The organism is Tepidimicrobium xylanilyticum, assembly GCF_900106765.1.
In the GTDB taxonomy this organism is placed as follows: domain Bacteria; phylum Bacillota; class Clostridia; order Tissierellales; family Tepidimicrobiaceae; genus Tepidimicrobium; species Tepidimicrobium xylanilyticum.
Genome location: NZ_FNNG01000001.1, coordinates 123,445 through 181,115, shown reverse-complemented (window position 1 = coordinate 181,115; position 57,671 = coordinate 123,445). Strand labels below are relative to the sequence as shown.

At 33.4% G+C, this 57,671-nt stretch carries 55 protein-coding genes and 1 riboswitch (1 of these 56 running past the window's edge); of the genes, 50 read left to right on the top strand and 5 right to left on the bottom strand.

Annotation, left to right across the window (positions count from 1 at the left end; translation table 11 throughout):
* From BLV68_RS15605 to BLV68_RS00725, 5 genes are all read left to right on the top strand, one after another.
* Window positions 1-49, top strand: the final stretch of a protein-coding gene (locus tag BLV68_RS15605) for a sugar ABC transporter ATP-binding protein (protein ID WP_200773581.1). It extends 1,535 nt beyond the left edge of the window; the window shows 49 of its 1,584 coding nt (coding positions 1,536-1,584); the start codon falls outside the window, past its left edge; it ends in the stop codon at window positions 47-49.
* On the top strand, window positions 50-1,081 hold the full coding sequence (locus BLV68_RS15600; protein ID WP_200773580.1) for an ABC transporter permease subunit: 1,032 nt from the start codon (window positions 50-52) through the stop codon (window positions 1,079-1,081).
* Window positions 1,078-2,109, top strand: a complete 1,032-nt coding sequence (locus BLV68_RS00735; protein WP_093749873.1) for an ABC transporter permease subunit — start codon at window positions 1,078-1,080, stop codon at window positions 2,107-2,109. The genes BLV68_RS15600 and BLV68_RS00735 overlap by 4 nt, the downstream gene beginning before the upstream one ends.
* Before the next feature lie 128 nt (window positions 2,110-2,237).
* Window positions 2,238-3,167: a DMT family transporter gene (locus BLV68_RS00730; protein ID WP_093749871.1), complete on the top strand. Its 930-nt coding sequence runs from the start codon at window positions 2,238-2,240 to the stop codon at window positions 3,165-3,167.
* A gap of 62 nt (window positions 3,168-3,229) precedes the next feature.
* On the top strand, window positions 3,230-4,927 hold the full coding sequence (locus tag BLV68_RS00725; RefSeq protein ID WP_093749869.1) for a M3 family oligoendopeptidase: 1,698 nt from the start codon (window positions 3,230-3,232) through the stop codon (window positions 4,925-4,927).
* A gap of 41 nt (window positions 4,928-4,968) precedes the next feature.
* Here the strand turns inward: BLV68_RS00725 and BLV68_RS00720 are convergent, their stop codons facing one another.
* A complete protein-coding gene (locus tag BLV68_RS00720; protein WP_093749867.1) occupies window positions 4,969-5,868 on the bottom strand; it encodes an FUSC family protein in 900 nt (299 codons plus the stop codon).
* 128 nt (window positions 5,869-5,996) lie between these two features.
* On the opposite strand from BLV68_RS00720, the gene BLV68_RS00715 reads away from it, so the two are divergent.
* From BLV68_RS00715 to BLV68_RS00635, 17 genes are all read left to right on the top strand, one after another.
* Window positions 5,997-6,677: a TVP38/TMEM64 family protein gene (locus tag BLV68_RS00715; protein ID WP_093749865.1), complete on the top strand. Its 681-nt coding sequence runs from the start codon at window positions 5,997-5,999 to the stop codon at window positions 6,675-6,677.
* Between the two features lie 56 nt (window positions 6,678-6,733).
* Window positions 6,734-7,078 (top strand): flagellar protein FlaG, encoded by a 345-nt coding sequence (locus BLV68_RS00710; protein WP_093749863.1) that lies wholly within the window; start codon window positions 6,734-6,736, stop codon window positions 7,076-7,078.
* An 11-nt stretch (window positions 7,079-7,089) separates the two neighbouring features.
* A complete protein-coding gene (gene fliD, locus BLV68_RS00705; protein WP_093749861.1) occupies window positions 7,090-8,862 on the top strand; it encodes a flagellar filament capping protein FliD in 1,773 nt (590 codons plus the stop codon).
* On the top strand, window positions 8,835-9,287 hold the full coding sequence (gene fliS, locus BLV68_RS00700) for a flagellar export chaperone FliS (protein ID WP_234949795.1): 453 nt from the start codon (window positions 8,835-8,837) through the stop codon (window positions 9,285-9,287). The genes fliD and fliS overlap by 28 nt, the downstream gene beginning before the upstream one ends.
* Window positions 9,288-9,290: 3 nt before the next feature.
* Entirely contained in the window at window positions 9,291-9,761 is a 471-nt protein-coding gene (gene flgN / locus BLV68_RS00695; protein ID WP_093749859.1) for a flagellar export chaperone FlgN, read from the top strand.
* 365 nt (window positions 9,762-10,126) lie between these two features.
* Complete coding sequence (gene hpf, locus BLV68_RS00690; protein ID WP_093749857.1) at window positions 10,127-10,663, top strand: ribosome hibernation-promoting factor, HPF/YfiA family; 537 nt, start codon at window positions 10,127-10,129, stop codon at window positions 10,661-10,663.
* Window positions 10,664-10,831: 168 nt separating this feature from the next.
* Window positions 10,832-13,567: a preprotein translocase subunit SecA gene (secA, locus tag BLV68_RS00685; protein WP_093749855.1), complete on the top strand. Its 2,736-nt coding sequence runs from the start codon at window positions 10,832-10,834 to the stop codon at window positions 13,565-13,567.
* A gap of 37 nt (window positions 13,568-13,604) precedes the next feature.
* A protein-coding gene (gene prfB, locus BLV68_RS00680; protein ID WP_200773579.1) for a peptide chain release factor 2 occupies window positions 13,605-14,712 on the top strand; the annotation gives its coding sequence in 2 pieces (ribosomal slippage) (window positions 13,605-13,679 and window positions 13,681-14,712; 1,107 coding nt in all).
* Between the two features lie 105 nt (window positions 14,713-14,817).
* Complete coding sequence (locus tag BLV68_RS00675; RefSeq protein ID WP_093749853.1) at window positions 14,818-16,917, top strand: Tex family protein; 2,100 nt, start codon at window positions 14,818-14,820, stop codon at window positions 16,915-16,917.
* A 15-nt stretch (window positions 16,918-16,932) separates the two neighbouring features.
* On the top strand, window positions 16,933-18,279 hold the full coding sequence (locus tag BLV68_RS00670) for a sensor histidine kinase (protein WP_200773578.1): 1,347 nt from the start codon (window positions 16,933-16,935) through the stop codon (window positions 18,277-18,279).
* Between the two features lie 52 nt (window positions 18,280-18,331).
* Window positions 18,332-19,489 carry an amidohydrolase gene (locus BLV68_RS00665; protein WP_093749849.1) on the top strand — a complete coding sequence of 386 codons (1,158 nt, stop codon included), beginning with the start codon at window positions 18,332-18,334 and terminating at the stop codon, window positions 19,487-19,489.
* Between the two features lie 7 nt (window positions 19,490-19,496).
* Entirely contained in the window at window positions 19,497-20,618 is a 1,122-nt protein-coding gene (locus BLV68_RS00660; RefSeq protein WP_093749847.1) for an ATP-NAD kinase family protein, read from the top strand.
* A gap of 208 nt (window positions 20,619-20,826) precedes the next feature.
* A complete protein-coding gene (locus tag BLV68_RS00655) occupies window positions 20,827-21,039 on the top strand; it encodes a FeoA family protein (RefSeq protein WP_093749845.1) in 213 nt (70 codons plus the stop codon).
* A 2-nt stretch (window positions 21,040-21,041) separates the two neighbouring features.
* Window positions 21,042-22,799, top strand: a complete 1,758-nt coding sequence (locus BLV68_RS00650) for a ferrous iron transporter B (protein ID WP_093749843.1) — start codon at window positions 21,042-21,044, stop codon at window positions 22,797-22,799.
* 8 nt (window positions 22,800-22,807) lie between these two features.
* Window positions 22,808-23,374 (top strand): SAM-dependent methyltransferase, encoded by a 567-nt coding sequence (locus BLV68_RS00645; protein ID WP_093749841.1) that lies wholly within the window; start codon window positions 22,808-22,810, stop codon window positions 23,372-23,374.
* Window positions 23,375-23,384: 10 nt separating this feature from the next.
* Window positions 23,385-24,938, top strand: coding sequence for a flippase-like domain-containing protein (locus BLV68_RS00640; protein ID WP_159428567.1), 1,554 nt, complete (start codon window positions 23,385-23,387; stop codon window positions 24,936-24,938).
* An 84-nt stretch (window positions 24,939-25,022) separates the two neighbouring features.
* A riboswitch (FMN riboswitch) is annotated at window positions 25,023-25,140 on the top strand.
* 100 nt (window positions 25,141-25,240) lie between these two features.
* On the top strand, window positions 25,241-25,846 hold the full coding sequence (locus tag BLV68_RS00635) for an ECF transporter S component (RefSeq protein ID WP_093749837.1): 606 nt from the start codon (window positions 25,241-25,243) through the stop codon (window positions 25,844-25,846).
* 70 nt (window positions 25,847-25,916) lie between these two features.
* Here BLV68_RS00635 and BLV68_RS00630 read toward each other — a convergent pair whose 3' ends face one another.
* Window positions 25,917-26,474 (bottom strand): hypothetical protein, encoded by a 558-nt coding sequence (locus BLV68_RS00630; protein ID WP_093749835.1) that lies wholly within the window; start codon window positions 26,472-26,474, stop codon window positions 25,917-25,919.
* A gap of 308 nt (window positions 26,475-26,782) precedes the next feature.
* The gene (locus BLV68_RS00625) at window positions 26,783-27,886 is read right to left on the bottom strand and encodes a hypothetical protein (protein ID WP_093749833.1); all 1,104 of its coding nucleotides are present in this window, start codon (window positions 27,884-27,886) and stop codon (window positions 26,783-26,785) included.
* 490 nt (window positions 27,887-28,376) lie between these two features.
* Between BLV68_RS00625 and tsaE the strand changes: the two genes are divergently transcribed.
* The 4 genes from tsaE to tsaD are packed head-to-tail and all read left to right on the top strand — an operon-like array spanning window position 28,377 to window position 31,011.
* Entirely contained in the window at window positions 28,377-28,838 is a 462-nt protein-coding gene (gene tsaE, locus BLV68_RS00620; protein ID WP_093749831.1) for a tRNA (adenosine(37)-N6)-threonylcarbamoyltransferase complex ATPase subunit type 1 TsaE, read from the top strand.
* A complete protein-coding gene (tsaB, locus tag BLV68_RS00615; RefSeq protein WP_093749829.1) occupies window positions 28,835-29,530 on the top strand; it encodes a tRNA (adenosine(37)-N6)-threonylcarbamoyltransferase complex dimerization subunit type 1 TsaB in 696 nt (231 codons plus the stop codon). The genes tsaE and tsaB overlap by 4 nt, the downstream gene beginning before the upstream one ends.
* A gap of 1 nt (window position 29,531) precedes the next feature.
* The gene (gene rimI, locus BLV68_RS00610) at window positions 29,532-29,975 is read left to right on the top strand and encodes a ribosomal protein S18-alanine N-acetyltransferase (protein ID WP_093749827.1); all 444 of its coding nucleotides are present in this window, start codon (window positions 29,532-29,534) and stop codon (window positions 29,973-29,975) included.
* A gap of 16 nt (window positions 29,976-29,991) precedes the next feature.
* Entirely contained in the window at window positions 29,992-31,011 is a 1,020-nt protein-coding gene (tsaD, locus tag BLV68_RS00605) for a tRNA (adenosine(37)-N6)-threonylcarbamoyltransferase complex transferase subunit TsaD (RefSeq protein WP_093749825.1), read from the top strand.
* A gap of 161 nt (window positions 31,012-31,172) precedes the next feature.
* On the opposite strand, the gene BLV68_RS00600 is transcribed toward tsaD, so the two are convergent.
* Together BLV68_RS00600 and BLV68_RS00595 are read right to left on the bottom strand one after the other, a co-directional pair.
* The gene (locus BLV68_RS00600; RefSeq protein ID WP_093749823.1) at window positions 31,173-33,080 is read right to left on the bottom strand and encodes an ABC-F family ATP-binding cassette domain-containing protein; all 1,908 of its coding nucleotides are present in this window, start codon (window positions 33,078-33,080) and stop codon (window positions 31,173-31,175) included.
* A 90-nt stretch (window positions 33,081-33,170) separates the two neighbouring features.
* Window positions 33,171-33,386: a hypothetical protein gene (locus BLV68_RS00595; RefSeq protein ID WP_093749821.1), complete on the bottom strand. Its 216-nt coding sequence runs from the start codon at window positions 33,384-33,386 to the stop codon at window positions 33,171-33,173.
* 229 nt (window positions 33,387-33,615) lie between these two features.
* Here BLV68_RS00595 and BLV68_RS00590 point away from each other — a divergent pair, with 229 nt between their 5' ends.
* From BLV68_RS00590 to BLV68_RS00475, 24 genes are all read left to right on the top strand, one after another.
* Entirely contained in the window at window positions 33,616-34,263 is a 648-nt protein-coding gene (locus BLV68_RS00590; protein ID WP_093749819.1) for a redox-sensing transcriptional repressor Rex, read from the top strand.
* 257 nt (window positions 34,264-34,520) lie between these two features.
* Complete coding sequence (locus BLV68_RS00585) at window positions 34,521-35,660, top strand: acyl-CoA dehydrogenase (RefSeq protein WP_093749817.1); 1,140 nt, start codon at window positions 34,521-34,523, stop codon at window positions 35,658-35,660.
* Between the two features lie 20 nt (window positions 35,661-35,680).
* Window positions 35,681-36,472 carry an electron transfer flavoprotein subunit beta/FixA family protein gene (locus BLV68_RS00580; protein ID WP_093749815.1) on the top strand — a complete coding sequence of 264 codons (792 nt, stop codon included), beginning with the start codon at window positions 35,681-35,683 and terminating at the stop codon, window positions 36,470-36,472.
* A gap of 25 nt (window positions 36,473-36,497) precedes the next feature.
* Complete coding sequence (locus BLV68_RS00575; protein WP_093749813.1) at window positions 36,498-37,703, top strand: electron transfer flavoprotein subunit alpha; 1,206 nt, start codon at window positions 36,498-36,500, stop codon at window positions 37,701-37,703.
* 143 nt (window positions 37,704-37,846) lie between these two features.
* Complete coding sequence (locus BLV68_RS00570) at window positions 37,847-39,112, top strand: Glu/Leu/Phe/Val family dehydrogenase (RefSeq protein ID WP_093749811.1); 1,266 nt, start codon at window positions 37,847-37,849, stop codon at window positions 39,110-39,112.
* A gap of 118 nt (window positions 39,113-39,230) precedes the next feature.
* Window positions 39,231-40,121 carry a DNA-3-methyladenine glycosylase family protein gene (locus tag BLV68_RS00565; RefSeq protein WP_093749809.1) on the top strand — a complete coding sequence of 297 codons (891 nt, stop codon included), beginning with the start codon at window positions 39,231-39,233 and terminating at the stop codon, window positions 40,119-40,121.
* 87 nt (window positions 40,122-40,208) lie between these two features.
* Window positions 40,209-40,892 (top strand): DUF554 domain-containing protein, encoded by a 684-nt coding sequence (locus BLV68_RS00560; protein WP_093749807.1) that lies wholly within the window; start codon window positions 40,209-40,211, stop codon window positions 40,890-40,892.
* 213 nt (window positions 40,893-41,105) lie between these two features.
* Window positions 41,106-41,387, top strand: coding sequence for a co-chaperone GroES (locus tag BLV68_RS00555; protein ID WP_093749805.1), 282 nt, complete (start codon window positions 41,106-41,108; stop codon window positions 41,385-41,387).
* A 59-nt stretch (window positions 41,388-41,446) separates the two neighbouring features.
* Complete coding sequence (groL, locus tag BLV68_RS00550) at window positions 41,447-43,063, top strand: chaperonin GroEL (RefSeq protein ID WP_093749803.1); 1,617 nt, start codon at window positions 41,447-41,449, stop codon at window positions 43,061-43,063.
* Between the two features lie 258 nt (window positions 43,064-43,321).
* Window positions 43,322-45,274: a BglG family transcription antiterminator gene (locus BLV68_RS00545; protein ID WP_093749801.1), complete on the top strand. Its 1,953-nt coding sequence runs from the start codon at window positions 43,322-43,324 to the stop codon at window positions 45,272-45,274.
* A 13-nt stretch (window positions 45,275-45,287) separates the two neighbouring features.
* Window positions 45,288-45,599: a PTS sugar transporter subunit IIB gene (locus tag BLV68_RS00540; RefSeq protein ID WP_093749799.1), complete on the top strand. Its 312-nt coding sequence runs from the start codon at window positions 45,288-45,290 to the stop codon at window positions 45,597-45,599.
* A 15-nt stretch (window positions 45,600-45,614) separates the two neighbouring features.
* Window positions 45,615-46,937, top strand: coding sequence for a PTS sugar transporter subunit IIC (locus tag BLV68_RS00535; protein WP_093749797.1), 1,323 nt, complete (start codon window positions 45,615-45,617; stop codon window positions 46,935-46,937).
* A 33-nt stretch (window positions 46,938-46,970) separates the two neighbouring features.
* Window positions 46,971-47,291: a PTS lactose/cellobiose transporter subunit IIA gene (locus BLV68_RS00530; protein ID WP_093749795.1), complete on the top strand. Its 321-nt coding sequence runs from the start codon at window positions 46,971-46,973 to the stop codon at window positions 47,289-47,291.
* 13 nt (window positions 47,292-47,304) lie between these two features.
* Window positions 47,305-48,651: a 6-phospho-beta-glucosidase gene (locus BLV68_RS00525; RefSeq protein ID WP_093749793.1), complete on the top strand. Its 1,347-nt coding sequence runs from the start codon at window positions 47,305-47,307 to the stop codon at window positions 48,649-48,651.
* Window positions 48,652-48,819: 168 nt separating this feature from the next.
* Window positions 48,820-49,254, top strand: a complete 435-nt coding sequence (locus BLV68_RS00520; protein ID WP_093749791.1) for a DUF523 domain-containing protein — start codon at window positions 48,820-48,822, stop codon at window positions 49,252-49,254.
* 206 nt (window positions 49,255-49,460) lie between these two features.
* Window positions 49,461-50,750 (top strand): copper amine oxidase N-terminal domain-containing protein, encoded by a 1,290-nt coding sequence (locus BLV68_RS00515; protein ID WP_234949794.1) that lies wholly within the window; start codon window positions 49,461-49,463, stop codon window positions 50,748-50,750.
* Between the two features lie 82 nt (window positions 50,751-50,832).
* Window positions 50,833-51,306, top strand: a complete 474-nt coding sequence (locus tag BLV68_RS00510; RefSeq protein ID WP_093749787.1) for a VanZ family protein — start codon at window positions 50,833-50,835, stop codon at window positions 51,304-51,306.
* A 446-nt stretch (window positions 51,307-51,752) separates the two neighbouring features.
* Window positions 51,753-52,400 carry a hypothetical protein gene (locus BLV68_RS00505; protein ID WP_093749785.1) on the top strand — a complete coding sequence of 216 codons (648 nt, stop codon included), beginning with the start codon at window positions 51,753-51,755 and terminating at the stop codon, window positions 52,398-52,400.
* A 275-nt stretch (window positions 52,401-52,675) separates the two neighbouring features.
* Window positions 52,676-53,848, top strand: coding sequence for an ABC transporter substrate-binding protein (locus tag BLV68_RS00500; protein ID WP_093749783.1), 1,173 nt, complete (start codon window positions 52,676-52,678; stop codon window positions 53,846-53,848).
* A 110-nt stretch (window positions 53,849-53,958) separates the two neighbouring features.
* Window positions 53,959-54,807 carry an ABC transporter permease gene (locus BLV68_RS00495; RefSeq protein ID WP_093749781.1) on the top strand — a complete coding sequence of 283 codons (849 nt, stop codon included), beginning with the start codon at window positions 53,959-53,961 and terminating at the stop codon, window positions 54,805-54,807.
* Between the two features lie 6 nt (window positions 54,808-54,813).
* Entirely contained in the window at window positions 54,814-55,581 is a 768-nt protein-coding gene (locus BLV68_RS00490; RefSeq protein ID WP_093749779.1) for an ABC transporter ATP-binding protein, read from the top strand.
* 374 nt (window positions 55,582-55,955) lie between these two features.
* Window positions 55,956-56,198 (top strand): AzlC family ABC transporter permease, encoded by a 243-nt coding sequence (locus tag BLV68_RS00485; protein ID WP_234949793.1) that lies wholly within the window; start codon window positions 55,956-55,958, stop codon window positions 56,196-56,198.
* A 91-nt stretch (window positions 56,199-56,289) separates the two neighbouring features.
* Entirely contained in the window at window positions 56,290-56,670 is a 381-nt protein-coding gene (gene gloA, locus BLV68_RS00480) for a lactoylglutathione lyase (protein ID WP_093749778.1), read from the top strand.
* Between the two features lie 199 nt (window positions 56,671-56,869).
* Complete coding sequence (locus BLV68_RS00475; RefSeq protein ID WP_093749776.1) at window positions 56,870-57,406, top strand: flavodoxin domain-containing protein; 537 nt, start codon at window positions 56,870-56,872, stop codon at window positions 57,404-57,406.
* Window positions 57,407-57,671: the final 265 nt, after the last annotated feature.

The following is a 57,671-nucleotide window of genomic DNA, read 5'->3' as shown; positions in this document are numbered from 1 at the left end:
TTTTGGTCTTTTAATGGCTGGAAAAGACATAGAAAAGGTGGTGAGTTAAATGAAGGATTTTGTGAATAGATTAGGTTTTCCTCGGTTGATAATAATAATATTTCTAATATTATTGATGTCACTTGCAATTTATCTGGAAATTCCCGTATCTGGGTTAATTACAGATATATTAGTGCGTTTTGGCATGAACGCTATATTGGTATTGGCCATGGTTCCAGGCATACAATCGGGAATAGGACTTAATTTTAATATTCCTTTAGGAATAGTCTGCGGATTAATTGGAGCCTTAATAAGTGTTGAGTTTCAACTTACGGGTTTCACAGGTTTATTTGCTTCTATACTCATATCTGTGCCTTTAGCTGGTTTAACGGGATTTTTCTATGGAAAAATGCTAAACGGAGTTAAGGGGCAGGAAATGACCGTAGGGAATTATGTAGGATATTCGGTAGTATCCTTCATGTGTATTTTTTGGCTATTAGCACCTTTTAAAAGCCCAGAGCTCATATGGGCTTATGGTGGAAATGGATTAAGGGTAACCGTATCACTGGAATCGTCTATTCGTCATGTTTTGGATGATTTTTTGGCCTTTAATATTGGCAATATAAGGGTTCCAACGGGGCTTATCCTATTCTTTGCCATACTTGCCCTCATAATATGGGTCTATTCAAGAAGCAACAAGGGTCTTTCCATGATAGTAACTGGAAGCAATGTGAGATTTGCCTTATCTAATGGGATCGATGTGGATAGGGAAAGGATTAAGGGAACTGTTATGTCCACAGTTTTAGCAGCCATTGGGATAATAGTCTATAGCCAATCCTTTGGATTCTTGCAGCTATATAATGCACCTCTTTATTCTGCAATGCCAGCTGCTGCAGCCATACTGATTGGGGGAGCTAGTATAAAAAGGGCCACTATTATTCATGTAATAATAGGTACCATCCTATTTCAGTCCCTATTGGTAGTGGCATTGCCTGTGATAAATGAAATAGCTGAAGGCAGTATGTCTGAAGTCATAAGGATAATTGTAAGTAATGGGATCATACTCTATGCACTAACTAGAGAAGGAGGGGAAATGGCGTGATAGTACCGATTATATTTTTTGTAATATGTTTAATAGGTTCTTTTTTTACAGGCCTTCCCTTTGGTTTCCTATTGGATGAAATAGTAATAAGGCTATCTAGAAATCTACTCCTTGTTATGTCCTTAATACTTCCTGTAATTACTGGGTTAGGCCTTAATTTTGCAATTACATTAGGTGCTATAGCTGGACAAATTGCACTGATAATTATAACCAATTATACAATTGGGGGTTTTTTAGGGTTTATACTGGGCATATTAATATCCACTCCCTTTGCCATATTGTTTGGATTCATGGTGGGGAAGATATTAAATAAGGCAAAGGGCAAGGAAATGATAACCAGCATGGTTCTAGGATTTTTTGCTAATGGGATCTATCAATTAGTATTCTTATTGTTGGCCGGAACCATAATACCCATTAGAAATAAGGATTTACTCCTTACCTCTGGAGTAGGGGTGAAAAATACCATTGACTTATCTGGTATTAAGTATTCTTTCGATTACCTAATACCCCTTGGCAAATATCCAGTTACAACCCTTTTAGTCTTAATGTTCATGTTCTTACTATTAAACCATTTTCTTAAGACTAAATTAGGGCAGGATATGAGGGCTGTGGGACAGGATATGGAAATTGCCAGGGTATCTGGAATCAATGTGGAAAGGACTAGGATTATTTCAGTCATTTTATCTACTCTACTGGCGGCTTGGGGACAAATTATATTTTTACAAAATATTGGCACTATGCAAACCTATGCTAGCCATGAACAGGTAGGCCTTTTTGCAGTTGCATCTCTTTTAGTAGGTGGGGCTACTATAGATAGAGCTTCGTGGAAAGAAGCCATAATAGGTACATTTTTATTTCATTTCCTATTTTTAATATCTCCATTAGCTGGGCAGAACTTATTAGGAAATGCACAAATTGGCGAGTATTTTAGAGCTTTTGTAGCCTATGGAGTTATAGGCTTAGCTTTAGTACTTCACGCTTGGGAGAAGGATAAGTCGAAAAAACGATTGATGGATATTTACAACTAAAGTTTTAAAGAGCGACCTAGGTCGCTCTTTATTAATGGATTTTGGATAAAAACAGTGGTAGAATTAATATATTGAAAAATGGGTATTACTTTATTGGACAAAACAATGGACACAGAAGGGAGATACTAATGGAAAAGTTTTTAACAAAGAAGCTAAACATTCTAATCATATCGTTATTATGCATGGCCTTGTGGGGAAGTGCTTTTCCCGTAGTAAAAATAGGCTACGAGCTATTTGAAATTGAAACTGCTGATATTTTTGGGAAAATCTATTTTGCAGGTTTGAGATTCTTCATTGCTTCTATCATGGTTTTTATGTTTCATAGAATATTATTTAGAAAAAGGCTAATTATAAAAACTTATCACATAAAGCCTATAATCATATTAGGATTACTCCAAACCTCATTACAATATTTTTTCTTCTATATTGGGGTAGCCAATACTTCAGGAATAAAAAGCGCTATACTCCAATCAGGAAGTACCTTCTTTGTAGTAATTATGGCTCATTTTTTATATAAGGAAGATAGGTTGGATTTTAAGAAAACTATAAGTCTATTGCTTGGATTTGCAGGTGTTATAATCATAAATTTGGGGAATAATTTCGATTTAAGCTTTAAGATAACTGGAGAAGGATTCTTATTAATGTCCTCCCTATTAAGTGCTCTAGCAACCATATACGTTAAGAATATGCCTAGGGATATGAGCCCCTTTTTAAGTTCAGGAGGCCAGATGTTTACGGGTTCCTTGTTACTTTTATTAATTGGGAAAATAGGGCTTAAGGGAAATAGCCTTAATTTCAATTTTGCCAGCGTATCCTTGTTGCTTTATGCTGCTTTTATTTCTGCAGCGGCTTTTACCCTATGGTATATGATATTGAGATATAATTCCCCTGGAAGGGTTAGCATATATAGGCTTTTCATCCCCATATTTGGTTCTATATTTTCCGTATTATTAATAGAAGGAGAGTATTTTACCATTAATCTAGCTTTAGGGCTATTGGCGGTAGTATTGGGGATTGGCATACTTAATATGGACTATCCTAAAAAAGCTGCTAAATGAAGGGGTTGTTGATTATCAATAAATGGAATATAATTAAACTATACTGTAAAAGGAGGGGTATTATGTTAAAATTTAAGGATTATGAGTATAAACGGCCTGATTTGAAAGCCTTTGAAAGGGAGATGCAGGATTTACTTGAAAAGTTCAATAATGCTGAAACCTTTGAAGAGCAAAATGAGATAATGGCTTCCATAAATAAGCTTAGGTCTAATGTGGCAACCATGGAGAATTTAGTTTTCATACGCCACTCCATCGATACTGAAGATGAATTTTATTCAAATGAGAAAGATTTTATTGATGAGAATATACCTATATACGAGAAGGCAGTTTCAGAATTCTATAGGGCCTTGGTAAACTCTAAATTTAGAGCCGAACTTGAAAAGGTTTGGGGCAAACAAATTTTTACATTGGCAGAGTTAAAACTTAAAACCTTTTCTGAAGAGATAATGGAGGATTTGGTAAAGGAGAATAAATTAATTACCCAATACGATAAATTGATTGCTTCAGCTAAAATTGAGTTTGAAGGGGAGACAAGGAATTTAAGCCAGATGATGCCCTTCATTCAATCTAAGGATAGGACGATCAGAAAGGCTGCCTATGAAGCCTATACTAAATTTTTTGAAGAAAATGAATCCCAATTCGATTCCATATACGATGAGTTGGTAAAAGTAAGGACCAATATGGCCAAAAAATTGGGTTATAAAAACTTCGTAGAACTGGGTTATGCTCGCATGGCCAGGTCTGACTATAATGCAGAAATGGTGGCTAATTACAGGAAGCAAGTTTACGAGGATTTAGTTCCACTGGTGGTTGAATTAAAGGAAAGACAGAGGAAAAGACTTGGTTTAGATAAATTAACTTACTATGATGAACCCTTAGAGTTTTTAACAGGAAATGCCACTCCCAAAGGGGAACCAGATTGGATATTGGATAATGGAAAGAGGATGTATAAAGAGCTTTCTAAAGAAACTGATGAATTCTTCACTTACATGGTGGAAAGGGAATTACTAGATTTAGTAAGTAAAAAGGGGAAAATGAGTGGTGGATATTGTACCTACATTCCCGATTATAAATCGCCCTTTATTTTCTCTAATTTTAATGGAACTAGCGATGATGTAGATGTTTTAACTCATGAAGCAGGCCATGCCTTCCAATCCTATTTAAGTAGGGATTACCAAATACCAGAATATAACTCCCCAACTTTAGAGGCCTGTGAAATTCACTCTATGAGCATGGAATTTATTACCTGGCCTTGGATGGAATTATTTTTCAAAGAAGATGTGGATAAGTATAAATTCAGCCATTTAAGTGGAGCAGTAAGTTTCATCCCTTATGGCGTAACTGTAGATGAGTTTCAACACTTCGTCTATGAGAACCCAGAAGCTACTCCCGAGGCGAGAAAGGCTAAATGGCGAGAAATAGAGAAAAAATACTTGCCTTTTAGAGATTATGAGGATAATGATTTCTTTGAAAGAGGAGGTTACTGGTTTAGACAAGGCCATATATTTGGAAGTCCTTTTTACTATATAGATTATACATTGGCTCAGGTGTGTGCCTTCCAGTTCTGGATTAAGATGAAGGATAGTAGGGAAAAGGCTTGGGAAGATTATATAAGGCTTTGTAAAGCAGGAGGCAGTAAGCCCTTCTTAGAGTTGGTAGAATTAGCTGGATTAAAGAGTCCTTTTGAAGATGGTACCATAAAGGAAGTAGTAGAGCCTATTAAGGAATGGCTTGATTCTATAGATGATAGTAAGTTTTAAACAAAACCCCTTTCCTTAACTATTAAGGAAAGGGGTTTCTATTATTGGCTTAATTTTTCAACTTTTAAAAGGGCCTTATCTATAGAGTCTAATCCCTTTAATAGTTCACTTAAATGGTAATTATAGATTAAATCCAATTCATCTAGGTTTCCATCGTTAGTATAAGATATTTCCTTGTTAAATACCCTTTTTAAAGCTTCTCTGTTGACTTCGTTTATATTAGGCAATTTTTTCATAGATAACAAAATCTTTAAATTGCTATAGATATTATCAAAAGCTGTAAAAATCCAATTATAATCATAGGTATTCTGTTTTTTACTTAGGTGTAGTCTCATATCCTTTTTAAGCACATTATAACTTTCTTCCATATTTATTAAGTGTTTTTTTAATTCTTCTAAAGATGGTTTTTTGCATTCATATATAATGGACTCTATCATTTTCTTAAACTCAGAATAGGTTTTCTCTATCATTTCATTAATTTTTCCTTCCACATTAGGAGGAACTATAAAGTAATTTATTAGAGTTCCAATTACTAACCCTATTAAAGTATCCAGAGTCCTATAAAGGGCATAGTTAAATCTGCTACCTTCTTGAAAGTTAAGGATGATGGATAAAAAGACCATGGCTGAGAGCTGTATGGACTTTTTCCATCCAAACACATTACAGATATAGATTATAATTACTATCCCTATTCCTATGGAAACGATGTTTTCAGGAGCAAAACTAGAAAATAGCAAAGCTACAACTGCTCCTAGGACGGTTCCAAACATCCTGTTTTTGCCTATAGACAGAGATTCTGATACAGAAGTCTGCATAGCGATAATAGCGGCAATTCCGGCGAAAAAAGGGCTTCGTATCTTAAAAATATTGGAAATCCATATAGTCATGGAAACAGCAAAAGCTGTTTTTATAGTCCGCATTCCAATTCTTTCAAATTTCATAATCCTCACCTTTTCAATGTTAAGAATATTATATCAGTGAAATGTGCGAAGGACAAGCCATTAATAGCTTAGCCTAATAATGGAAAAAATATATTAGATGTAATATAATATTGTAGGGAGTAGATACTATGGACGATAAAAGAAAAGGTATAAAATTAGGATTTATTCTAATCTTTGTCACATCCTTCATTTATTTAGCACTTAAATTGAATATATTTGAGAAGGAAAGCATAACTAAGATGTTAATATTTGGAAGAAAAACAGGCAAGTTTGGAATCTTCTTCATATTATTGTCCGGGATACTCATGGTTTTTTTCGTACCCCTATCTTGGTTTTCGCCTATAGCAGCCCTTTGCTTTGGATTAAAAGGCTGGATTTATGTTACTTTGGCGGCTCATATAGCAGCAGTATCTTCTTTCTTCATGGCAAGAATGTTTAAGGACGATATTACTAAAGCTATAATTAAAATCTACAATAGGAAGAAAAGGAAAATAACTTTAGATCAATTGTCCTATCAAATAGAGAAATATGGAGTAAGCTACATATTCTTTTTAAGAAGTATGCCCTTTATTCCCTATACCCTTGCAAGTTATGTGTCAGGCCTTACCTCTGTAAAAATAAAGGATTATATATTGGGAACATTTTTAGGCTTAACTCCAAATCAGATTATTAATTCCTTTTTCTATGTCAATGCAATAAATATTGCTAAGGACCCAGGGAAGGCCATAATTGCAGGCCTAACTAAAGGGTTTTATGCGTTGGCGATTTTTTGTTGGCAGAGAAAATCCAAATATAATATTAAAGATTAGGAAAGTATTTGTCGATATAGAGTATAGATTAGTGAATGATTAAGGGGGCCATAACGATGGAAGTAAAAGGGGTCAATAATCATTTTTCCACTTATCCTGCTGAATATAGTAGGAACACAGGAAGGAAAGAAGTACCCGTTGAACCAGTTAAGTTGGAAAGGGAAGAGAAAAGATATACGGAGGAAGAGCTGATTAGATCCATTGAATCAGCCAATAAGCATTTTATCGTTTTCGACAGAAGATTTGAATTTTCAATTCATGAAAAGACGAAACAGATAATGGTGAAGATAATCGATGTGAACACAGAGGAGGTAATACGTGAAATTCCTCCAGAGAAAATATTGGATTTGGTGGCAGCTATATGGGAAATAGCTGGCATAATAGTAGATGAAAGGGTTTAGGTGGTGATAATGTGTATAGTAATTTAAGAATTACAGGTTTGGCATCAGGTATAGATACTGAAGAGATGATAAAGACTTTGATGTCAGCAGAAAGGGTTAAAGTTGACAGGGTAGAACAGGATAGACAGATATTATTATGGCGTCAGGAGATATATAATAATTTAAATAAAGATTTTGCTAATTTTATATTAAATACTAGGAAGATGTTTGGTTTAACTACCGTTTCTATCAATGGTACGTTTTTACCAAATTCCTATCAGAATTTAAGCTGGGTTAAAAAGGCCACGTCCTCTGATGAAAAAGTAGCAACCGTATCCACCACTGCTAGTGCTTTAGAAGGGATCTATAGTGTAGAAGTAGTACAATTGGCAGAAGGAGTTAGTCTGGCTAGTGGCAAGAAAATTAATGGGGATACTAATCTTAAAGAAATGCTAGGGCTGAACTCTGAAGAAACAATTGAATTTACTATAAATGGTAAGAAATTCGTAATAGGAAATCTGAAAAAAGATGAAGATGGGAATATTATAGATGATAGAGTAGGTCCAGTATATGATGAAAATGGAGAGATAATTGATTATGAAGCAGCCTTTATAGATGGAGATTTGGCCAATATCAAGCTAAGCAATGTAGTAAGGCTTATAAATAATGCTAAAATCAAAGATAAAGAAGGAAATGAAACTTCATTAGGAGTTAGAGCCTCATATGATGCAGGCATCGATAGATTCTTCTTACAGACTACAGGGACGGGAGCAGAGGCTAAGATAGAATTTGAAGCTAGCGGTGTTGGGGCACAATTTATTCATGCATTACAGTTTTCTGGCACTTCTGTTGTTGAGGATGCAGATGGAAAAGTTGTATCAATATCCTATAGCAATCAAGGCAAAGACGCCATAATCAACTTCAACGGTGCAGAAGGCATTACTTCTTCTACTAACCGATTTACCGTTAATGGAATTACAATCGACATAAATAAAAAAGAGGATTTCAGCATAACTGTGTCCACAGATGTGGATGCTATATATGAAAAGATAGTGGAATTTGTGGATCAATATAATGAATTGGTAGAAAAGGTCCATAAGCTTTTAAATGAAAAGGTATATAGGAATTACCCCCCTTTAACTTCTGAGCAGAAGAAGGCAATGGAGAAGTCGGATATAGAGCTTTGGGAGGAAAAGGCTAAATCTGGACTTCTTAGAAATGATTCTATTATCCAAACGACTATGCAAAATGTAAGACAATCCTTATATGAAATATCAGCAGGCATAGGTGGAAGCTATAAGTTTATTACTGAAATAGGTATATCTACTCCCAAATATGCTAGAGGCAGTGCTGGTGGTAAACTAGTAATAGATGAGAAAAAATTAAAAGACGCTATTGCTAAGGATCCGGAAGGGGTATTGGAACTCTTATTTAAAGAAAGCAATCCAGATGTAGTGGAAACCATAAATGGCAAGGAAGTAAAACAAATTGGAGGTCTTGTAACTAGAATTTACGATAATTTAATTGTCGGCATGGAAGAGATAATTAAAAAATCTGGAACGGGAGATAACGCCGACCTATATAGAGGGGTTAAATTCAATATATTATTGGATTTTGTTTCCGAATACGGAAGCATCAGCATGCTTGATAAGGACATATTGCAATATAGCAGGAAAATAGATGATTTAAATAAAATGTTAATTCAAAAAGAAAACGACTACTATATTAAATTCGCTGCTATGGAAAAGGCTATTGGCAGGATGAATCAGCAGAGCATGTGGCTAATGCAACAGTTTTCAGGTTAATAGATGGGAACTTTGAAAGGATGGGGAAGATGACATATAATGCTTTAGACCAGTATAAGCAGAACACGGTATTTACTGCTACTCCTGAAGAATTAACTTTAATGTTATATGAGGGATGTATTAAATTTTTAAATATTGCTAAGTACAATATAGAACAAGGGCAGGTTGAAAAGGCACATAATGCATTAATTAGAGCGCAGGACATTATAATTGAATTGGATTCTACTTTGAATATGGAATATGAAATATCCAATGATTTAAGAAATTTATATAATTTCGTTAAGAGTAAATTAATTGATGCCAATATAAATAAGAAGGTAGAGCCGATTGAAGAGGCAATGGAGATTGTAATTGGTTTAAGGGATACATGGAAAGAGGCCATGCAGGAAGTGAAGAAAATGGTCTACAAAAATAGGAAGGTGTAGACTATGACTTTGGATAGAATCGATAAATTAATATCTATAACTCGGAAGAAAAATGAATTATTAAATAGTCTACTTTCTCTTACAAGGGTCCAAGCTGAAGAAATAGAGAAAGAGGAAATGGATAACTTAAACCACATACTGGATCAGAAAGATGATATAATTAAGGAAATAAACAGATTAGATTTAGACTTCATAAATATATTTTCCCAGATAAAAAAGGACCACTCCATTGAAGATATTGAAGAGTTAAGTGTGGAAGAATATCCTAATTTAAAAGAATTAAAGGAGGCAGTAAAGGAAGTGTCCTCAACCTTAGTATCCCTTTCTTTAATAGATGAAGAAAATACAAAGGCTATTAAAAAGAAATTGGAATTAACTAAGTTGGAATTAAAAAAGGTTAAGGAAGGTAAAAAAGCTTACAAAGGTTATGCTCCTACTATGATCAGGAGTATGCTAATAGATGAAAAAAAATGAGTTAGATTGGTCTAACTCATTTTTTGTTGTGGACAAACTAATTACCAAAATGAGGGGAATAACGACAAATTTTACGTAAATAATATAATAAAATGAGGAAAATATTAGGGAAAAAAGAATAAAAAACTTATTAAGAATTTATTAAGAGATTAATCCACAGAGAAAAATGGCATATAACAGTTACCCACAAAACAATCCACATTATCCACAAACCTTTCTGGGATTAATCCACAAAGTATATACAAACTACTGTGGGTTAAATTCTATTACATGACAATATTTTTGTTTACATATCTGTGATATATGGGTATATTATATAAATAAAGGATATAAGCATTGGGCTTATATGAAAGGAGCTGGGGTTTATGAAACTTACTTTTGTTGGAAAAAATATGGAGGTTACTCAGGCTTTGAAAGAAGTTACTGAGAAGAAATTTAGTAAACTAGACAAGTATTTTCAAAAGGATGTAGAAGGAAATGTAATTTACAGCGTAGAAAGGAATAGGAAGATTTTAGAAGTTACCATAAACCTACCTGGTACCATACTTAGAGTCGAAGAGGCTGGAGACGATATGTACGCTTCCATTGATAAGGCAGTAGACGTATTAGAAAGGCAAATTAGGAAGTATAGAACTAAACTTCAAAAAAGGTATAATAATGGTGAGACTATTAGGTTTGAGAACATAGCTCCCCTTACAGAAGAAGAAGATGATGACGATAAGCCTAAAGTAGTGAGGACAAAACGATTTGACATGAAACCTATGGATGTGGAGGAAGCCATTTTGCAAATGGAGTTACTTAGACATAATTTCTTCGTATTTATGAATGCAGATACAGATGATATAAATGTTTTATATAAGAGAAAAGATGGAAATTATGGATTGATTGAACCAGAATATTAATTGTAATGTTAATTATAGATTAAATTAGATTTAATTGCAGGATGCATGTCCTGCAATTTTATTGTGTACTCCAGTCTAAACATTTAACTTGTTTGGAATAATAATAAGTGATAAAATATATTGATGTAGATTATGAATATTTAGTTAAAATTGAAAGGCGGTAAAAGAATGTTAGGCTTTTTAAATAAGATATTAGGTTCCTATAGTGAAAGGGAATTAAAACGTATAGAACCTCTGGTAAATAAGATCGAATCCTTAGATGAAGAGATGCAAAAACTATCCGATACAGAACTAAGGGCTAAGACTGCTGAATTTCAAGAGAGATTAAAAAAGGGCGAAACATTAGACCAGTTATTGCCAGAAGCTTTTGCGGTAGTCAGGGAAGCAGCTTACAGAACTTTAGGTATGAAGCATTTTAGAGTACAATTGATGGGTGGCATCATTCTTCATCAGGGAAGGATTGCAGAGATGAAGACTGGAGAGGGAAAAACTCTAGTAGCCACTTTACCTGCCTATTTAAATGCATTAACTGGGAATGGAGTACACATTGTAACGGTGAACGATTACTTAGCTAAAAGGGATAGGCAATGGATGGGTAAGGTTTATGAATTCCTAGGTTTAACAGTAGGTTGTATAGTTCATGGAATGAATAGTAAGGAGAGGAAGGAAGCCTATAATTGCCATATTACTTATGGGACTAATAATGAATTTGGATTCGATTATCTTAGGGATAATATGGTCATTTACAAAGAGGAAATGGTGCAAAGAAAGCTGAATTATGCCATTGTTGATGAGGTTGATAGCATATTAATCGATGAAGCTAGAACTCCCCTTATAATATCAGGACAAGGGGAACAGTCTACTAAATTGTATGAAGCAGCCAATGCTTTTGTGAGTACATTAACTGGCAGAATTATAGATCCAAAAGAGCAGAAAAGGGATCCCTTTGATAGGGAAGTTAAAGAGGAAACCGTGGACTTTTTAATAGATGAGAAGGCTAGAACTTGTACTTTAACCGAAAAGGGAACTTTAAAGGCTGAAAAATACTTTGGATTAGAAAATCTAGCAGATCCTAGCAATATGGAGATAGCCCACCACATCAATCAAGCCTTAAAGGCAAGAAACATAATGAAAAGGGATATAGATTATGTGGTAAAAGATGGGGAAGTTATAATTGTAGACGAGTTTACTGGAAGGCTTATGTATGGTAGAAGGTATAGCGAAGGACTACATCAGGCAATAGAAGCTAAAGAAGGACTAAAGATTAAATCTGAATCCAAGACATTGGCTACCATTACCTTCCAAAATTATTTCAGGATGTATGAAAAATTAGCTGGTATGACTGGAACAGCCAAAACAGAAGAGGAAGAATTTAGGGAAATATATGGAATGGATGTAATAGAAATTCCTACCAATGAGCTCGTTATAAGGAAGGATTACCCAGATGTAGTATATAAAAGCGAAGAGGCTAAATTTAGAGCTATTGTTGAGGAAATTAAGGAAAAGCATAAGATTGGCCAACCAGTGTTAGTTGGAACCATCTCCATTGAGAAATCGGAGCTTTTAAGTAAAATGTTAAAGAGGGAAGGAATCCCCCATCAAGTATTAAATGCTAAACACCATGAAAAGGAAGCAGAAATAGTAGCCCAAGCAGGAAGATTTGGTGCCATAACTATAGCTACCAATATGGCAGGAAGGGGAACAGATATTGTTCTTGGAGGGAATCCTGAGTATTTAGCAAAAATGGAGCTTAAGAAAAAAGGGTATAGAGACGAAGTGATAGCTATGGTAGACAGTTTTGTGGAAACTGATGATGAAGAAGTAATTAAAGCTAAAGAAGAATATAATGAATACTATAAAAGATTCAAAAAGGAAACGGAGGAAGAAGCCAAAAAAGTAATAGAAGTAGGAGGCCTCCATATTATCGGTACAGAAAGGCATGAATCGAGAAGGATAGATAATCAGCTAAGAGGTCGTTCAGGGAGACAGGGAGACCCAGGCTCTTCAAGATTTTATATTTCTCTTGAAGATGATTTAATGAGGCTCTTTGGTGGAGACCGATTAAGGGACATGGTGGAAAATTTGAATATGCCTGATGATGAACCATTAGAGCATAAGTTGCTAACCAAATCCATAGAAAATGCTCAAAGAAAAGTAGAAAGTAATAATTTTGCAATTAGAAAGCATGTGCTTCAATATGACGATGTAATGAATAAACAGAGGGAAATTATCTATGGAGAGAGGAGAAGGGTTCTAGAAGGAGAAAATCTTAGAGCTCATATAATGGGCATGTTGAGGAATATAACTGAAGAAGCGATTGAAATATATACAAATCAAAGCAATAATCCGGAGGAATGGGATATAGTAGGTTTGACAAACTATTTGGAAAGGATATTCTTGCCTAAAGGGGGACTAGATGTTGAGAAAGTGAAATCCTTAAATAAGGAAGAGCTAATTCAAATGCTATATAGTATTGGGGAAGAAAGGTATAAGGAGAAGGAACAGGAAATCGGAGAGGACATGTTCAGAGAATTAGAAAGGATAATATTGCTACAGGTTGTAGATAGCAAATGGATGGACCACATAGATTTAATGGATCAATTGAGGCAGGGCATAAGCTTAAGAGCTTATGGCAATGAAGACCCAGTTAGAGCTTATCAGAATGAAGGATTTGAAATGTTTGAAGAGATGAATTATAGCATTCAAGAAGACACTGTAAGGTATCTATTCAATGTTCAATCACCAGAGAAGATGAGGAGAAGAAGGGTAGCGGAACCTAGTAATGCTGGTGATAAACCTCAACACCCTATAGTTAAGAAGAAAAAAATAGGTAGAAACGACCCTTGCCCTTGTGGCAGCGGTAAAAAGTATAAGAAATGCTGTGGAGCTAATTTAAACAACTGATAATTAATACATTAATTAATATATGAAAGGAGAAGGTATGGAGGATATTTATCTATATAAGGAAAAGGTAAAGGAAATTAAACAGGTAATTGAAGAATTGGGTGTTTCTCTTTGACATTAAGGGCTTAAAAGAAGAACTCATAGAATTGGAGAAGGAATCCTATAAGGAGGAGTTTTGGAAGGAACAGCAGAAGGCTCAAAGGATAATGCAGAGGATTAGCCATCTAAAAGGGCAGATAAAAGAATATGATGATTTAATGAATCATATTGAGGATTTAGAGGTATTAATAGAATTGACCATAGAAGAAGAGGATTATCAAACCTATAAGGAAGTGAAGGAAGGTTTTAAGATAGTTTCTAAGGGAGCAGAGAAGTTTAAGCTTTCAACTCTTTTAGATGGAGAGTACGACAAGAATAATGCTATTCTTTCCATCCATTCTGGAGCAGGAGGATTGGAGGCCCAAGATTGGGCTGAGATGCTATTAAGAATGTATAAGAGATGGGCAGATCAAAAAGGATTTCAAGTAGAAATGTTGGATATATTATCTGATACAGAAGGGGGCATTAAATCTGTAACCTTGCTAATTAAGGGATTAAATGCTTATGGATACTTGAAATCGGAAAAGGGAGTTCATAGGTTAGTTAGAATATCGCCCTTCGATTCATCCAACAGAAGGCATACTTCTTTTGCTAGCGTAGATGTATATCCAGAGTTGGACGATGAAGTGGATATTAAAATAAACGAAAGCGATTTAAAAATAGATACCTATAGAGCAAGCGGTGCTGGGGGACAACATGTTAATACTACTGATTCAGCAGTTAGAATAACCCATATACCTACAGGAATAACGGTTCAATGCCAAAATGAAAGATCCCAGCATAGTAATAAGATAACTGCTATGAAGATGTTAAAGGCTAAACTCATTCAGCTAAAGGAAGAGGAGAAGAAGGAGAAAATAGAGGATCTACAAGGTAAATATACTCAGATAGCTTGGGGTTCTCAAATTCGCTCCTACATATTCCATCCTTATAACCTAGTTAAAGACCATAGGACTGATGTAGAAGTGGGAGATATAAACGGGGTTATGGATGGAGATATAGATGTTTTTATCGATTCATACTTGAAACAGAAGCCTTCTAAATAAAGAAGGCTAAATTTTTTCTTAGTTTAGTAGGAATTTTAAATTTTATGTAGAATAATAATAGATGTAAATAGTAAATCTATTTACTATTTGAGGAAGGGGAAAAAGATGGATATTGTAAAGAGATTAGCAGATGAATTTCAGCTTAAATCTTTTCAAGTTGTTAATACTATTAATTTAATAGATGAAGGTAATACAATACCTTTTATTGCTAGATATAGAAAGGAACAGACTGGAAATTTAAAAGATACAGTTTTAAGGGATTTTTATAATAGGTTGAATTATTTGAGAAATTTAAAGCAAAGGCAGGAAGAGGTAATAAGGTTAATTGAAGAACAGGGGAAATTGACTGAAGAGTTGAAGGAGGAGATCTTAAAAACGGAAACTCTCCAAAGAGTAGAAGACCTTTATAGGCCATTTAGACCAAAGAGAAGGACTAGGGCTACCATTGCGAAAGAAAAGGGGCTGCAAGGTCTTGCGGATATAATCCTTAAAAAGAAATTAAAGGAGGCTGAATTAGAAGAGATAGTAAAATCCTATATAAGTGAAGAAAAGGGGGTATTGGATGAAGAGGAAGCTTTGAAAGGTGCTATGGATATTATTGCTGAAATAATATCAGACAATGCGGAATACAGAGAAATGATAAGAAAGATTGCCTTTGACAGGGGCATAATTGAAACTAAAGCTATAGATGCAGAACAAAAATCCGTTTTTGAAATGTATTATGACTACAGAGAGCCTGTTAAAACCATAGCTAATCATAGAATTCTCGCCATTAACAGAGGGGAAAGTAAAAAGATATTAAAGGCTACTTTAATATTACCAGATGATGATATATTATTTGAATTGGAATCTAAAATAATCATTCATAAATCTTCAGCAACTGAAAGCTATTTAAAGGCTAGTATTGAAGATAGCTATAGAAGGCTGATTTTTCCTTCTATTGAAAGGGAAGTAAGAAATAGCCTTACTGAAAGGGCGGAAGAGGAAGCCATTAAGATATTCGCACTAAATTTGAAACCACTACTCATGCAGCCACCCACAAAGGGGAAAGTTGTAATGGGAATAGATCCAGCTTATAGGACAGGCTGTAAGGTGGCAGTAATAGATGAGACTGGTAAGCTATTAGATTATACTACTGTATATCCAACAGAGCCTCAGAATAAAGTAGAAGAGGCAAAAAAAGAACTTAAAGTTATGATTGATAAACATAATGTAGATATAATTGCCATTGGTAATGGGACTGCTTCTAGGGAAACCGAATTAGTGGTAGCAGAAATGATTAAGGAAATCGATAGAAATATTTCCTATACAATAGTAAACGAAGCTGGAGCCTCCGTATATTCAGCTTCTCAAACAGGACAAGAAGAGTTTCCAGAGTTAGACGTATCAATTAGAGGGGCAATTTCCATAGGAAGAAGGCTTCAAGACCCTTTAGCAGAATTGGTAAAAATAGAACCTAAACACATAGGGGTAGGCCAGTATCAACATGATTTGAATCAGACAAAACTAAATCAAGCTTTAGAAGGCGTTGTGGAGGATTGTGTAAATACAGTAGGCGTTGATTTAAATACTGCCAGTGCGTCTCTGTTAAGGTATGTATCGGGTATATCTTCTAATATTAGCCTTAATATCATAAAATATAGGGAAGAAAAAGGGAGATTTAGAAATAGAGAGGAATTATTAAATGTAAAAGGCTTGGGACCTAAAACCTTCACTCAATGCGCAGGTTTTTTGAGAATTCCTGAAGGGGATAATCCGTTGGATAATACAGCAGTCCACCCAGAATCCTATCCAATTGCAGAAAAACTATTAGGGAAAGATATAAATGAAAAAGATATAGGGTTCCTTTCAGAAGAGCTTGGTGTAGGGCCTTTGACTTTGAAGGACATAATAGAAGAGTTAAAAAAACCAGGAAGAGATCCTAGAGAAGAGTTACCAAAACCAATATTTAGAACTGATGTATTAAAGGTGGAGGATTTAAGTGTAGATATGGTTTTAACTGGCACAGTACGCAATGTGGTCGATTTTGGAGTATTTGTTGATATAGGGGTAAAACAAGACGGTTTAGTGCACATATCTCAAATATCCAATGATTTTATCAGGCATCCGAAGGAAGTGGTAAAAGTTGGAGATATAGTGAAGGTTAGGATATTGGAGGTCGATGTAGAAAGAGGTAGAATCAGTTTAAGCATGAAGGATGTTTAATCTGGGGGGATGTTAATGTGGGATATTAAAAGGCTATTAAATACCAAGAATAAGTTTATTGGTATAATTAGTTCTGGTTTCTATACGGGAAAGAATAATCTTATCGATGATAACGTAAAGGGTTATTTTAAGAATGGTGGAGGTCTAATCATTATATGTTCAAAGAGAAATGAAGAACAGTGTATAAAATATTATGAAGGACATTCTAATTTTAGTATTATCAATTTATTTAATAATAGTCGGTTTGCTTTCATATTTGAGGACAGCTTTTACCATAATGGTAGGGTAGATATAGGTAAATTATTCAATTCAATAGAGAAAAGTCTAGACCTTCTCAAGAAAAGAGGAGCAACCAGAATACAGATTCATATTACTTTCGATTCCTCTTGGAATTCAATAGGAAACAGAAATTTAAAAAATATCTATGGTTGTTTAAAAAAACTAGTAGTGGAAGAAAAAGCTGGAGTAATTATAAGGTATTTAATAGAAGAAATCAACGTTAAATATTTTAATTACGTGTTGGATAATCATGATTTCATATTAATAGATCGAACGGATTACTACGAATGCTTTACACCAAGCCAATTAGCTAGCCAATCCTTATTGCTCTTAACTCAGTCCCATGTAAATGAAAAGGTTATTGAAAAGGATATTTTGAAAAATGAATACTTAGAAACATTAGGAGAAGTAGTAGAAGGTACTATCCACGATATAAACAATCTATTAGTTACCATATTAGGTTATGCTCAATTTTCAGTAATGCTGGACGATATTGAGGAGATAAAGGAATATTTAAGGATAATTTGTAAAACTGCCTCTGATGGGAAAAATGTTATCAACAAAGTAAAGAACCGTATTAAGGGAGATTATGAGTCCTTAAAGAACGTGTATAAATTTAATCACATTATTAATAACTGCATAGATATGGTGAAACACAATTTTAAAACCTCAATAGAAAATGGAAGGGAGTTAAAATTAGTAGTGGATTTGAACTCTAATGGATATGTATTTGTTAATGAATACGATATAAGGCATGCCATAATAAACATCGTACTGAATGGAATAGATGCTATGAAAGATGGAGGGGTATTAACCATTAGAACTTTTGATATTAGAGACAATATAGTATTGGAAATTTCCGATACTGGCATAGGGATGGATGAAGGAACTAAGAGCAAAATATTTAAACCCTATTTTACAACTAAGGGGTCACAAGGTACGGGATTGGGACTTAGTATTGCAAAGAAAGCCTTTGATAAACACAATGGAAGGATATATGTGGAAAGCAAATTAGGTGAGGGAACCAAGTTCACCATTTATTTACCTACTGTTAGCGTAAAAGATAATATTGCTTATATATAAAATAGAGAATATAATGTTAATTAGAGTAACGAAAGAACCTAGGAGGGATATTATGCTTTTTATCAAAAACGGAACCATATACACTATGGCAGGTAGCGTTATAGAAAAGGGTTCTATCTTAATAAAAGATGGGAAGATATTAGAAGTAGGAAAGGATTTGGTGGCCCCATTAGATGCGGAGATAATTGATGCTGAAGGGAAGATGGTATTACCAGGTTTCATCGATGCTCATAGTCATCTAGGAATGTGGGAAGAAGGTATAGGATTTGAAGGTGATGACGGAAACGAAGCGATGGATCCAGTAACTCCCCACTTAAGGGCTATAGATGCGATAAATCCAATGGATATATCTTTTGAAGAAGCATATATGGCTGGGGTTACTTCTGTAGTAACAGGACCTGGTTCTGCTAATGTAATTGGGGGCATGAGTGTAGCTATTAAGACCTATGGAAGAAGAATAGATGATATGATCATCAAAGAACCTATAGCTATGAAGATTGCCTTTGGGGAAAATCCTAAGAGAGTCTACTATGGACAGAAAAAATCCCCCATGACTAGGATGGCAACAGCAGCTATTCTTAGGGAAAGCCTATACAAGGCTAAAAGTTATTTGGAGAAAAAGGAACTAGCTAAAGATGACCCATCTAAAATGCCAGAATTCGATATAAAGATGGAAGCCCTAGCTAAGGTGTTGAAGAAGGAAATACCTCTTAAAGCCCATGCTCACAGGGCAGATGACATATTTACAGCCTTGAGGATTGCCAAGGAATTCGATGTAGATATTACATTAGACCATTGTACAGAAGGCCATCTAATAGCAGATTATTTGGCGGAAGAAGGAAAAGGGGCTATTGTAGGACCAACCCTATCCAATAGGTCTAAGTTTGAGCTTAAGAATTTAACGTTCAATACTCCAAGAATTCTACATGAAGCTGGTGTAAAGATTGCAATAACTACCGATTCTCCCGTTATACCATTGCAGTATCTTCCTATATGTGCAGGATTAGCTCATAAATTTGGTTTAGATGAGATGGAAGCCTTAAAGGCCATTACAATCAATGCAGCCGAAATTGTTGGAATTGATGACAGAGTGGGTAGTATAGAGGTAGGCAAGGATGCAGATATTATTATAGTTGAAGGAAATCCAATTAAAGATATAGACTATAAGACCTATATGACCATTATAAATGGGGAAATAGTGTATAGATAATAGAGAGGTGAATATTTTGAAGCTAGGATTCATAGTAAATCCTATAGCAGGAATGGGAGGAAGAGTAGGATTAAAAGGTACTGATGGTAAGGAGGTTCTAATGAAGGCAATAGAACTGGGGGCTGTTCCTGAATCTCCAAATAAGGCTAAGAAAGCCCTAGAAGTGTTGAAATCAGTTAAAGATGAAATTAAGTTGTTTACTGGGCCTGGACCGATGGGAGAAGATGAAGCCCTTGAACTGGGTTTTAATCTACAGGTAATTGGAGAGGCAAAGGAAAATTATACTTCAAGGGATACGGAAATAATAGCAGAACGAATGGTGGATGAGGGGGTAGACCTTCTGTTATTTGCAGGCGGTGATGGAACTGCAAGAAATATCTACAATGTAGTTGGGGATAAAATCCCAGTTATAGGAATTCCTGCTGGCGTTAAGATCCATTCTGGAGTTTATGCCAACCATCCTAGTTCTGCTGGCAAGGTTGCTTTAAAGTATATTCAAGGTGAAGACTTGAATTTAAAGGAAATGGAAGTAATGGATATTGATGAGGAGGCCTTTAGAGAAGGCCAAGTTACAGCTAAATTATATGGCTATATGAAGGTTCCTTTTGAACCAGAGCTGGTTCAGAACCAAAAATCTGGAGGAATTGCCGGAGAAGAAGCAGCATTAGATGGGATCTCGGATAAAATAATTGAACAGATGGAAGAGGATGTAGTTTATATAATCGGCTCAGGTACCTCTACTAGACCTATAATGGAAAAATTGGGCTTAACCAATACCCTCTTAGGAGTGGATATAATCAAAAATAAGAAATTATTAGCCTCTGATGCCAATGAAAAAGAGATTCTCAAGCATATTGATGGCAATAAGGCCAAGATAATAGTTACCATAATAGGAGGACAAGGCTATATATTTGGCAGGGGAAATCAACAGATTAGTGCAGAAGTAATTAAAAGGGTTGGAAAGGAAAATATAATAATAATTGCTTCTAAGCAAAAGCTTTTATCATTAGAGGGAAGACCATTACTGGTAGATACAGGAGACGATGAGGTGAATAAAATGTTTAATGGATATATGAAGGTTAGGACTAGTTATACGGAAGAAGCTATCCACAAGGTAAAAGGTCTTTAATTCACATATGTATTTTGAGCTTAATAGGGCAGAGAAAATCTCTGTCCTATTAATATTTTTTGATTAGTATTGTCAATGAAAATAATTTAAGTTCTGGATGTCCAAATTTCCTTAAATGAAGCAAATATTATTGACAAAAGCTTTGCAAAGTGGTATTATTGATAACGACAATCAATATCATATCTTATATAATTGGGAGGGGTAGGAAATGGTACTAGATAACTGTGTAAAGAGTAAAGATTACATTATTCATGAAGTACCTAATATGCATTTATTAAAATCTTTAGGAATTAGAAAAGGGGTTAAATTTCAGGTACAGACCAAACAACCTCTACAAGGACCTGTGGTGATTAAAGTAGGCAATAGAAGTATAGCTGTAGATAAATCCTTAGCAAAACAAATAGAAGTACAGGAGGTATAATCATGAGCTGTCATTCAGAGCAAGTCGTTCCTGTATCTTCAGAAGATAAGATAAAGATATTATTAATGGGCAATCCTAATGTTGGTAAGAGCGTTATTTTTTCTAAACTTACGGGGGTTCATGTTACCAGTTCTAATTATGTGGGTACTACTGTAGATTATACCTACGGGGATGTAAATTACAAAAATAAGAAGGGTGTAATCATAGACGTACCAGGTACCTATTCCTTAGAGGCCAGTTCAGAAGCTGAAAGGGTAGCAACTAGTTTTTTAGAAGAGGGTGCTGATGTTATAATCTGTGTTTTAGATGCTACCAATTTAGCAAGGAATCTAGATTTAGCCCTTAGCTTAAGGGAATATCCAATACCCATAGTATATTCTTTAAACCTAATCGATGTGGCAGAAAGAGATGGGATTAAAATAGATAAGGATAAATTAGAAGTGATGTTAAAAGCACCAGTTATTCCTACTGTGGCCATTAAAAACAAGGGGCTTAGAGAATTATTGGATAGGGCCTTTTCCCTATGTGGACAGAAGGCAGAGACTTTTCCCAAGCAAAGTGAAGATGAAAGATGGGCAACCATTAATGAAATTACCAATGAAGTGCAAAGTTATGAATATAAAGAGCCAACTTTCATTCAAAAGTTAGAGTATTTAACCCTAAAACCTTGGCCTGGAATACCTATAGCCTTGTTGGTGTTAATATTATCTTTAGGAGTAGTAGTTGGTGGTGGGAAAGCATTAAGAGCTTTAATACTTCTACCACTTGTAAACAACGTGATTACTCCTTTTTTTACAAGAATAGTCAGTTTTATTGTACCAGAAGGGATTTTTAGAAATCTACTGGTTGGGGAGTTTGGAATATTGAAGATAGGTATTGAATGGCCCTTTGCCTTGATACTGCCTTATGTATTTTTATTCTATGTAGTATTTTCATTCTTAGAGGACAGCGGTTATCTACCTAGAATAGGCGTTTTGGCTGATGGTGCCCTTAAGAAAATTGGGGTACAAGGTGGTAACATTATTCCTATGATGTTAGGATATGGTTGTGCAGTGCCAGCAATACTTGGAACTAGAGCTGCTACTACCTATAAGGAAAGAATTATGGTGGCTACCTTAGTATCATTTGCCATACCTTGTGCTTCGCAAAGTGGTGCATTTTTTGCACTCTTGGGGGATAAATCCTTTTTAGCCTTAATACTGGTATATTTGCTTTCATTTATGACCTTATTTACTGTGGGAATCATAATGGACAAAGTCATCAAGGGGAAAGGACAGCCTATGCTTTTAGAGATACCCAATTTACTGCTACCCGATAGAACGTCTTATTTCAAAAAATTGAAAATTAGGATGAAGCATTTCTTAATGGATGCTGAAGGGCCAATGTTTGTTGGGATAGGAATAGCCGCACTAGTTGCAGAGACTGGAGTATTAAATTCTATCAGCACTATGATAGGACCTTTAGTTGAAGGCTGGTTGGGATTACCGAAGGAAGCAAGCCTTTCCTTATTGCTGGGGATAATAAGAAGGGAATTGGCGGTTTTGCCATTATTAGAGCTTGATTTAAGCACATTGCAGTTGTTAGTAGGTTCTGTAGTTGCTCTATTCTATCTTCCATGTCTTGCAGTATTTGGAGTACTGACTAAGGAATTTTCTTTAAAGGTTTCATTGGGAATTGGTGTAGCTACTATTACCTCAGCCTTTCTATTTGCTGGATTAATTAATCAGATAGGATCTCTTATATTAGCATTAGTTGGGTAGGTGAAAATATGATCATTGCTTGGACCAGTTGGATGGAAAAGCGGATTTCCTTTTCCGAAACATTAGTCAATCTTTACAATAAATATTATGAAAGATTAGTAAAAAATGAGGTAGAAATTGCAGGCATAAAAGATGGTGATAAGGTATTGTGCATTGGTGGTGGATCCATCCCATGCACTGCCCTTCAAATGGCTAAATTAACAGATGCAAAGATTCATGTATTAGATATAGATGAGGAAGCGGTTGAAAGAGCAAGGTATATAGTGGAAAAGTTGGGCTTAGAGGATAAGATTAAAGTAATTTGGGGAAATGGGGAAGTGATAGAGCCTTCTGATTATGATGTAATCCACATTGCTCTTCAGGTCCAATCTAAAGATGAGGTTTTTGAAAATATATTGAGCAAATCCAAAAGAGGAACTAGGATTATAATACGTAATCCTAAAAAAAGTAGGAGGGTCTTTTACTCAAATATTTCAAATAAATTATTAGTCCTATGTAAGGATTGTATGAAAAATTGTAGTTTAAATTGTTATAATCCTAATATGGACGAAATTATGTTAGTGGTTAAGAATTAAGGTAATGCCCATGAAAAGGTATCTAGCATATATATTGGGATTTGCTATATTTGTTTATTTAGTTATAAATATGGATTTTAAAGGCCTATTAATCTTTGCCAGAACAATTTCCTTAAAGATAGTATTACTCCTATTATCTTTACAGATTATGACTATTATGCTATTGGGAATCCAGTGGAAATTGATTATTTCCTGGATAAGAAAGGATATTAGATTTTATGATGCCTTAAAGATTAATCTTAAAGGCAATATTGTAGATGCTCTCTCCCCGGGAGTAAAGGTGGGGGGAGAGCTTGCAAGAGTATATGAAATTAAAAATGCACTTAATATGGAAATGGGAGAAGCCATTTTAGTTGTTGGATTGCAGAAGACCCTTTCCATTACTAGTTTTATTTTTTTAGTAATATTTAGCTTAATATGGCTTTATATTACTACAGCAGGGAATAACTTGTATTTTAGGGCTTTCCTTGTTCCGATATTGGTATTTTTAATAATACTAATGGGATTTATATTTTTTTTCCTACGTATAGATCTGGAAAGAACTAAGAAAGTATTAAAAAAGATAAGGATTAAAGATGCAAAGAAAGAGAAAATCTATAATTGGGTTAGCCAATATAGAAATAATTTGAATAAGATGCTGGAAAATAAAGGGAAATTCTATTTTCAATTGTTGCTGGGCATTTCTATATGGCTTTTGTTTGCAGTTAAGTTGGCAATATTAATCAGAGGATATAATATAAGCATCGACTTTATTTCTGCTGCTGCTATAACCTACTTAACCTATATAATAGGCATGCTTCCCTTACTTCCAGGAGGAATTGGAAGCTTTGAAACTAGCATGGTAGGGCTGTTAGCTCTAAAGGGCATAGAAGTGGGAAATGGAATAGCCATTTCAGTAGTATTTAGGTTTGTAACCTTTTGGTTTGAATTTTTGATGAGTTTCTTAATATTATTTTTTGATAAAGTTTTTAAACTTCTAACAATAAGGAATGATATAAATATGTTAAAGGTACAAATTAAAGAAGATAAAAAATATTTCCTCCCTTCCCTTATAACCTATACCAATATGCTATTTGGGATCATAGCCATATGGTTAAGCTCTACCAGAGAAGTGAAAAATATAAAGGTTTCCTGCATATTGGTAATATTAGCAGCAATAGTGGATAAAATAGATGGATTAGTTGCCAGAAAATTTAACTTAACCAGCAGCTTTGGAAGAGAATTAGATTCTCTATGCGATTTATTATCATTTGGATTAGCTCCGGTAGTCATTTGGTGGAATTTAAATGGCGGATATTTAAAGATGCTGGAATTAGTAATATCCATATTATTTGTTGGAGCAGGAATATTCAGATTGGCGCGATTCAACATAGATGAGGACTATGAGTACATTAAAGGGCTTCCCATAACACTAGCAGGAAGTTTCTTTGCTATTAAACACTTAATAGATATAAACTATAGAATCCAATCGAATATCCCATTATTTAATGAAAATGTCATAATTCTTACTCTATTATCCGTATTCATGGTAAGTAGGTTTAGAATCAAAAGGCCCAGCATTTAGAAATTGAAATGGGTATTTTGAAGAGTATAAATCAAATAAAGAATTTATTGACAATTAATAAAAATTATACTATACTTAATTTGGATAAATCTTCAGGGCGAGGTGCAATTCCTCACCGGCGGTATAGCCCGCGAGCCATTTATTGGTTGACTTGGTGAAATTCCAAGGCCGACAGTGAAAGTCTGGATGGGAGAAGATTATAGTGCATTATTGTGTAATTTTCATATGCATTCTAGCCCCGAAGTAATATTCGGGGCTTATTTTGTCCTCCCTGAAGAAATAAATTTATGGAGGGGTTTTTTATGTACACATTGAATAAAGAATTATTAAACACAAAGACCATGGTAAAAATCTCAGTATTGGCTGTAATAGCTTTAATACTGATGCTACTTGATTTTCCCCTATGGTTTGCTCCTAGTTTTTTAAAGTTTGATATTTCCGACGTACCAGCACTAATAGGTTCCTTTGCTTTAGGTCCAATGGCAGGAGTATTAGTACAACTGGTAAAAAACCTATTGAATCTGCTAATCGAAGGCTCAAGTACTGGAGGGGTAGGGGAACTAGCTAATTTTGTTGTAGGTAGCATTTATGTCTACACAGCAGGCCTATTCTACTACAAGGATAAAACCTTCAAAAATGCAATAATTGGAATGTCTATAGGAGTATTAGTAATGACAGCAGCCATGTCGACAATTAATTATTACATCATGATTCCTTTCTATGCAAAGTTGTTTGGACTACCCATAGACAAGATTGTGGCAATGGGTTCTGCAGTGAATAAATATGTAGTAGACTATAAAAGCTTAATACTATATGCAATAGTACCATTCAATTTATTTAAAGGTATTATAGTTACTTTGGTAACTTTATTGATATATAAGCGAGTATCACCTATATTGAAGAAATAGACTATTTAACCACTGACTAATATTATCAATATTTATGAATAAATAGGGACATATTGTATATAATATGTCCCTATTTTATTGCTACTTTGTAGTTGTTTATCTCAAGTTCATTTACTAATCCACTTTTTTTCATATCATCAAAAGTATACATTTTATAAAGAGTAAATCCATCTTTATCAGTAGAAATATAGTTATCTTCTATCCATAGGCCCCATTTTTCAATATCATTCTTTATTGTTTTTAAAGTTTCATGGTCTATTTGATCAATTAAACTTACTGATTCTAGGAATAGGTTGTAGTAGTTATTAATTAATGAAGTAATTTCCTTTAAATTTTCTTTTTGTTTTTCCTTAGAATATACCTTATTATATGCATTGTTATAACTGCTTAAGGCAATTTCAAATTCCCTTGATGTATTGAGTAAAGATTTGATATAAAGCTTATTGATATTGTTAATATCATTATCATATTTTTCTAAATTTGCTACTATAGATAATAATGCCGTATGATGTTTTCTCAATTCATCAGTAATATAAATTTTATCGCTTTTTGTTTTTTTATAGATAGATGTAGAGAATAATATTATTGCTATTAAAGAAAGAGTAATAAATAGGATTTTTTTATTCATATTAACACCTCTAATAAAACAAATAACTATCAAAATAATAATATGAATTTTATTCATTAATAATATTAATAATATTATACAAATTAATAATATCATATAAAACAGCAATAAAAAGAATTTAATAAGTATAATATTTTGAAATTATCATGACAGTTAGCTAGCTTTATCGATTGCATTTTATATATTCATATGCGATTATTATAACTGTATAATAGTTAATAATAACGTAACAAATAGTCAATCAGATAACTTAATACATAAACAACCCATAATTAAATTTAATTATGGGTTGTTTATGTATATTTTACCTATTTGTAAGAACCTCTTAATGTATAGCTATCCCAATCTATTATTGTATGGTGATTGACTAAAAATATATCGTATTCAAAATCAGCAGTTATATAATGTGTACCACTATATGGTGCAGTTTCTTCAATAGAATAAAATACTTGATGAGAATCTCCTACTTCTAAAGTTGGGGTTTCATTGAGAACACTCATTAATTTATATTGTCTTGAAGCAGAACCTGGTATTGCAATAGATCCTGAACTATTATAAGATTTTCCACTATAATTTATACTAATAGGTCCATATCCATATCCCCACTCAATAGTAAATTTAGGGCTTGGGTAGTTAGTATATGTATCCCATTCTAATCTTCTAAAAACATCATCATTATTGCTATCTAATCTTATGCTAATATCTGCATTTGTAACACCTAACATTGGAACATCATCTACAAGACTACCACCATAGTATACTCTCTGATCATCGATAAATATTAATGCTTCTCCAGTTGTTTCATTCCTAAACAAGTCTCTTGTATATAATTCAAGTATAATATCAACTTCATACTCGTAACTAAAATCTTCGTATGAATATGTTAGAGTTCTTGAAACTCTATTTGGGTAACTATTTATATCAATAGATTTATTGCTTTTATCTTTAACAATTGGTTTATATACTTTTGTCCACCAATGTTCTATCGATAATAATTTATTATCATAATCCTTATAAACTGATTGCGATATTTCTTTAATAATTTCTTTTGGTATTTCAAATTCAAAGGTATAATAAATGTCATCGTTTTTTAAATAAAGTAAGAAAATATTTTCATTTATTGTTTCATTATTTAATAACAAATTATAATTATTAGGTAATTTGAGAAATATACCAGTATGAATTACTTCAAAATTTCCTTCAATATCTTTAGAATCAATTAATAACTTTTCATCATGAATACGTGATTGATATATTGTTCCTAATAAATTAAATTTTTTATTATCAATCTCTCCTGATAAAATTAACTCTGATCCAGATATTGAAAAATTATTAATTAGTAATTCTGAGTTTTCATATCTTGTTTCGTTAGGAGTTAACATTTTAAATGATTTTGCTCCGATAAATTTCATATTTTTATTAACTTCGTCTATTTGTTGAATATCTCCGATAGTTATAAAATTACTTTTGCAGCAAAACTAGGAAATACATTAACAAAAATAATTAAAATCGTTAATAAAGTAATTAGTAGTTTTTTCATAATGTTATCCCCCTTTTTTATATTTTTACTTTCTGAGGATAGTTTATCATAAGTTTTAAGAAAAAATTGTAGAATCTTGGCATGAAGGTAAAAAAATTTACCATTAGTATTTATAAATATAAAGATACTTAAAGAATAACTTAATAAGAGCATATTAAAGTAATCAAAAATTTAGCATTAAGATAATAGATATATTCTAATTGTGGCACTATTTATCTTAGAAACTTAAATGTAGAAAAGAAGTTACTATAATTAACTATAAAGTTGATAAGATCAGGAACATGTTAAGTGAACTGTCAATTGTTAATTGACAAAACAAATGATATAATAATACTTAGTTTAAGTATAGGAAGGTTGATTGGATGGTTACAATAGTATTAAAAGGGCTTAGAGATACTGAGGAATTTGGAGAAAGATTGGGCAACATACTAAAAGGTGGAGATGTTCTATCTTTAACAGGAGATCTAGGGGCAGGCAAGACAACTCTTACTAAATCCATTGGCAAGGGTTTAGGAGTGGAAGAATACATAACCAGTCCCACTTTTGCCCTGATAAACGAATATAATGGTAGAGTAAAAGTATACCACTTTGATGTATATAGATTGGATAATGTAGACGATCTATACGACTTAGGCTTTGAAGATTATTTCTATTCCGATGGAGTTACCATTGTAGAATGGGGAGATAGAATCAGTGAACTTCTACCAGAAGAAACAATCCATATACACATTGAGAAGGGAAAGGAACTGGATGAAAGAATAGTTACCATTTCTGGAGAAGGAGAAAGATACAGTCAAATAGTTAAGGAGTTGAGAGAAATTTGAAAGTATTAGCTGTAGACACATCCACAGTAATAGCAACTTGTGCTGTTTTAGATGAGGAGAATTTGTTAGGGGAATTTTCCTTAAATCAGAACTTTGGACATTCTGAGAATTTGGTTCCCATGGTGAAAACCCTTTTGGAAAACTTGAACTTAAAGGTATCTGATATAGATCTGTATGCAGTAGCAACAGGCCCTGGTTCCTTTACAGGCCTTAGGATTGGAATTGCTACTGTTAAGGCCTTTGCCCACGTATATAACAAGCCTATTGTTGGGATATCCACTTTAGAAGGACTAGCCTTTAATGTTAGAACAAGCGGTATAATTGTTCCTATGATAGATGCGAGGAGAAATAGGGTATATACTGGCATTTATAGGTGGAATCAGGATAAGCTTATAAATATATTAGAGCCTACCACCATGGATATAGATGAACTGCTAGAATTATTGAATAAGGAGCATAATAATATTATGGTAAGCGGCAATGGAGCCTTGCTTTATAGAGAGATTATAAAAGACAGGCTTAAGGATAAAGTGAGGTTTGCTCCGATAAGCTTAAATAGCCCTAGGGCAGCAAGCATTGCAGAGCTAGCCCTGTTAAAACATGCTGAAAACAAAGATAATTATTATAATCTAGTTCCTGAATATTTAAAGGAATCTCAAGCCCAACAAAATTTAAGAAAGAGGGAAAGCTAGTATGGAAATATCCATTCGTGAAATGAGGGAAGAAGATTTAGATCGAGTAATGGAGATTGAGGCAGAAACCTTCAACCCTCCTTGGTCTAGGGAGGCCTTTTTATTAGAATTAACCAAAAATATATTGGCCAAGTATATAGTAGTATTGGCGGATGGAGAAATCGCAGGATATGGAGGAGTTTGGCTTATAATAGATGAGGGTCATATAACTAATATTGCTATCGATAAAAAATATAGAGGGTTAGGTTTAGGCAAAGCACTATTAGAAGGGCTAATCCAAATATGCGTTGACAGGAATATAAGAGCCATAACCTTAGAGGTTCGAAAATCCAACGAAGTAGCCAAATCCCTCTATAAAAAATATGGATTTATAGAATATGGGATTAGACCTAATTATTATCACGATAATAATGAAGATGCGATTATAATGTGGAAAAGCATCTAATATAAGAGGTGAAAACATGAATGAAGATATAATAACATTGGCTATAGAGACTTCCTGTGATGAAACTTCCTGTGCGGTGTTAAGAAATGGCAGGGAGGTTTTATCAAATATTATCTCCTCTCAAATTGAAATCCATCAGAAATTTGGAGGAGTAGTACCCGAAGTGGCATCTAGAAAGCATATAGAAAACATCAATATCATAATCCAACAGGCTCTGGAAAAGGCTGGTGTTACTTTTAAGGATGTAGACTTAGTAGGAGTAACCCAAGGCCCAGGTCTGGTGGGTGCTCTACTTGTGGGTATATCTAGCGCAAAGGCCATAGCTTATGCACTTAACAGGCCCCTAGTGGGAGTAAACCATATAGAAGGACATGTCTGCGCTAACTATATAGAGTTTAAGGATTTAGAGCCTCCATTTACCTGCTTAATAGTTTCTGGAGGGCATACCTATCTAGTTCAGGTAGAAGGATATACTAAGTATGAACTGGTGGGAAGAACCAGAGATGATGCAGCAGGAGAAGCTTTCGATAAAGTGGCTAGAGCTTTAGGTTTGCCATATCCAGGAGGACCTATAATTGATAAATTGGCCAAAGAAGGAAATAATTTAGCTATCGATTTTCCTAGGGTATTTTTAGAGCCTAATAGCTATGATTTTAGCTTTAGTGGGTTAAAAACTGCAGTATTAAATTATTTGAACCAAGCAAAGCAAAAGGGAGAAAAGATAATAGTAGAAGATGTGGCTGCTAGTTTCCAACAAGCGGTAATAGAGGTTCTTGTGGAAAAGTCCATTAAATTGGCAAAGGAAAGAAAATCCCATAAGATAGTGATGGCTGGAGGAGTAGCAGCAAATGAGGGGCTACGAAATTTAATGAAAAATAGAGGAAAAGAAGAAGGAATTGAAATCTATTATCCTTCAAGAGTTCTTTGTACTGATAATGCAGCCATGATTGGTTCTGCTGCCTATTTTAACTATATCAATGGAAATATTTCTAATTTCCATCTAAACGTGGAGCCAAATTTAGAGTTAAAAGGATGATTATTAACAATATTTCCACATTATCGCCACAAAAGGAGTTTAGTTTACAATAAGTACTTGTGGATAATGTGGAAATCTTCATTTAAGGTCTAAAAAACGGGACAAGCTCTTGTGGATAAATCTGTGGATTCTGTGAATAAATTGGGGAAAATCTGGGGATACTAAAATTCTGTTATTTTTATCCAAGTATCATATAGGGAATCCAGCTCTTGCTGTAATTTTTCCCTTTGCTTAGTCAATTCAACGACTTTATCTGGGTCTTCATAAAGCTCTGGGTCGCATAACAACTCGTCCAATTCTTCTATTCTACCTTCCATTTCTTCGATGGATTTTTCTATAGCAAATATCTCTTCCTTTCTCTTTTTTTCTTGGGCTAATTTTTCCCTTTCCTTTTTTCTTTCCAATTTAATCTGAGTTTTGGTTTTAAAATCCTCTTCTTCTTCAATTTCCACTTGGTTTTTCTTCTCAAGGTAATAATCGTAATTGCCCATATACTCTGTAATTCCTTTTTCTGATAGCTCTAAGATCTTATCTGTAACCTTATTTAAAAAATAGCGATCATGGGATATTACCAAAAGGGTTCCCTCATAATCCTGAAGGGCATCTTCCAGTACCTCCTTAGAGTATATATCCAAATGGTTAGTAGGCTCATCCATCATGAGAAAATTTGCCTTAGAAAGCATCAACTTTAAAAGTGCTAACCTTCCTCTTTCTCCACCGCTTAGTTCTTCTATTTCTTTGAAAATATCGTCACCTATAAAGAGGAATCGGCTGAGGATAGAACGGATTTGGAAGTGATCAAACTTTGGGTTTTCATCCCATATTTCGTCTATTACAGTTTTACTTAAATTTAGATTAGACTGTTCTTGGTCAAAATAGCCTATATGGACATGATGTCCTAGTATGATATTTCCTGAATCATAGGGAATTTTGCCTAAAATTATTTTAAATAAGGTGGTCTTTCCTATTCCATTAGGGCCTATTAATCCTACCTTTTCACCTCTATAGATGGTAAAATCAATATTCTTTAACAGTTCAAATCCATTGAAGGATTTTCCAATCCCTTCTACCCTTAGTACATCCTTGCCGCTTTTTATTTTAGGTTCAAAGGATATTTTTATCTTTTTATTATCGACAGGTTTATCTAGGGTTTTCATCTTATCCAATAATTTTTGCCTGCTTTGGGCCTGTCTTATATACCTTTGACCTCCATAATTGGAAAAGCGCCTAATGATTTCTTCCTGTCTTTTGATTTCCTTCTGCTGATTTTCATAAGTTTTCTTTAATAGTTCCAGCTCCTTTTTCCTTTCCGTCATAAATCTAGAATAGTTGGTATTATATACTTTCAGCTTCCTATTTTCCAAGAGGAATATTCTATTTACCACATTATCCAAAAAATATCTATCATGGGATATTACTAAAATAGCTCCTCTATATTCTTTAAGATAGGATTCAAGCCAATTAATAGCCTCAATATCTAAATGGTTAGTAGGCTCGTCTAATAACAGGAGATCAGGCTTTTCTAATAATAGCTTAGCAAGAGAAAGTCTTGCCTTTTGCCCGCCACTTAATATATCTGCCTGTTTGTCAAATTCATCTTCTTTAAACCCCAGTCCTTTTAGTACTCCTTTAATTTCGCTTCTATAGCCATATCCATTTGATTCATTAAATTTCTCCAGCAAATAGGAGTATTCATTCATCAATTTATCTAATTCCTTTGATAGACCTTCGCTGCTCTTAATGCTAATCTCTTTTTCTAATTTCCTTAACCTTAATTCCATTTCAATTAAGGGACTAAATACCTGAAGGCATTCCTCAAAAACTGTTCTATTGCTTTCAAAATTACTGTGCTGCTTTAAATATCCAATTTTCAAATCCTTTCTAATATAAATGTCTCCGCTATCTTTGGGGGTTTCTCCTGCTAAAATATTAAGTAGCGTGGTCTTACCTGACCCATTAAGTCCTATTAATCCAATTTTATCTCCATCTTCTATATTAAAGCTAATATCTTCCAATATCTGATCTATTACATAAGTTTTACTTATATTATTGCACGTTAAAATGATCATAATCCATCTCCTGCCCTATTCATTAAGATTTTGATCCTATTATAGATTAATTCTATCAAAAAAAGAAGGCCTTTTAAAGGGGGAGGCCTACTAGGATTTTAAGTCATGTTCCATTGCTAAGCTGCTTAAAACTTTATCTATCAAATCCAGTTCGCACTTTCTTTCCTCGGTATAGTGGGAGCAATTTTCGCAGCTTTCAAATTTCTCTTCATATATTTGGGAAGTCATATTAAGAGAGTTTCTATCTTTAGGTTTGTATGAATCACAATATATGGCAATTTTCCTCAATTGTTCTTTGCTGGCCATAAAATCCTCCTTCTAAGTTTGTTAATAATATTATAGGTAATAAACAATTTTAATATGTATTAGGTATTGTTCTCAAAAAATGGATATAATTATTAGTGAAAAAATTAATAAAAAATATTGAATTATTATCCAAAACTGGGTATAAACCTTAATAATTGACCAATTAATATCAAAATGTTATAATAAAATCAACTTAAAGTAATAAATATGGATAAGAAGGGGTGACATAATGGACAGAGAAAACAGGGTATCGATAACGGTAATAAGAAGATTGCCTAAATACTATAGATACTTAGGGGAATTATTGAAAAAAGGGATTAATAGGATATCTTCTCAAGAATTAAGTAAGTTAACAGGTTTTACCGCCTCGCAGATTAGACAAGATTTGAACAATTTCGGTGGATTTGGGCAGCAAGGATATGGATATAATGTAGAGGAATTAAGGAATCAATTAGGGAAGATATTAGGTTTGGATAGAACCTATAAAACCATAATTGCGGGAGCAGGGAATTTAGGGCAAGCAGTAGCTAACTATAGAGGCTTTGAAGAAGCTGGATTTAAAATATTGGCTATGTTTGACAAAAACCCTAAACTTATCGGATTGAAAATTAGAGATATAGAGATTAAAGATGTAGATGAGATGGAAAATTTTATTAGAGAAAATAACATAGATATTGGAATTATAACTACTCCAAAGGAAAGTGCCCAAGATGTGGCTGATATATTTATGAGAAGTGGAATAAGGGGAATTTGGAATTTTGCCCCTGCTGATCTTAAAGTGGATGATAAGGTTATAATTGAAAACGTTCATTTGAATGAATCCCTATTTACTCTTTCCTATTTCTTAAAAAATGAGTCTGATTATGTAAGAGATTAGGTTTAGGAATTGAGAAAATTCAGTCAAATTTCCAAAATGAATTTACTAATTATTTTTATTGTTCAAAATATTTTCGTTATAAAATGCCTATAGTGCCAAAGCAAAACCTGGTATTATAGGCATTTATAATGGAAAGAGATGATAAAAAAGGAAAAATTTTTTTGACTAAAAGTGAAATAATTAACAATATCTGTGGAAATATCTTATTCAATGTTTTATAATAAAATTGCATGGTTTTAAATTGAGGAGGGATGAACATGGATTTCAAATTATCGAAGGAGCAGGAAATGATAAGAACTGTTATGAAAGAATTTGCAGAAAATGAAGTAAAACCAATTGCATCGGAAATAGATGAAACAGCCAGATTTCCAAGGGAAACGGTGGATAAAATGGCGAGATATAACATGATGGGGATACCTTTTCCAGTTGAATATGGTGGAGCTGGTGGAGACGACATAGCCTATGTCATTGCAGTAGAAGAGTTATCGAAAGTATGTGCTACTACAGGGGTAATCCTTTCTGCTCATACCTCATTAGCCTGCTGGCCTATATATAAATATGGAACCAAAGAGCAAAAACAAAAATATTTAGTCCCATTGGCAAAGGGAGATAAGTTAGGAGCTTTTGGATTAACAGAACCAAATGCAGGAACTGATGCAGCAGCTCAGCAAACAGTAGCTGTGTTAGATGGGGACAACTATGTACTGAATGGAACTAAACTGTTCATTACCAACGGAGGAGAAGCAGATATCTATATTATATTTGCGATGACTGATAAGAGTAAGGGTACTAGGGGCATATCCGCCTTTATAGTGGAAAAGGATGCTCCTGGGTTCAGCATAGGTAAAATTGAAGATAAAATGGGTATTAGAGGTTCTTCTACTGCTGAATTGATATTTAGGGATTGTGTAATTCCAAAGGAAAATTTACTAGGGGAAGAAGGAATGGGATTCAAAATTGCTATGACTACTCTAGATGGAGGAAGAATCGGTATAGCAGCTCAAGCTTTAGGTATTGCAGAAGGAGCTTTGGAAGAGTCTATTAAATACATAAAGGAAAGACAACAATTTGGAAAGCCTTTATCTAAATTCCAAGGATTGCAATGGATGGTTGCAGATATGGCTACAGAGATAGAAGCAGCAAAGTTATTGGTCTATAAAGCTGCTTACAATAAAGCCAATGGGTTACCTTATAACAAGGAAGCGGCCATGGCTAAACTTTATGCGTCTAAAGTAGCTATGGATGTTACCACAAAAGCAGTCCAATTACATGGTGGTTATGGATTTACCAAGGACTATCCAGTAGAAAGAATGATGAGGGATGCAAAGATTACCGAAATATATGAGGGTACTTCCCAAGTACAACAGATGGTTATTGCAGGAAACCTCTTAAGATAATAGGTGAAGGAGGAATTTAGATGAATATAATAGTATGTATAAAGCAGGTTCCCGATACAAATGAAGTTAGGATCGACCCTGTCAAAGGAACTCTAATCAGGGAAGGGGTACCAAGTATCATCAATCCAGACGACAAAAATGCCTTAGAAGAGGCCTTGAGGATAAAAGACAAATATGAAGATGTTAAGGTTACAGTTCTTAGCATGGGACCTTATCAAGCTGAAGCAGCCTTGGTTGAGGCTATTGCCATGGGAGCTGACGAAGGCATATTATTAAGCGACAGAGCTTTTGCGGGATCTGACACTTGGGCAACATCAACAGCATTGGCATCGGGGATTAGATATATAGGCGATTACGATTTAATATTCTGTGGTAGACAAGCTATTGATGGAGATACAGCTCAAGTAGGGCCACAAATAGCTGAGCATTTGGGAATACCCCAAATTACCTATGTGAAGGAATTAAAGATTGAAGACGGAAAGGTTAGAGCTAAAAGGGTTCTTGAAGATGGATATTATGTTATAGAAGCTGAAATGCCAGTGTTGATTACTGCAATAAAAGAATTAAATACGCCTAGATATCCATCTATAAGGGGAATTTATGAAGGCTATAAAGGGGATAGGATTAAGATTTTATCAGCTAAGGACATTAATGCAGATGAAGAGAATATTGGATTAGATGGATCTCCTACTCAAGTAAATAAATCCTTTACTCCTCCCACTAAGAGTGGAAATTTAGAGATGTTAGAGGGAGATGCAAAGGAACAAGCAAGAAAGTTAATTGTAAGATTAAAGGAAGAAAAGATAATATAGTTTAACCTTGAAAGGAGGATTTGCCGTGGCAGTAAAGGTAATAGAAGAAAAATGTATAGGTTGTGAAGTATGTGTAAGTGTCTGCCCCTTTGATGCTATAGAAATGGTAGATGGTAAGGCTCATATAACAGATAAATGTACAATGTGCGGTGCTTGTGTGGAAGAATGTCCTGTAGGTGCTATAGAAAAGGAAGAGGAGAATAAAAGGAAGGTTAATATTGAAGAATACGAAGGGGTTTGGGTTTTTGCAGAACAAAGAGAAGGAAATTTAATGAATGTTTCCATAGAGCTGCTAGGAGAAGGCAGAAAGATTGCAGATAAGCTTAATACTGAATTAACAGCTATTTTGTTAGGTAATAATGTTAAAAATTTAGCAGATAGGTTGATAAAATATGGGGCTGATAAGGTTATTTATGCTGAAAGCCCTCAATTGGATGTATATACCACCGATGGATATACAAGGGTAATATGTGATTTGATTAATGAGAGAAAACCTGAAATAATGTTGATTGGTGCCACTAACATAGGTAGAGATTTAGGTCCAAGGATTTCTGCAAGAATACATACTGGTCTTACTGCAGATTGTACTAGGCTTGATGTGGATTTAGAGAATAGAAGATTGATGCAAACTCGTCCTGCCTTTGGTGGTAACTTAATGGCTACCATAATATGCCCTAATCACAGACCACAGATGTCAACTGTAAGGCCAGGGGTTATGGAAAAGGCTAAATATAACGAGACTAGAGAGGGAGTAGTAGAAGTAATTAATCCCGATTTGAAAGAAGAGGATATTACAGCTAAAGTAATAGATTATGTTAAAGAAAAGAGATCACAAGTAAAGCTAGAAGATGCATCCATTATAGTATCTGGAGGAAGAGGCTTAGGCAATCCTGAAGGATTTAAGCTCTTGAAAGAATTAGCTGATAAGCTTGGTGGAGTAGTAGGGGCAAGCCGTGCCACAGTAGATGCTGGTTGGATAGACCAATCCCATCAAGTAGGACAAACAGGCAAAACCGTTAGACCAAACCTATATATTGCTTGCGGCATATCTGGAGCTATTCAGCATTTGGCTGGTATGCAGGAGTCTAAGTGTATAGTTGCCATTAATAAGGATAAGGATGCACCTATATTTAAAATTGCAGATTATGGAATAGTAGGAGATGTATACGAGATACTGCCAGAGCTTATAAAGGGATTGGAGAACATCGATGAATTAATGGAAAATGCTTAAAAATACAGGTGCAAGTATTGTTAATTTATATACTTGCACTTGTATAAATTCAATGATAGAATATACTTATGATTGGAAATAATGTATAATTTTATGAGATTCTTGAAAAGGTTTTCTTATTCCAAATAAGAGGAGGTATTTTGATGACAAAGGAAAGTTTAAATCCATTGGAAAGTGCGCAAAAGCAAGTGAAAGCAGCTTGCGATGCATTGGGATTAGATCCAGCTGTATATGAAATATTGAAAGAGCCTAAAAGGATGATTGAAATATCAATTCCAGTAAAGATGGATGATGGAACTACTAAGGTATTTAAGGGATATAGGGCTGTACATAATGATGCCATAGGCCCAGGAAAAGGTGGAATTAGATTTCATCCAGGAGTAAATCCTGACGAGGTTAAGGCTTTATCTGTTTGGATGACATTTAAATGTGGAGTAATGGGTGTACCTTATGGCGGAGGAAAAGGCGGAATTACTGTAGATCCTTTATCTCTTTCGCAAGGAGAATTGGAAAGGCTTTCTAGAGGATATATACAAGGTCTTTATAAATATTTAGGTGAGAAGATAGATGTGCCAGCACCAGATGTGGGAAGCAATGCACAGGTAATGGCATGGATGGTAGATGAATATAATAAATTAACTGGTGGCTCTAACCTTGGAGTTCTTACTGGGAAGCCAGTAGAATGGGGTGGCTCCAAAGGCAGAAATGAAGCTACTGGATTTGGAGTTTCAGTGATTGCAAGAGAAGCTGCTAAAAAACTAGGCATTGAAATGAAAGGTGCTAAAGTGGCAGTACAAGGCTTTGGAAACGTAGGGTCCTTTACAGTTAAAAATGTCCAAGCTCAAGGAGCGAAGATCATAGCTATTGCTGAATGGGCTCCATCAGTTGGTACTTATGCTATATATAATGAAGAAGGTTTAGACTATGCTGATTTAAGAGCTTATATGGATGAACATAGGAATTTAGTTGGCTATCCAAAGGCTAAGCAGATTTCATTAGATGAATTCTGGCAATTAGAGGTGGATATTCTTATTCCGGCAGCCTTAGAAAATGCTATAACTGCTGAAATAGCAGAAAAGGTTAATGCAAAACTAATCTGTGAAGCTGCTAATGGACCAATTACACCGGATGCGGATGAGATACTAAATAAGAGAGGTATTCCAGTAACTCCAGATATTTTAACTAATGCTGGCGGAGTAACCGTATCTTATTTTGAATGGGTACAAAACTTACAAGGTTATTACTGGGAGGAAGACGAAGTTCAAAGAAGACAAGAAATTTCAATGGTTAACGCCTTTAACGATATATGGGCACTAAAAGAAGAGAAGAATGTTACAATAAGAGAAGCAGCTTATATGATTTCAGTTAAGAAGATAGCAAATGTAATGAAATTAAGAGGATGGTATTAAAATAAGTCGGGGTTTTCCCCGACTTATTTATGTTTATATTAGATCAATTGGGTATAATATTTACAATGTATAGCAAGAGTGTTCCCATGATTTATAAGTAGTAGAAAGGAGAAAAAATATGAACTATGATATTGTAGAAAAAGATAATAAAATAATAATAAAAGACATAAAGGATTTTGAACCTAAACATATATTTGAATGTGGGCAGGCTTTTAGGTGGTATGTGGAAGAAGATGAGAGCTACACAGCTATTCACAAAGGTAAGATAATCAATGTTAAAAGAAATGGAAGGGACATTATATTTTTAAATACGAACATGGCTGATTTTAATGATGTATGGTATGAGTATTTCGATTTAGGTAGAGATTATGGGAAGATTAAAGAGGAATTGTCTAAGGACCCAATACTTAAGGAGGCCATTAAGTTTGGGGAAGGTATAAGGATACTCAATCAGGAACCCTTTGAAACGACTATTTCCTTCATAATATCTGCCAACAATCAGATACCAAGGATTAAGAGGTCTATAGAACTTATTACTCAGCACTATGGAAAGTCTGTAGGTTCTTATAAAGACAAGGAATATTTTACTTTTCCAGATCCAGAAACCTTGGCTAATGTAGATTATGAGGAGTTGGAGAGGGATTCTAGGGTAGGTTATAGGGCTAAATACATAGTGGAAACGTCTAATATGATAAAAAACAAGGAAGTAGATTTAGATGAATTATATAAACTGCCAACGGATAAAGCCAAAGAAATACTTTTAAAACTTCCTGGAGTAGGACCTAAGGTAGCCAATTGCATATTATTGTTTTCTTTAAATAAAAATGATGCCTTTCCTGTGGATACTTGGGTCAAAAGGGTAATGGAGAGCTTGTATTTTAAAGAAGGTGCTAGTATTAAAAGGATTTCCCAATATGCTGAGGAAAATTTTGGTTCCTTAGGAGGCTTTGCTCAACAATACTTGTTTTATTACGCTAGAGAGTTGGGAATAGGGAAAAAGCAACCTTAGGGTTGTTTTCTTTTTTTCCTAGAAAAAATTACTTAGATGGTGTATAATCTATAAATATATTTCATTAAGTGTAAGGGTGAGAGAAATATGTTGGGAACCATAGTAAATTCCATTGCTGTAATTGCAGGTAGCGTTTTGGGGATAATTATTAAAAAAGGAATAAAGGAAGAATATAAAAAAACCATCATGGATGGAGTAGGTCTTTCGGTTATAATCATTGGGATTTCCGCGGCAATAAAAACTGAAAATACCATTATGGCTATCATAAGCATCGTTTTGGGAAGCATAATTGGAGAGATTTCAGGAATTGAAAAAAAGCTGAATAGACTAGGGGATAGCTTAGAAGCTAGGTTTAGCAATGGAGACTCCAACTTTTCCAAAGGATTTGTAACTGCTTCCCTAGTCTACTGTGTAGGGGCAATGGCCATAGTAGGGGCTTTAGAAAGTGGGCTGTTGGGAGATCATAATACCCTTTTTGCTAAATCAATATTGGATGGTATTACTTCCATAATATTTGCCTCCACCTTGGGGATAGGGGTTGCCTTTTCTGCTATAGTTGTATTTATATATCAGGGATTGATTACATTGTTAGCCACTTACTTGAAGGACCTTTTGACACACGATGTGATACTTGAAATGTCTGCAGTAGGTGGGATACTCATTATGGCCATAGGAATAAATATATTAGAATTGAAGAAAATAAAGGTGGGGAACATGCTTCCAGCCATATTTATTCCATTTCTATACTATATTTTTAAGCTATTAATATAGAAAGCATTGGCAATAAACTTAGGAGAAAATCAATGAAAAACAAGAAAAACAAAAGAAAGATTAGGAAAAATAGGATTATTAATCAAATTCAAGCAAAAACTAGACTTGATTCAAAATTTCTTATTCAGTAACATTATAACTGTACATATTAGCACTCATTAAAGATGAGTGCTAATAATATGGAAAACCATCAGAAAATAGGGAGGTAGTGATATGAACCTTAAACCATTAGGTGACAGAGTAGTAATAAAAATTCTTGAAGCGGAAGAAAAGACTAAATCGGGTATAGTGCTACCAAGCAGCGCTAAAGAACAACCTCAAATGGCAGAAGTTGTTGCCATAGGACCAGATATTCTTAACGATGAGAAGAAAAAAGATCAAATTAAGGTAAACGATAAGGTAATCTTTTCTAAGTATGCTGGTACAGAAGTTAAGATTGATGGTGAAGAATTTACAATACTTAAATTAAATGATATTTTGGCGGTAGTAGAGTAAAGAATTGACAAATAGAAAAGGACAATGGACAATTATCAAATAAAAGGAGTGTGAATTAAATGGCTAAGGAAATAAAATTTGATGAAAATGCTCGTCGTGCTTTAGAAGTTGGAATAAATAAGTTAGCAGATACCGTTAAGGTAACTCTTGGGCCAAAGGGAAGAAATGTTGTATTAGATAAAAAGTTTGGCGCACCTCTTATTACTAATGACGGTGTTACTATTGCACGTGAAATAGAATTAGAAGACAGATATGAAAATATGGGTGCTCAATTAGTTAAGGAAGTTGCAACTAAGACTCAAGATGTGGCAGGAGACGGAACTACAACTGCTACTTTGTTAGCGCAAGCAATTGTAAGAGAAGGACTTAAGAATGTGGCAGCGGGTGCAAACCCAATAATCCTTCATAATGGAATTAAAAAAGCTGTTGAAAAAGCTGTAGAAGAGATAAGAAGATTCTCAAGAAAAGTAGAAACTAAGGAAGCTATTGCACAAGTTGCATCTATATCTGCAGGTGATGAAGAAATCGGAAAATTAATTGCAGAAGCTATGGAAAAGGTAGGTAACGACGGAGTTATAACTGTTGAAGAATCTAAGACAATGGGAACTACCCTATCTGTAGTAGAAGGTATGCAATTCGATAGAGGATATGTATCTCCTTACATGGTAACAGATGCAGATAAGATGGTAGCAGAATTAGAAGAGCCATATATTTTAATTACTGATAAGAAAATATCCAATATTCAAGATATATTACCAGTATTAGAGCAAATAGTACAACAAAGCAGACCTCTACTAATCATTGCTGAAGATATTGAAGGAGAGGCTTTAGCTACTTTAGTGGTAAATAAATTAAGAGGAACCTTTAACTGTGTAGCTGTTAAAGCTCCAGGATTTGGTGATAGAAGAAAAGAAATGCTTCGAGACATTGCAATTCTAACTGGTGGTCAAGTAATTTCTGAAGAATTAGGATTAGATCTAAAAGAAGCTACAATCGATATGCTTGGTAAGGCTAGAAGAGTTCAAGTAGATAAGGAAAATACAGTAATAGTTGATGGCGAAGGTTCACCTTCTGACATTCAAGATAGAATAAAACAAATTAGAACTCAACTTGAAGAAACTGATTCTGAATTCGATAAGGAAAAACTACAAGAGAGATTGGCTAAGCTATCTGGTGGAGTTGCAGTAATTGAAGTAGGTGCTGCTACTGAAACTGAGCTTAAGGAAAAGAAATTGAGAATAGAAGACGCATTAGCAGCTACAAGAGCAGCAGTAGAAGAAGGTATGGTACCAGGTGGCGGAACTGTACTTATAGATTGTATCCCAGCAGTAGCTAAATTATTAGAAGAAACTGAAGCAGACGAAAGAACAGGAGTAAACATAATTTTAAGAGCATTAGAAGAACCAGTAAGACAAATTGCTGCAAATGCTGGTCTTGAAGGTTCAATAATAGTTGAAAAGGTTAAAGCTGAAGAACCTGGAATCGGATTCGATGCATTAAATGAAAAATATGTAAATATGCTTGAAGCAGGAATTGCAGACCCAACCAAGGTTACTCGTTCAGCATTACAAAATGCAGCTAGCGTTGCTGCCATGGTATTGACAACAGAAGCGGCAGTAGTGGACATTGAAGAAGAAAAACCAATGCCAGGTGCAAATGGTATGCCAATGATGTAAAAATAAAACCTCTGAGGAAACTCAGAGGTTTTATTTTTCACTTCATCATACTATTTTGGTTTTAGGTTAGTGAAACTTTTTATTAATTTCCTCATCAAATTGTGTCATCATTACTTTTAACTTGCCAAAACTTATATAAGTTATTAATTGTTTATTGGATTAAATGTTAAATCGTTTTCCTAACCCATAGGAAATTTACTTAATTGCAAGAATTATGTGACGACTGTAGAATATATTCAAAGGGTTTGGTGATACATAATGGCTTATGCAAGGCAAAAAAATATTTTTTTGCATTTATTAAATTCTGATAAGGCCTTATCAGGCAAAGAACTATCAAAAATATTCAATGTTTCTACTAGAACTATTAGATCTGATATTAAATTTTTAAATGAAACACTTAAAAAATATAATATTGGCATATCTTCCTCTAGACAAGATGGATATTTTATATCCGATACGCAAAAGGCAAAAGGGTTTGAAATAGTAAAAGAAGTGTTTAATAAAGAAATCAGTCTAAAGGGGATTCCCAATACTCCATCTGAGAGATTTGCCTTCATAATTTTTAAGCTGGCTTTTTCAAAAGATTATGTAACTATGGAAGAAATTGCTGATACGTTATTCGTTTCAAAGACTACAGTATATCTAGATGTACAAAAGGTCATGGAATTTTTGGATGGATTTTCAACCTTAGAATTGGAGATATCGCCAATAAGAGGAATGAAGCTTAAAGGAGATGAGAGATCAAAAAGATTATTAATATCAAATGTACTTAAAAGGGAGAAAACCTATGAAGATTTAATGTTAAGCAAATCCATTTACTATGCTTTAGATGGTCAAAATGCAAATCTCAATAATGAAATGATATTTTTGTATGAATCTATAATAAATATATTAAATAAACATGGATATATCCTAGCAGATGTTGATGTAAATCTACTTGTAAAAGAGATTTTGATTAGTATAAAGAGAATTCAAATGGGCTTTAGGATAGGCGAAAAAATTGCAGGGGATTTAGACTTAACTATAGCTAAGGCCCTTAAAGGGGAAATTGAATGTCACTTTAATATTTCTATCGATGAAAAGGAACTAGCTTACTTTCAGCAAAGTTTTAATACTAAAAGGTTATTAAATGTTAAAAGCGGAAAGTATGTTCTAAAAACTGAAGCCCATATTATAGTGGAAGAGTTTATAAAAGAAATAAAAAATAAATTTAATATCGATTTTTCTCAAAATAAAAACTTTAGAAATAATCTTATATTACATTTGAATCCTATGTTAGAAAGAATCAAAAATAATTATTTAGAAGAAAATCCACTAATAAACCAAATAAAGGCAAATTACCCGTTGGCTTTTGAAATATCTATGTTGATAGTTCCTATAATTAATGAAAAATTAGGAGTAATAATTAATGAAGCAGAGGTATCCTATATAGCTTTGCATGTGGCTGTAGCATTGGATGAAAAAGATAACAAATCAAATATAGCTATTGTTTGTGGTTCTGGGCTAGGTACAGCTCAACTAATAATGAGGAAGATATCCTCTTATTATAGCGAATTGATAAATATTGTTGGATACTTTCCTATATACAAATTGGACAATATTTTAAAAGGCGAATATGGGAAGGTGGATTTAATAGTTTCTACCATACCTATATCTAATAGGAGCAGGATACCTATAATTCAAGTAAATCCTTTGATCAATGAAGAGGATCTTATGAAAATAGGACAGTGTATAGATAGTCCATTAAGGCGAATTAAAAATACAGGTATAAAAGAATTAAAATATCAGATTTTTAGAAAAGAGTTATTTAAATGCTTTACTGAGGAAATAAGCTATTTTCATGCTATATTAGAACTCGTCAATATGTTAAAGTTAGAAAACTATATTGAAGATGAAAAAAGGTTCTATGAGTCTGTTATTATGAGAGAAAACCTTTTTTCAACCATATTAGACGAAGAAATAGCTATACCTCACCCTATGGAATCTATGTCAGAAACAACAGTGGTATCTGTAGGAATTTTTAAAAATCCAATCATCCATAATGGTAAAAAAATAAATATTATCTTTTTGTTTGCAGTTAATGCAAAAGAAGATGAGAAATTAAAAGTACTATATTATTTACTTCAAGAAATATTAGAATCAAGAGAAACAATGGAGACGTTATACAAATCTAAGAATTTTGATGATTTCATAGAAAATATTAAATTATAGGGAGGAAAGTAGTATGAAAATCTTATTAGTATGTGCTGCAGGAATGTCAACTAGTTTAGTGGTGAATAAGATGAAAAAGGCCTTAGGGCCTGATGAACAAGATTGGATTATAGAAGCAAAGCCAGCAGAGAGGTTCGAAGATGAATTTAAAAAATATGATGTAGTACTTTTGGGACCGCAAATTAGATTTAAAAAGGATGAATTTGAAAAAATAGCTAGAGAGTATAACATACCAGTGGAAACCATAAATACTGCTGACTATGGGCTGGCGAATGGGGAAAAAATATTAGACTTTGCAAAGGAACTATATGAAAATAAAAAATAGGGAGGAAGGAATATAATGAGTAATCAAAATAGCAAATTTAGTAAAATTGTAGAAGATAGGCTTTTGCCAGTTTCTACTAAAATTTCTGAACAGAAACATTTAAAAGCTATTATGAGTGGACTTATGAGTACAATACCTTTGACCATTATTGGTGGTATAAGTTTAATAATAGCATCTCCCCCGGTAGATCCTGAAATGATAAAACCGACTAACTTTTTTAATAAATTTCTATTAGCTTGGTATAATTGGGCTAAAACAAATACAGAAGTGGTGTTAACTCCTTTTAAAATGACTATGGCAATAATGGCACTTTTCGTTGCTTTTGCTATAGGTTATAGTTTGGGCAAACATTATGAGGAAGAATATGGCACGAATCCTTTAGCTAGTGGAATTATTGCAGGAGTAGTTTTTTTACTAGTTGCGGCTCCTTCAAAAGATGGTATGATACCTACAACTTATTTAGATGCAAAAGGGCTTTTTACAGCTATGATTGTTGGGTTAATAACAGTGGAAATTACAAAGGGCTTATTGAAAAAAGGAATAACTATCAAAATGCCTGAAGGAGTTCCACCTGCAGTAGCAGCATCATTTAGTGGATTAATTCCAATGATTATAAATGTAATTCTATTTTATGCTATAAATTTAATTTTAATTGGTACAGTAGGAAAAAATATTCCAGAAACAATTATGTCAGTATTAACTCCAGCATTGAAAGGTGCTGACACTATATGGTTTGTGCTGATTATGACAATGCTTAGACATCTTTTGTGGTCTATTGGTGTTCATGGTGCAGCGCTAAATCCTATTGTTACTCCGGTTTTTATGTCTAATATTTTGGCAAATGCTGCAGCAAAAGCTGCTGGTGAATCTTTACCACATATATTTACAGAACCATTATGGGCTTTTTCAGGCCATTTAGGAGGTTCGGGAGCAACTTTAGGTTTAACATTATTAATGCTTAGAAGTAAATCATCTCATCTAAAGACAGTAGGAAAACTTGGTATTTTGCCCGGATTATTTAATATTAATGAGCCAGTATTATTTGGTGCACCTATAATACTTAATCCGATATTAATGATACCTCTTATAACAGCACCTATGGTTAATAACCTAATTTGTTATACTGCTATGAAGGTAGGGCTAATAGAGAAGGTTTTTGTTCAAGCTCCTTGGACAACTCCTGCTCCTTTAGGGTTAGCACTTTCTACTATGGATTGGAAAGCATTTGTACTAGTGGTATTGTTAATTGTAATTGATATGATAATTTATTATCCATTCTTTAAGTCATATGAAAAGAAATTGTTAGAAGAAGAAAAAGGTGGAGAGTCAATAGCATAAATTAGAAGTTTATACTAAATAGGAGGTACATCTATGGATAAATTGGAACAGTTAGCATTCGAATTAATATCCAATTCAGGTTCTGCTAGAAGCCATTCTTTTGAAGCATTGAAACTTGCAAAAGAAGGGAAAATAGATCAAGCAAATGAAAAAATCGCCATTGCTAGAGAAGAAATACTTAAAGCACATAAAATACAGACACAATTGATTCAGAAGGAAGCAAATGGCGATAAAATTGAAGTTAATATTTTATTTATACATGCTCAAGATCATCTAATGACGTCGATACTAGCTAATGATTTAATACAAGAAATAATATATATGCAAGAGGAAATAAATAATTTCAAAAAGTAAAGGGGGAATTATGATGGGTAAAGGAATAAAAATTGTAACAATAGGTGGAGGTTCAAGTTATACTCCAGAACTCATTGAAGGCTTTATTAAAAGAAAAGACGAAATACCAATAAGGGAAATTTGGTTGGTAGATATTGAGGAAGGGAAAGAAAAACTAGAGGTAGTTGGAGATTTAGCTAAACGCATGGTAAAAGATGCAGGTTTAGATTGGAAAGTATATTTAACACTGGATAGACAGGAAGCTTTAAAAGACGCAGATTTTGTAACAACTCAATTTAGAGTTGGTATGCTAGATGCAAGGATTAAAGATGAAAGGATACCTTTAAGCTATGGAATTTTAGGACAGGAAACGAATGGGGCAGGTGGAATGTTTAAAGCTTTTAGAACTATACCAGTTGTTTTGGAAATAATTGAAGAAATGAAAGAGCTATGTCCAGATGCGTGGCTAATTAATTTTGCTAATCCATCAGGTATGATTACGGAAGCAGTATTGAGATATGGTAGTTTTGATAAAGTAGTGGGATTATGTAATGTGCCAATTATTCATATGATGAGAGAATCGGAGTTGCTTGGTAAAAGACCAGAAGATTTGATATTTTTATTTGGAGGACTAAATCATTTTCATTGGCACAAAGTTTACGATAAGAAAGGCAATGAAATTACTGAAGACATAATGGATTTAATGTTTAAGGAAAATAAACAAGTAGTAGAAAATATTCGTAATATTCCGTTTCTAGAAGAGCAAATTCGTCACTTAGGTATGCTGCCATGTACCTATCATAGGTTTTATTACCTTCAGGATGATATGCTTAAAAATGCAATAGAGTCCTATCAAAAAGGAGAAACGAGGGCAGAAGTAGTTAAAGATGTAGAAAGAGAACTATTTGAACTATATAAAGACTCAGATCTTAAGGAAAAACCAGAACAGCTTTCAAAACGTGGTGGTGCACATTATTCAGATGCAGCCTGTGAAACAATAAGCTCTATTTACAACGATAAGCAGAATATAATGGTTGTTAGTACAAGAAACAATGGTGCATTGCCAGATTTGCCAGATGATGTTGCAGTAGAAGTAAGTAGCGTCATGACGGCAGCAGGTCCAAAACCAATTGCTTTTGGGAAATTAAATGCTGCAGCAAGAGGCTATCTCCAATTGATGAAGGCAATGGAGGAGTTAACCATTGAGGCAGCAGTTACAGGAGATTATGGTGCAGCCTTGCAAGCATTTACTATCAATCCATTAGTTCCGGCAGGTAATATCGCTAAAAAATTATTAGATGAGATGTTAATAGCGCATAAGGATTATCTACCACAATTCAAGGATTCAATTGAAAAAATAGAAAAGGAAAAAAATAGTTAATAGCATTACAAGCAAAACCATAACTATCAGCTATTTAATTTACAGCATGGTTTATCTTCCATGCTTTTTTTTTGTAAATAATGTAAAGTTGATTGACCATACTAACATGACAATGTATCATACATATAAAGGAAGTTTTATTTAATAATGCAAAAGGAGGCAGAAAATATGAATATTCTAATCAGTGCTTGTTTATTAGGAGTAAATTGTAGGTATGACGGAGGAAGTAAACTTGTAGAAAAAATAGATTCTCTAAAAGATAAATATAACTTAATTCCCATATGCCCAGAAATATTTGGCGGCCTTTCAACTCCAAGGGAGCCTGCAGAGATAATGGGGAATAGGATAACTACTAAAAATGGGAAAGATGTAACCGATAATTATAAAAGAGGAGCAGAGGAAGTATTAAAACTTGCTAAACTCTATAATTGTAAACTGGCTATTTTAAAGGAAAGAAGTCCTTCCTGTGGATATGGCAAAATATATGATGGGACATTTTCTGGTAGATTGACAGATGGCAATGGAATAACTGCAGAACTGTTGACCAAAAATGGGATAGAGGTTATAGGCGAATCAGAAATTAATACTTTTTTAAAAAAGTGAAGATTAATTGAATTACATTTTGAAGAAATAGTGCAGAGCAAATAAGAGTGAGAATGATATTTTAGAGGATTTGCAATATGTATCAATAAGAAAAACAAAACTTGGAGAACTGTGCTGTTGACTTGATCCTTATCATATTTTTAACTAATTTGTAACGAATTTATCTAAATACTGTGATAAAATTTCTACTTGAGGTGATGAGAAATTTGAAAAAAGCTAATCTATATTTAATATTTATATTAATGTGTATAATGATTTTTACCATTCCAGCCCAAGCAGAAAGTAATATAATTAATGTAATTGTGGATGGTATAGCTTTAGATATTGTTACGGTATTGAAGCATAACAGGGTTTTGGTACCTATTGACTCTATTTCAGAGTGTTTAGATTTGGCAGTAGAATTTAATGAAAAAGATATGGTAGTAAATGTGATAAAGGATAATGTGAATATAGAATTTATTTTAAATTCTAATAAGGTTAAATTAAACGAAAAAGAACTAGAATTGGATGTAGAAACTTTTATGAAGGAAGAGGAAATATTTGTACCAGTTAGATTTCTTGCAGAAAGTATAGGAAAAACGGTACAATGGGATGATAAAAATCATAATATAATAATTGGTGTTTTTTCAAAAAAGGCAAAAATTGAGGATACATTTTTGTATTTTAATGAAGAATATGGATATACATTAAGCTTTCCTAATTCGTGGGAAAATGAAACAATAATTGAAACTAAGGATGGAATACTGTATGTATATGACAAGAAATCTGTTGAGAAGTTTATAGAAGATGGACATGAATCCTTTGATCCAGTATTTGAAATAAGGTGCAGTGATTATTCAACAGTAGCTGAATTACCATATAAAGGTAATTATGTGCTTTATTATAGCGATGGAAAATATATCGAAGCATTGTTTGGAAGGGATTTCCAATTTTGTCCTGAAACTCTGGATTCGTATACAAAAATATATAATGAAGTACAAAAGGTATTAGGTTCTTTTAATAAAATTGATGATGATAATGACTTTGTAGAAGATGATAAGAATAATTATAAAAGAGAAATAAGAGTGCTTAACGATATATTAGATAACTATGTACCAGAGAATATTTTTATTGAGAGAGAAATCTTTACCTACAAGGTTCCTGTGCAGAATACTAGTTTTTTATTTTTAAGAAATATGAGAAATGAAGAAGAGATCTCCATAAAGATAGAGGCAGAGTTTGACAAGAATGGCAAATTAATAAGATACCACATTAAAAACTATTGGTATGACTTAGAGGAAAACCCAATAAGTCAAACTAAAGCTTTAGAATTAGCAAAGGACTTTGTTAAAAGATATGTAGATGAAGAGATCGAATTAATAAAGATATCAGATTTATATCCAAGTTTATATGAAGAAGATAAACATGAAACTTATGGTGACAAAGACGGAAATTATATTGTAGTGGTGGATTTGATACATGGATTTGTAGAGTATTTTAGTCTTGTACATGATTAAATTTATCACTAATATGATTATGTTGTTTAAGTAAAATAATAAGCATTGGCAGGCCCCGTTATTAGAAGTAGGAGTTAATAATATGGATAAAAAAGGTATGATAAAACTGATAACATTATTATTTATAATTTATTGTCTAATCCTTTTAATATTGATTATATTTAAATATCCAAGGGTTTTAATTAAGGAAATATTAGTATCTTGGAATTTTGGTTTAGTATATAGAAATATTAGAACAGCAAATTTAATACCATTTAGAACGATTACAAGGGATATATTGACATTTGATAGTTATTATATAAAAGTTTTAATGTACAATATTATCGCTTTTGTACCAATGGGTTTCTTATTACCTATTATATCTAATAAGGGAAAAAATATATATTTTATAACTATCTTTGCAACCACATTCTCATTAATCATAGAAGTTATACAGTTAATAACAGTCTTAGGAGCATTTGATATTGATGATATACTATTAAATACAATTGGTGCTATTATCGGTTTTACATTATACCTAGCTTTTTTAAAAATAAGTAATATTGTATTTAAATGAATTATAAAACATCTATATACCTAATTAGTAGGAAGAGGCATAGATTTATCAAATGAAATAGGTTACCCTTATCTGAAAATTTGAATATTGTTGTATATGGCAAAAAAAGTCCATGGAAGTCTATCGATTAATATTTGACGGATGATGGAGGAGAAGCAATTTTTCCAAAGAGATATAGTTGCTGTTATTTTTTATAGACAGATATAGTGAGATTAAAGATGCGAAAGATGATACTGATTTATTAAATCGGTATTGTTTCAATTTTACAATTGCTATTTACGATAAAGATAAATCGGATACTTTATTATTGCAATTTGATACATAAATAAGCTACTATATGAATGACCATAGTAAAATCAATTTTTTTATGCTGAAGATTTACCTAAACATAGATATAAATTAAGTTGTAGCAAAATAAGGGATGTATAGAGGAGGTATCAAGGACTATGATTTTTAAGATATTTAAAGGGTTTGAAGATACATACCCTGAAGGAGTAGAAGGAACGGATTCTTGGTATTATGCACAGTTGACTCCATGTTCAGAGGCATATGAAGTACCATGTTTTAAAGGCGAGTACCCAGGTACGAGATTGTATTTTTTTGAATATCCATCTGGCAATGTTTTTGAGCCGATTAAGCAAGAAAAAAATGTATTTTTAGAAAGACCAGTTTATGAATATAAAGATAATTCATTTGGAATAATTCGCTACGATTTTAATAAAGAAGTTATTCAGGTGTTTATTTTTAAACCGGATTGTTCCAGTGTGGAAATTATCACAGAAATGCCCTTTTCAAAGGTGGGAGATATGATAAACCTTCGATTAGAAGTTTCTCCTTTTGTCTTAGTTAAGTATGATATTCAAAATGATACAATTGATTTTTTATGGCCCAAAGAAAAGCATATTCAATTTGAAGAAAATGAGTTCTTAAACTTCCAAAATGATGGGAAAATATACACATCAAAATGGATAGAAGACCCACATTATCGTGAAGAAATAATCATTAGGGATGCTGAAACCGGAGAAATCCTTGAAAGAATGCCTGGATATTTGCGAAGGATGCCAGATGGTTCTGTATGGGTAATGACTAGATAATAAAAAAGCATGGTTAATTTCCATGCTTCTTTTATTTGATAAAATAATGTTTCCAACAATTACTATCTTCAACTATTAATTAATTTTATAACAAACTTTTAAACATAAGTATTTACAATTGGAAATAGATATTTTACAGTGATAAAATTTTATCTGATGTAAAAAAGCGTATGTAGTAAAATCATCTTTTATGTCAAATATTGTAGATGATTTAACTATCAATTAATAATCATTGAATTTTATTTAATGAAATTATAGTCGAAAGGAGAATTTACATGAAAAGAATTCTTTTGCTGTTTTTAGTAGCTGTGCTTATAGTTGGTGCATCTGCAGGTTGTACTAGCAAAGAAGCATCAAATGATAGTGATAATGTAGAATTAGCTAATGAATCTGGAGAAAATAAAGCAGATAAAGCTGATGTGGAAATTCCTGAAATAAATGTTGCTTGGGGGAAAGATTTACATACTGCAAATCCACATATGGCTTTTGAGGCATCAGAACTATTTAAAAATAACCCTGTACACTTAAGACCAATAACTGATAGCAAATTGGAATTGGTTAAAGATGGGGAAGTTATTGCAATTGTGAATTTCATTCTTGGTGGTAGTGGTTCTGAAAATGTAACGCTTATGTCGCAAGGGCATTTGGATGTTGCTTTTAGTTCTAGTACAGCTTTTATGACTGGTATTGACCAAGGTTTAGATTGTAGTATATTATGCCCTATTCAAAGTGGAGGAGTATCTGTAGTTGCAGATATTGATGCTGAATATGATACTTTTGAAGAATTAATTGAGTATGCAAAAAATATAGAAAAACCAATATTAGCTGGCTACCATTCTGCAGTAAGCAGTCCAAGAATTGTATTAGAATATGCATTGAGAGAAGCGGGTCTAAAGGTAACTGAAGATACTTCAGATTTTGAGGCAGATGTAATAATGATAGATTTAAAGGGCCTAAATAATTTAATACCTTCACTAAGCTCCGGACAAGTAGAGCTATGGGCAGGCCCTATTCCTTACCCTCAAAATGCTGAAGCTCAAGGCGTTGGTAAAATTATTTCAACTTTAGATGAATTGCCTGGAGGGAAATGGGTTGACTTCCCATGCTGTACTATTAATGTACACAATGATTTAATAAGGAATCATCCAGAAGTAGTACAAGCTTTGGTTGAAGCTGCTACAGATATTCATAATTTTGCTCAAAACAATAGGGAAGAGACAGCAGAGGTATTGGCTGGATTTGTAGGTCTTGATGAAGAAATACTAAGGAATAATGATACAACATATTCTACAGCAATAACTGATCATTTTATAAATGGTATGCGTGTATATTACGAAGCTATGACCGAGATGGGTAAATTTTCAGGTGAATTTGCAGGAAAGGATTTTGATGAAATCAAAGATATGGTATTTGATTTCTCTTTTAGAGAAAATATATCTGGTAAATAGGGCATAATTCTATAGGAATCAAAGTATTTGGGCTTTAGTCCAAATACTTTGATTATAATTTTGAAGGACATAGAAAGTAGTAAAGTTTTATATAGTTGAGGTTGATTAATATGATAGAGAATAGAATTAGAAGAGTAATATCTTTTGTGTCGCCAACTCTTATTCCTATTCTATTTATAATATTTTGGGAATTATTTGCTAGAAAAGTTGGTAATAATGCTGTTATTCCTCAAGTAACAACAGTAGCTAAACATTTTATAAATATTAATGAAGATGTAATAGGTATAGGAAGTATTCCAAAGAATATCTTATATAGCTTAGTTAGAGTCTTTATTGGATATGCTTTAGCAATTATTGCTGGACTACCCTTGGGATTACTAATGGGATATTCTAGGAGAGTTAAAGGAGCCTTTAATCTATTTATAAGCTTATTTCAACCAGTACCAGCAATTGCATGGAGGCCGCTGGTGTTAGGTTGGTTTGGAGTAACGAGTATTGCTACGTTATTTAACTTAGACTATGGGCCAGCTTATGCAATTATGGACAACTTTAAGTTATCTATGATATTTTTGATATTTTTAAGTGCATTTTTCCCCATTTGGGGGAATACAATGTTTGGAGTAAGCAATGTTCAAGAAGTATTAGTAGAAAGTGCTCAAGTTTTAGGAGCATCAAAAAAAGATATATTTTTTCACATATTGTTGCCTGGTGCAGGGCCTAATATTATTAATGGATTAAAATCTGGATTAACAGCGTCTTGGAGTTGTTTAGTTGCTGCGGAGATGCTTCCAGGTAGTATGAGCGGCCTTGGTTACTTAATTTCTCATGCATATGAACTTACCAGAATGGATTTAATAGTAGCAGGAATAATATGTATTGGAGTTATTGGTGCATTATTTGATGGGATATATAGTTATATATCGAATAAGTATTTTTCATGGCAAAGGCTAGTAAGGTGATGTGAGATGAACAATATAGTTTTTAAACTTAATAATATTGGAAAAGTTTATAATGAAAATGAAAAAAATGAACTGACAGTAATTAAAAATCTTAATTTAGAAATTAAGGAAAATGAATTTTTATGTATAGTAGGACCTTCAGGCTGTGGAAAGTCTACTTTGTTGAGAATTTTAGCAGGTTTGGAATTACCAACTGAAGGAGAAATTTATTATAGAGGTAGAGTACTAAAAAAACCAACCAAAGATATTGGCATGGTATTTCAAAATTACTCACTTATGCCTTGGTTAAGCGTTGAAGAAAATATTGCTTTAGGCTTAAAATTTCAAAGCATATCCAAAGAAAAGCAGAAGAAGATAGTGGACGAATATTTGGAAATGATAGGTTTAACTAAATTTAGGACTTCAAAACCATATGAACTTTCTGGAGGTATGCAACAAAGAGTTGCAATAGCAAGATCACTTGCTAATAATCCAGATGTATTGTTAATGGACGAGCCCTTTGGAGCTTTAGATGCTTATACAAGAATACAGTTACAAAAAGAACTATTGAGAATATGGGAGAAACATAAAAAAACAATAGTTTTTATAACACACAGTGTTGATGAAGCAGTATATTTAGCAGACAGAATAATTCTAATGAGTAAAAATAAAGGGGCTATTGAAGTAGATATCCAAGTAGATATCCCAAGGATAAGAGATAGGGCAAATCCAAGGTATGCTGAATTAAATCAGCAATTATTAGATGCATTAGAGGATTTAAATAAGGTTGAATGAAAGCAGGCTTTAAATTCATACTTATCAAGTAAGAGAAGGGATTAGTTTTGGATAATTATTACTTGAATGTGCTTTTGTGGCTGTTCTGACATACCTTTAATATTTATGAAACTTTCAATTGGAGGAAGCATTTTTTAAAATATGTAAGGATTAGCCACAAAAGTAAAACTCATCTTTCTATAATAAGTAGCAGAATTTATTTATGAAAAAGTAGATGAGGTTACAAACTGAATATTATTGAAAAAAAGTGAGAAAAATAGTAATATCAATGAAAAAGCGTGGCATGGTTGCCATGCTTTTTCATTTGATAAAGTTGAATCATTTCAAAAATATTATTAATTTTTATAAATTAAAGCAGAAAAGGACGATGAAGCATGATAAGGGATAAAAATATTAAGGATAAGATAAAAGAAGCTGTAATAATAGGGCTTCCAATAGTCATAGGATATTTTCCCATAGCAATGGCCTTTGGATTATTATCTAAGAATACATCAATATCTTTTAGGGATACAAATCTATTATCTTTGATTGTTTATGCTGGAGCCAGTCAATTTATGGCTTTAGACTTGATAGGTGCAGGTGCAACGTGGGCTAATATTATCCTGTATTGTGATTAATATATCCTAATAATATAAAAGCAAATATAAGTTTAATATTTCTAATTAAGGATATAATTAAATCGTAAAATGAATAAAGGAGTGAAATCCCATGAAATACAAACTACTTCATACATGTATAAGGGTAATGGATTTGGAAAAATCCCTAAAGTTTTATAAGGAAGCTTTAGGATTCAGAGAAACGAAAAGGATGGACTTTCCTGAAGATGAATTCACTCTAGTCTATCTAACCGATGAAACTGGTAATTATGAGATAGAACTAACTTACAACTATAATCCTGAAAAACCTTACGAAATCGGAAATGGTTTCAGTCACATAGCAGTGGGGGTGGAGGATTTAGAAGCCTCTAGGAAAAGACATAAGGAAATGGGCTATGAGATTACAGAGATTATGGGGTTACCTGATAGGCCCCTTAGATTTTATTTTATTACCGACCCTGATGGATACCAGGTAGAGGTTATAAGGGCTTAAAAATCAAAATAAAATTATATATGGAATGCTTGATAATATACTAGCAAAGTAGTAATATGGAATTAGCAACTGGGCAGGCAGGTATATGTGGCTTGCCTTTTTTTATTCCTGAATTAAATACTAATAAAAATCTCCTAGTAGTAAAAAATCTTAAAATGGTAGAAGATATTTTAAGCAAATAAAATAGGAGGTAGATTATATGGACAAGGTAGCTGTGGTATATAAATCCAAATATGGCAGCACAGAAAGGTATGCTCGATGGATAGTTGAAGAATTAAATGCAGATTTATATGAACATTCTCAAGCTGACCTTAAGAAACTACTAGAATACTCTACTATTATTTATGGAGGAGGGTTGTATGCCGGTGGAATTGCAGGAGTATCGCTAATAACCAGAAATTATAATATTCTAAAGAATAAAAAGATAATAGTCTTTACAGTAGGATTAGTTTCTACAGATAATAAGGAAGTTTTTATTCCAGTCATAGAGAAAAACTTTCCAATCAAGGAAATGAGAGATAATATTAGTTTTTTCCATTTTCGTGGAGGAATTGACTATAAAAAATTAGGAATTATACATAAAACTATGATGGCTATGTTTAAAATTGTGCTTTCAAAAAGGGATTCCAATGAATTGGATTTAGAAAATAAGGAATTCTTAGCTACTTATGGGAAAAAAATAGACTTTTCTGATAGGAATACTATAAAACCTTTAATTCAATTATTCAGATGTTAATGGAAGGAAACAGAAAGAATATACTAGGAGACTTGAGAAAACAGTTAGTTGGAGTATCTGCTTTATTTTATGTATCGAATAGCATGTTTTTTGATCTACCTACACTAGCTGCATAATTGTTTATTATCCAATTTGTGAACTTATTTATTATGCTTTTTATATGTAATAATAGACAAATGGTTTATAAATATGCTTTTCTGCAGCATATAAATAAAAAATACTTAAATTAAACCATATAGTTAATTAAATAACAAATTTTATTTTT

Excerpts from the sequence above, each read along its gene's own strand:
- BLV68_RS00485 (WP_234949793.1), top strand. The coding sequence starts at position 55,956 with ATGATAAGGGATAAAAATATTAAGGATAAGATAAAAGAAGCTGTAATA.
- BLV68_RS00715 (WP_093749865.1), top strand. The coding sequence starts at position 5,997 with ATGGACGATAAAAGAAAAGGTATAAAATTAGGATTTATTCTAATCTTT.
- BLV68_RS00655 (WP_093749845.1), top strand. The coding sequence starts at position 20,827 with ATGGTACTAGATAACTGTGTAAAGAGTAAAGATTACATTATTCATGAA.
- BLV68_RS00580 (WP_093749815.1), top strand. The coding sequence starts at position 35,681 with ATGAATATAATAGTATGTATAAAGCAGGTTCCCGATACAAATGAAGTT.
- BLV68_RS00730 (WP_093749871.1), top strand. The coding sequence starts at position 2,238 with ATGGAAAAGTTTTTAACAAAGAAGCTAAACATTCTAATCATATCGTTA.
- BLV68_RS00590 (WP_093749819.1), top strand. The coding sequence starts at position 33,616 with ATGGACAGAGAAAACAGGGTATCGATAACGGTAATAAGAAGATTGCCT.
- tsaD (WP_093749825.1), top strand. The coding sequence starts at position 29,992 with ATGAATGAAGATATAATAACATTGGCTATAGAGACTTCCTGTGATGAA.
- BLV68_RS00630 (WP_093749835.1), bottom strand. The coding sequence starts at position 26,474 with ATGAATAAAAAAATCCTATTTATTACTCTTTCTTTAATAGCAATAATA.
- BLV68_RS00710 (WP_093749863.1), top strand. The coding sequence starts at position 6,734 with ATGGAAGTAAAAGGGGTCAATAATCATTTTTCCACTTATCCTGCTGAA.
- BLV68_RS00555 (WP_093749805.1), top strand. The coding sequence starts at position 41,106 with ATGAACCTTAAACCATTAGGTGACAGAGTAGTAATAAAAATTCTTGAA.
- BLV68_RS00530 (WP_093749795.1), top strand. The coding sequence starts at position 46,971 with ATGGATAAATTGGAACAGTTAGCATTCGAATTAATATCCAATTCAGGT.
- BLV68_RS00520 (WP_093749791.1), top strand. The coding sequence starts at position 48,820 with ATGAATATTCTAATCAGTGCTTGTTTATTAGGAGTAAATTGTAGGTAT.
- BLV68_RS00675 (WP_093749853.1), top strand. The coding sequence starts at position 14,818 with ATGGATATTGTAAAGAGATTAGCAGATGAATTTCAGCTTAAATCTTTT.
- BLV68_RS00535 (WP_093749797.1), top strand. The coding sequence starts at position 45,615 with ATGAGTAATCAAAATAGCAAATTTAGTAAAATTGTAGAAGATAGGCTT.
- hpf (WP_093749857.1), top strand. The coding sequence starts at position 10,127 with ATGAAACTTACTTTTGTTGGAAAAAATATGGAGGTTACTCAGGCTTTG.
- BLV68_RS00525 (WP_093749793.1), top strand. The coding sequence starts at position 47,305 with ATGGGTAAAGGAATAAAAATTGTAACAATAGGTGGAGGTTCAAGTTAT.
- secA (WP_093749855.1), top strand. The coding sequence starts at position 10,832 with ATGTTAGGCTTTTTAAATAAGATATTAGGTTCCTATAGTGAAAGGGAA.
- BLV68_RS00725 (WP_093749869.1), top strand. The coding sequence starts at position 3,230 with ATGTTAAAATTTAAGGATTATGAGTATAAACGGCCTGATTTGAAAGCC.
- BLV68_RS00570 (WP_093749811.1), top strand. The coding sequence starts at position 37,847 with ATGACAAAGGAAAGTTTAAATCCATTGGAAAGTGCGCAAAAGCAAGTG.
- tsaE (WP_093749831.1), top strand. The coding sequence starts at position 28,377 with ATGGTTACAATAGTATTAAAAGGGCTTAGAGATACTGAGGAATTTGGA.
- rimI (WP_093749827.1), top strand. The coding sequence starts at position 29,532 with ATGGAAATATCCATTCGTGAAATGAGGGAAGAAGATTTAGATCGAGTA.
- BLV68_RS00650 (WP_093749843.1), top strand. The coding sequence starts at position 21,042 with ATGAGCTGTCATTCAGAGCAAGTCGTTCCTGTATCTTCAGAAGATAAG.
- BLV68_RS00560 (WP_093749807.1), top strand. The coding sequence starts at position 40,209 with ATGTTGGGAACCATAGTAAATTCCATTGCTGTAATTGCAGGTAGCGTT.
- flgN (WP_093749859.1), top strand. The coding sequence starts at position 9,291 with ATGACTTTGGATAGAATCGATAAATTAATATCTATAACTCGGAAGAAA.
- BLV68_RS00490 (WP_093749779.1), top strand. The coding sequence starts at position 54,814 with ATGAACAATATAGTTTTTAAACTTAATAATATTGGAAAAGTTTATAAT.
- BLV68_RS00540 (WP_093749799.1), top strand. The coding sequence starts at position 45,288 with ATGAAAATCTTATTAGTATGTGCTGCAGGAATGTCAACTAGTTTAGTG.
- BLV68_RS00495 (WP_093749781.1), top strand. The coding sequence starts at position 53,959 with ATGATAGAGAATAGAATTAGAAGAGTAATATCTTTTGTGTCGCCAACT.
- BLV68_RS00635 (WP_093749837.1), top strand. The coding sequence starts at position 25,241 with ATGTACACATTGAATAAAGAATTATTAAACACAAAGACCATGGTAAAA.
- BLV68_RS00505 (WP_093749785.1), top strand. The coding sequence starts at position 51,753 with ATGATTTTTAAGATATTTAAAGGGTTTGAAGATACATACCCTGAAGGA.
- BLV68_RS00645 (WP_093749841.1), top strand. The coding sequence starts at position 22,808 with ATGATCATTGCTTGGACCAGTTGGATGGAAAAGCGGATTTCCTTTTCC.
- BLV68_RS00585 (WP_093749817.1), top strand. The coding sequence starts at position 34,521 with ATGGATTTCAAATTATCGAAGGAGCAGGAAATGATAAGAACTGTTATG.
- groL (WP_093749803.1), top strand. The coding sequence starts at position 41,447 with ATGGCTAAGGAAATAAAATTTGATGAAAATGCTCGTCGTGCTTTAGAA.
- BLV68_RS15600 (WP_200773580.1), top strand. The coding sequence starts at position 50 with ATGAAGGATTTTGTGAATAGATTAGGTTTTCCTCGGTTGATAATAATA.
- BLV68_RS00600 (WP_093749823.1), bottom strand. The coding sequence starts at position 33,080 with ATGATCATTTTAACGTGCAATAATATAAGTAAAACTTATGTAATAGAT.
- BLV68_RS00510 (WP_093749787.1), top strand. The coding sequence starts at position 50,833 with ATGGATAAAAAAGGTATGATAAAACTGATAACATTATTATTTATAATT.
- BLV68_RS00595 (WP_093749821.1), bottom strand. The coding sequence starts at position 33,386 with ATGGCCAGCAAAGAACAATTGAGGAAAATTGCCATATATTGTGATTCA.
- BLV68_RS00665 (WP_093749849.1), top strand. The coding sequence starts at position 18,332 with ATGCTTTTTATCAAAAACGGAACCATATACACTATGGCAGGTAGCGTT.
- BLV68_RS00565 (WP_093749809.1), top strand. The coding sequence starts at position 39,231 with ATGAACTATGATATTGTAGAAAAAGATAATAAAATAATAATAAAAGAC.
- BLV68_RS00545 (WP_093749801.1), top strand. The coding sequence starts at position 43,322 with ATGGCTTATGCAAGGCAAAAAAATATTTTTTTGCATTTATTAAATTCT.
- BLV68_RS00625 (WP_093749833.1), bottom strand. The coding sequence starts at position 27,886 with ATGAAATTTATCGGAGCAAAATCATTTAAAATGTTAACTCCTAACGAA.
- BLV68_RS00640 (WP_159428567.1), top strand. The coding sequence starts at position 23,385 with ATGAAAAGGTATCTAGCATATATATTGGGATTTGCTATATTTGTTTAT.
- BLV68_RS00670 (WP_200773578.1), top strand. The coding sequence starts at position 16,933 with ATGTGGGATATTAAAAGGCTATTAAATACCAAGAATAAGTTTATTGGT.
- gloA (WP_093749778.1), top strand. The coding sequence starts at position 56,290 with ATGAAATACAAACTACTTCATACATGTATAAGGGTAATGGATTTGGAA.
- BLV68_RS00720 (WP_093749867.1), bottom strand. The coding sequence starts at position 5,868 with ATGAAATTTGAAAGAATTGGAATGCGGACTATAAAAACAGCTTTTGCT.
- BLV68_RS00475 (WP_093749776.1), top strand. The coding sequence starts at position 56,870 with ATGGACAAGGTAGCTGTGGTATATAAATCCAAATATGGCAGCACAGAA.
- BLV68_RS00500 (WP_093749783.1), top strand. The coding sequence starts at position 52,676 with ATGAAAAGAATTCTTTTGCTGTTTTTAGTAGCTGTGCTTATAGTTGGT.